Source organism: Candidatus Thermoplasmatota archaeon (assembly GCA_035540375.1).
GTDB lineage: Archaea > Thermoplasmatota > SW-10-69-26 > JACQPN01 > JAJPHT01 > DATLGO01.
Map to the genome: position 1 here is coordinate 1 of DATLGO010000031.1, position 57,211 is coordinate 57,211.

Annotated in this window: 55 protein-coding genes (1 of these 55 cut by a window edge); 25 read left to right on the plus strand and 30 right to left on the minus strand. The window is 70.3% G+C overall.

The window, feature by feature from the left end; translation table 11 throughout:
• The 3 genes from dinB to VM889_03640 form a co-directional block, all read left to right on the plus strand.
• The coding region (dinB, locus tag VM889_03630) for a DNA polymerase IV (GenBank protein ID HVL47626.1) at positions 1–1,149 on the plus strand (1,149 nt) is incomplete at its 5' end.
• Positions 1,150–1,201: 52 nt separating this feature from the next.
• On the plus strand, positions 1,202–2,140 hold the full coding sequence (locus tag VM889_03635; protein ID HVL47627.1) for a hypothetical protein: 939 nt from the start codon (positions 1,202–1,204) through the stop codon (positions 2,138–2,140).
• Between the two features lie 156 nt (positions 2,141–2,296).
• Complete coding sequence (locus VM889_03640; protein HVL47628.1) at positions 2,297–3,781, plus strand: DEAD/DEAH box helicase; 1,485 nt, start codon at positions 2,297–2,299, stop codon at positions 3,779–3,781.
• 3 nt (positions 3,782–3,784) lie between these two features.
• On the opposite strand, the gene VM889_03645 is transcribed toward VM889_03640, so the two are convergent.
• Positions 3,785–5,419, minus strand: coding sequence for a hypothetical protein (locus tag VM889_03645; protein HVL47629.1), 1,635 nt, complete (start codon positions 5,417–5,419; stop codon positions 3,785–3,787).
• 186 nt (positions 5,420–5,605) lie between these two features.
• On the opposite strand from VM889_03645, the gene VM889_03650 reads away from it, so the two are divergent.
• Positions 5,606–7,360, plus strand: a complete 1,755-nt coding sequence (locus tag VM889_03650; protein ID HVL47630.1) for a hypothetical protein — start codon at positions 5,606–5,608, stop codon at positions 7,358–7,360.
• Here the strand turns inward: VM889_03650 and VM889_03655 are convergent.
• From VM889_03655 to VM889_03675, 5 genes are all read right to left on the minus strand, one after another.
• Positions 7,347–8,333: an electron transfer flavoprotein subunit alpha/FixB family protein gene (locus tag VM889_03655; protein ID HVL47631.1), complete on the minus strand. Its 987-nt coding sequence runs from the start codon at positions 8,331–8,333 to the stop codon at positions 7,347–7,349. The two genes, VM889_03650 and VM889_03655, sit on opposite strands and share 14 nt — an antisense overlap.
• Positions 8,330–9,130 carry an electron transfer flavoprotein subunit beta/FixA family protein gene (locus VM889_03660; protein HVL47632.1) on the minus strand — a complete coding sequence of 267 codons (801 nt, stop codon included), beginning with the start codon at positions 9,128–9,130 and terminating at the stop codon, positions 8,330–8,332. The genes VM889_03655 and VM889_03660 overlap by 4 nt, the downstream gene beginning before the upstream one ends.
• The gene (locus VM889_03665; GenBank protein ID HVL47633.1) at positions 9,130–10,347 is read right to left on the minus strand and encodes an acyl-CoA dehydrogenase family protein; all 1,218 of its coding nucleotides are present in this window, start codon (positions 10,345–10,347) and stop codon (positions 9,130–9,132) included. The genes VM889_03660 and VM889_03665 overlap by 1 nt, the downstream gene beginning before the upstream one ends.
• Positions 10,348–10,421: 74 nt before the next feature.
• A complete protein-coding gene (locus VM889_03670; protein HVL47634.1) occupies positions 10,422–10,970 on the minus strand; it encodes a hotdog fold domain-containing protein in 549 nt (182 codons plus the stop codon).
• Positions 10,971–11,010: 40 nt separating this feature from the next.
• Entirely contained in the window at positions 11,011–12,585 is a 1,575-nt protein-coding gene (locus VM889_03675) for a S8 family serine peptidase (protein HVL47635.1), read from the minus strand.
• A 103-nt stretch (positions 12,586–12,688) separates the two neighbouring features.
• Here VM889_03675 and VM889_03680 point away from each other — a divergent pair, with 103 nt between their 5' ends.
• A complete protein-coding gene (locus VM889_03680) occupies positions 12,689–14,068 on the plus strand; it encodes an amino acid permease (GenBank protein ID HVL47636.1) in 1,380 nt (459 codons plus the stop codon).
• Here VM889_03680 and VM889_03685 read toward each other — a convergent pair.
• Positions 14,065–15,219 (minus strand): glycosyltransferase, encoded by a 1,155-nt coding sequence (locus tag VM889_03685; protein ID HVL47637.1) that lies wholly within the window; start codon positions 15,217–15,219, stop codon positions 14,065–14,067. The genes VM889_03680 and VM889_03685 overlap by 4 nt on opposite strands.
• A gap of 106 nt (positions 15,220–15,325) precedes the next feature.
• Between VM889_03685 and VM889_03690 the strand changes: the two genes are divergently transcribed.
• Positions 15,326–16,051 (plus strand): hypothetical protein, encoded by a 726-nt coding sequence (locus tag VM889_03690; protein ID HVL47638.1) that lies wholly within the window; start codon positions 15,326–15,328, stop codon positions 16,049–16,051.
• On the opposite strand, the gene VM889_03695 is transcribed toward VM889_03690, so the two are convergent.
• The gene (locus VM889_03695) at positions 15,966–17,792 is read right to left on the minus strand and encodes an ABC-F family ATP-binding cassette domain-containing protein (GenBank protein HVL47639.1); all 1,827 of its coding nucleotides are present in this window, start codon (positions 17,790–17,792) and stop codon (positions 15,966–15,968) included. The genes VM889_03690 and VM889_03695 overlap by 86 nt on opposite strands.
• Before the next feature lie 107 nt (positions 17,793–17,899).
• Between VM889_03695 and VM889_03700 the strand changes: the two genes are divergently transcribed.
• Positions 17,900–18,148, plus strand: a complete 249-nt coding sequence (locus VM889_03700; protein HVL47640.1) for a hypothetical protein — start codon at positions 17,900–17,902, stop codon at positions 18,146–18,148.
• Here VM889_03700 and VM889_03705 read toward each other — a convergent pair.
• Positions 18,145–18,723, minus strand: a complete 579-nt coding sequence (locus tag VM889_03705; GenBank protein HVL47641.1) for a hypothetical protein — start codon at positions 18,721–18,723, stop codon at positions 18,145–18,147. The genes VM889_03700 and VM889_03705 overlap by 4 nt on opposite strands.
• A gap of 90 nt (positions 18,724–18,813) precedes the next feature.
• On the opposite strand from VM889_03705, the gene VM889_03710 reads away from it, so the two are divergent.
• The gene (locus VM889_03710) at positions 18,814–20,052 is read left to right on the plus strand and encodes a 6-phosphofructokinase (GenBank protein ID HVL47642.1); all 1,239 of its coding nucleotides are present in this window, start codon (positions 18,814–18,816) and stop codon (positions 20,050–20,052) included.
• Between the two features lie 35 nt (positions 20,053–20,087).
• Here VM889_03710 and VM889_03715 read toward each other — a convergent pair whose 3' ends face one another.
• The gene (locus VM889_03715; GenBank protein HVL47643.1) at positions 20,088–21,113 is read right to left on the minus strand and encodes a class I fructose-bisphosphate aldolase; all 1,026 of its coding nucleotides are present in this window, start codon (positions 21,111–21,113) and stop codon (positions 20,088–20,090) included.
• 90 nt (positions 21,114–21,203) lie between these two features.
• Between VM889_03715 and VM889_03720 the strand changes: the two genes are divergently transcribed.
• On the plus strand, positions 21,204–21,725 hold the full coding sequence (locus tag VM889_03720) for a hypothetical protein (protein ID HVL47644.1): 522 nt from the start codon (positions 21,204–21,206) through the stop codon (positions 21,723–21,725).
• A gap of 57 nt (positions 21,726–21,782) precedes the next feature.
• The gene (locus VM889_03725) at positions 21,783–22,937 is read left to right on the plus strand and encodes an acyl-CoA dehydrogenase family protein (GenBank protein ID HVL47645.1); all 1,155 of its coding nucleotides are present in this window, start codon (positions 21,783–21,785) and stop codon (positions 22,935–22,937) included.
• Positions 22,938–23,042: 105 nt separating this feature from the next.
• Here VM889_03725 and VM889_03730 read toward each other — a convergent pair whose 3' ends face one another.
• Positions 23,043–23,558 carry a hypothetical protein gene (locus tag VM889_03730; GenBank protein HVL47646.1) on the minus strand — a complete coding sequence of 172 codons (516 nt, stop codon included), beginning with the start codon at positions 23,556–23,558 and terminating at the stop codon, positions 23,043–23,045.
• Positions 23,559–23,622: 64 nt separating this feature from the next.
• Entirely contained in the window at positions 23,623–24,051 is a 429-nt protein-coding gene (locus VM889_03735) for a peptidylprolyl isomerase (protein ID HVL47647.1), read from the minus strand.
• Positions 24,052–24,175: 124 nt separating this feature from the next.
• Between VM889_03735 and VM889_03740 the strand changes: the two genes are divergently transcribed.
• From VM889_03740 to VM889_03750, 3 genes are all read left to right on the plus strand, one after another.
• Positions 24,176–25,330 carry an acyl-CoA dehydrogenase family protein gene (locus VM889_03740; GenBank protein ID HVL47648.1) on the plus strand — a complete coding sequence of 385 codons (1,155 nt, stop codon included), beginning with the start codon at positions 24,176–24,178 and terminating at the stop codon, positions 25,328–25,330.
• A 125-nt stretch (positions 25,331–25,455) separates the two neighbouring features.
• Complete coding sequence (locus tag VM889_03745) at positions 25,456–25,755, plus strand: archaellum operon transcriptional activator EarA family protein (GenBank protein ID HVL47649.1); 300 nt, start codon at positions 25,456–25,458, stop codon at positions 25,753–25,755.
• A 175-nt stretch (positions 25,756–25,930) separates the two neighbouring features.
• A complete protein-coding gene (locus VM889_03750; protein HVL47650.1) occupies positions 25,931–26,515 on the plus strand; it encodes an NUDIX domain-containing protein in 585 nt (194 codons plus the stop codon).
• Here VM889_03750 and VM889_03755 read toward each other — a convergent pair.
• Together VM889_03755 and VM889_03760 are read right to left on the minus strand one after the other, a co-directional pair.
• Positions 26,488–26,949, minus strand: a complete 462-nt coding sequence (locus tag VM889_03755; protein ID HVL47651.1) for an SRPBCC family protein — start codon at positions 26,947–26,949, stop codon at positions 26,488–26,490. The genes VM889_03750 and VM889_03755 overlap by 28 nt on opposite strands.
• Positions 26,950–26,979: 30 nt before the next feature.
• Positions 26,980–27,798, minus strand: coding sequence for a hypothetical protein (locus VM889_03760; protein HVL47652.1), 819 nt, complete (start codon positions 27,796–27,798; stop codon positions 26,980–26,982).
• Positions 27,799–27,896: 98 nt separating this feature from the next.
• Here VM889_03760 and VM889_03765 point away from each other — a divergent pair, with 98 nt between their 5' ends.
• On the plus strand, positions 27,897–28,775 hold the full coding sequence (locus tag VM889_03765; GenBank protein HVL47653.1) for a 3-hydroxybutyryl-CoA dehydrogenase: 879 nt from the start codon (positions 27,897–27,899) through the stop codon (positions 28,773–28,775).
• Here VM889_03765 and VM889_03770 read toward each other — a convergent pair.
• A complete protein-coding gene (locus VM889_03770; protein ID HVL47654.1) occupies positions 28,772–28,948 on the minus strand; it encodes a hypothetical protein in 177 nt (58 codons plus the stop codon). The genes VM889_03765 and VM889_03770 overlap by 4 nt on opposite strands.
• A gap of 72 nt (positions 28,949–29,020) precedes the next feature.
• Entirely contained in the window at positions 29,021–30,613 is a 1,593-nt protein-coding gene (locus VM889_03775; protein ID HVL47655.1) for a glycosyltransferase family 39 protein, read from the minus strand.
• Positions 30,614–30,858: 245 nt separating this feature from the next.
• Between VM889_03775 and VM889_03780 the strand changes: the two genes are divergently transcribed.
• From VM889_03780 to VM889_03805, 6 genes are all read left to right on the plus strand, one after another.
• Entirely contained in the window at positions 30,859–31,743 is an 885-nt protein-coding gene (locus tag VM889_03780) for a coiled-coil protein (protein ID HVL47656.1), read from the plus strand.
• Positions 31,744–32,251: 508 nt separating this feature from the next.
• Positions 32,252–32,488 (plus strand): hypothetical protein, encoded by a 237-nt coding sequence (locus VM889_03785; GenBank protein ID HVL47657.1) that lies wholly within the window; start codon positions 32,252–32,254, stop codon positions 32,486–32,488.
• Positions 32,489–32,551: 63 nt separating this feature from the next.
• Entirely contained in the window at positions 32,552–32,806 is a 255-nt protein-coding gene (locus VM889_03790) for a hypothetical protein (protein HVL47658.1), read from the plus strand.
• A gap of 196 nt (positions 32,807–33,002) precedes the next feature.
• Positions 33,003–33,227: a hypothetical protein gene (locus tag VM889_03795; protein ID HVL47659.1), complete on the plus strand. Its 225-nt coding sequence runs from the start codon at positions 33,003–33,005 to the stop codon at positions 33,225–33,227.
• A 78-nt stretch (positions 33,228–33,305) separates the two neighbouring features.
• Positions 33,306–38,435 (plus strand): choice-of-anchor P family protein, encoded by a 5,130-nt coding sequence (locus VM889_03800; protein ID HVL47660.1) that lies wholly within the window; start codon positions 33,306–33,308, stop codon positions 38,433–38,435.
• A 32-nt stretch (positions 38,436–38,467) separates the two neighbouring features.
• Positions 38,468–39,379: a DMT family transporter gene (locus tag VM889_03805; protein ID HVL47661.1), complete on the plus strand. Its 912-nt coding sequence runs from the start codon at positions 38,468–38,470 to the stop codon at positions 39,377–39,379.
• Here the strand turns inward: VM889_03805 and VM889_03810 are convergent, their stop codons facing one another.
• From VM889_03810 to VM889_03860, 11 genes are all read right to left on the minus strand, one after another.
• Complete coding sequence (locus VM889_03810) at positions 39,380–40,135, minus strand: hypothetical protein (GenBank protein HVL47662.1); 756 nt, start codon at positions 40,133–40,135, stop codon at positions 39,380–39,382.
• Positions 40,136–40,211: 76 nt separating this feature from the next.
• A complete protein-coding gene (locus tag VM889_03815; GenBank protein HVL47663.1) occupies positions 40,212–41,951 on the minus strand; it encodes a PAS domain-containing sensor histidine kinase in 1,740 nt (579 codons plus the stop codon).
• Positions 41,952–41,953: 2 nt separating this feature from the next.
• Positions 41,954–42,841, minus strand: a complete 888-nt coding sequence (locus tag VM889_03820) for a type II secretion system F family protein (GenBank protein HVL47664.1) — start codon at positions 42,839–42,841, stop codon at positions 41,954–41,956.
• Positions 42,838–43,710, minus strand: a complete 873-nt coding sequence (locus tag VM889_03825) for a type II secretion system F family protein (protein HVL47665.1) — start codon at positions 43,708–43,710, stop codon at positions 42,838–42,840. The genes VM889_03820 and VM889_03825 overlap by 4 nt, the downstream gene beginning before the upstream one ends.
• Positions 43,707–45,347 carry a type II/IV secretion system ATPase subunit gene (locus tag VM889_03830; GenBank protein ID HVL47666.1) on the minus strand — a complete coding sequence of 547 codons (1,641 nt, stop codon included), beginning with the start codon at positions 45,345–45,347 and terminating at the stop codon, positions 43,707–43,709. Before VM889_03830 ends, VM889_03825 begins: the two co-directional genes overlap by 4 nt.
• Positions 45,328–46,674 (minus strand): hypothetical protein, encoded by a 1,347-nt coding sequence (locus VM889_03835; protein HVL47667.1) that lies wholly within the window; start codon positions 46,672–46,674, stop codon positions 45,328–45,330. Before VM889_03835 ends, VM889_03830 begins: the two co-directional genes overlap by 20 nt.
• Before the next feature lie 3 nt (positions 46,675–46,677).
• Positions 46,678–47,121, minus strand: coding sequence for a type IV pilin (locus tag VM889_03840; protein ID HVL47668.1), 444 nt, complete (start codon positions 47,119–47,121; stop codon positions 46,678–46,680).
• Positions 47,118–47,846: an RAD55 family ATPase gene (locus VM889_03845; GenBank protein HVL47669.1), complete on the minus strand. Its 729-nt coding sequence runs from the start codon at positions 47,844–47,846 to the stop codon at positions 47,118–47,120. Before VM889_03845 ends, VM889_03840 begins: the two co-directional genes overlap by 4 nt.
• Entirely contained in the window at positions 47,843–49,018 is a 1,176-nt protein-coding gene (locus VM889_03850) for an ADP-ribosylation factor-like protein (GenBank protein HVL47670.1), read from the minus strand. Before VM889_03850 ends, VM889_03845 begins: the two co-directional genes overlap by 4 nt.
• Positions 49,019–49,021: 3 nt before the next feature.
• On the minus strand, positions 49,022–49,384 hold the full coding sequence (locus tag VM889_03855; protein HVL47671.1) for a roadblock/LC7 domain-containing protein: 363 nt from the start codon (positions 49,382–49,384) through the stop codon (positions 49,022–49,024).
• A 37-nt stretch (positions 49,385–49,421) separates the two neighbouring features.
• A complete protein-coding gene (locus VM889_03860; protein HVL47672.1) occupies positions 49,422–49,910 on the minus strand; it encodes a response regulator in 489 nt (162 codons plus the stop codon).
• Positions 49,911–50,160: 250 nt separating this feature from the next.
• On the opposite strand from VM889_03860, the gene VM889_03865 reads away from it, so the two are divergent.
• The 3 genes from VM889_03865 to VM889_03875 are packed head-to-tail and all read left to right on the plus strand — an operon-like array spanning position 50,161 to position 52,849.
• Positions 50,161–50,982, plus strand: a complete 822-nt coding sequence (locus VM889_03865) for a helix-turn-helix domain-containing protein (GenBank protein ID HVL47673.1) — start codon at positions 50,161–50,163, stop codon at positions 50,980–50,982.
• 17 nt (positions 50,983–50,999) lie between these two features.
• Entirely contained in the window at positions 51,000–52,274 is a 1,275-nt protein-coding gene (locus tag VM889_03870; GenBank protein HVL47674.1) for an MFS transporter, read from the plus strand.
• Positions 52,271–52,849, plus strand: a complete 579-nt coding sequence (locus VM889_03875) for a class I SAM-dependent methyltransferase (GenBank protein HVL47675.1) — start codon at positions 52,271–52,273, stop codon at positions 52,847–52,849. The genes VM889_03870 and VM889_03875 overlap by 4 nt, the downstream gene beginning before the upstream one ends.
• On the opposite strand, the gene VM889_03880 is transcribed toward VM889_03875, so the two are convergent.
• The 3 genes from VM889_03880 to VM889_03890 all read right to left on the minus strand — a co-directional run bounded on the left by VM889_03880 (position 52,850) and on the right by VM889_03890 (position 55,005).
• Positions 52,850–53,227, minus strand: coding sequence for a hypothetical protein (locus VM889_03880; GenBank protein ID HVL47676.1), 378 nt, complete (start codon positions 53,225–53,227; stop codon positions 52,850–52,852).
• Between the two features lies 1 nt (position 53,228).
• Positions 53,229–53,717, minus strand: a complete 489-nt coding sequence (locus VM889_03885; GenBank protein ID HVL47677.1) for a ferritin-like domain-containing protein — start codon at positions 53,715–53,717, stop codon at positions 53,229–53,231.
• A gap of 136 nt (positions 53,718–53,853) precedes the next feature.
• On the minus strand, positions 53,854–55,005 hold the full coding sequence (locus tag VM889_03890; protein HVL47678.1) for a Fic family protein: 1,152 nt from the start codon (positions 55,003–55,005) through the stop codon (positions 53,854–53,856).
• Positions 55,006–55,532: 527 nt separating this feature from the next.
• Between VM889_03890 and VM889_03895 the strand changes: the two genes are divergently transcribed.
• Positions 55,533–56,234: an ABC transporter ATP-binding protein gene (locus VM889_03895; protein HVL47679.1), complete on the plus strand. Its 702-nt coding sequence runs from the start codon at positions 55,533–55,535 to the stop codon at positions 56,232–56,234.
• On the plus strand, positions 56,231–57,211 hold the 5' end (the start) of the coding sequence (locus tag VM889_03900) for an FtsX-like permease family protein (protein HVL47680.1). The gene runs 2,091 nt beyond the window's last position; the window shows 981 of its 3,072 coding nt (coding positions 1–981); the start codon lies at positions 56,231–56,233; its stop codon lies beyond the right edge, outside the window. Before VM889_03895 ends, VM889_03900 begins: the two co-directional genes overlap by 4 nt.

Below are 57,211 nucleotides of genomic sequence, written 5' to 3' on the forward strand. Positions count from 1 at the left end.
ATCCTGCATTTCGACCTCGACGCCTTCTACGCGAGCGTCGAGCAGCGCGACGATCCGTCCCTGAAGGGCAAGCCCGTCGTGATCGGCGCCGACCCCGAAGGCGGGCGCGGGCGCGGCGTCGTGGCGACCGCGAGCTACGAGGCGCGCGCCTTCGGCATCCGGAGCGCGATGCCGATGACGCAGGCGTGGCGCGCGTGCCCGGACGCCGTCTACCTGCCGCCGGACATCGAGCGGTACGCCGCCGTGAGCCGCGAGGTGTTCGCGACGATCGCGCGGCACGCGGACGTGCTCGAGCCCGGCGGCATCGACGAGGGGTACCTCGACGTGACGGAGCGCACGCGGGGCGACTTCGACGAGGCCCGCGCGCTCGCCGCGCGCGTCGCGGCTGAGGTGCGGCGCGACCACGGCCTCTCGACGAGCTGGGGCGTCGCGCCGTCGAAGCTCGTCGCGAAGATCGCGACCGACATGCAGAAGCCGCGCGGCCTCACCGTCGTGCGTCCGGGCGAGGAGGAGCGCTTCCTCGCGCCGCTTCCCGCGCGGAAGATCCCGGGCGTGGGGCCGAAGACCGCGGAGCGGCTCGAGGACCTCGGCGTGAAGACGTGCGCCGATCTCGCGGCCACGCCCGTCGCGCTGCTTGCGCGCGAACTCGGCGTGTGGGGGCCGCGCCTCGCGGCGCTCGCGCGCGGCCTGGACGATTCGCCCGTCGACCCCGCGTGGGAGCGCAAGAGCGTCGGCAGCGAGACGACGTTCCACGACGACCTCCCGCCGGGCCCCGCGCTCGAGGAGGCCGTCGCGCGCGCGGCGGGCTGGGTCGCGGAAGGCCTCGCCGCGGAGGCGCTCCTCGCGCGCACGGTGGTGCTCAAGGTCCGGCTCGAGGACTTCACGACGTTCACGCGCAGCCGCACGCTCGCCCTCCCGACGGACGACGCCGCGACGCTGCGCGAGGCCGCGCTCGCGCTCCTTGCCGAATCGCCGCTCCCGAAGCGCGTGCGCCTCGTCGGCGTGCGCGGGACGAATCTCGTCGCGCCGCATGGCGCCCGACAGGCGACGCTCGACCGCTGGCCCGCCGACGTGCTCGGCGAGCGCGCCGCGGCCGGGGGGCGCGGGAAGCGGCCGAGGCTGTGGGAGTGGGAGGAACGCGAACGGTAGCGCGGGAGGGCGGCGCGAGAACCTTTATCTCGCCTCGTTCGAGTCCCCGCCCATGCGTCCCTGGCTCGCCCTCCTCGTCCTCCTCTCCGCGACCGTCCTCGCCGGATGCGCCGCGCCCGCCGGAAGCGACGCGGGCAAGGGACCCGCGAAGGTGGACGACGGCACCGTCGAGGCGCCGTGGTGGCCGGTCGGCGCGTGGTGGGACCTCCGGTTCACGCGCGAGAGCAAGGTCGAGCACGTGCGCCTCGCGAACTTCTGGAACGATTCGGAGACGCACCACTTCTGGCTCGGCGTCTCGAACCGCGCCGTCGCGATGGACCACGCGCTCCACGACACGAACCCGCTCCTCGGCCGCATCCACTGGAACATCCTCACGCCGCACCAGAAGGGCATCCACGCGCACGGCATGTACAACTTCCCCGTGAAGCCCGGCGACCAGTTCGGCGGCCTCATGTTCGACCACGAGTGGAGCATGAAGGCATCCGCGGGCGAGAAGAAGGGCGCGCTCAGGTTCGAGGGCACCGCGACGGACGGATCAAAGATCCAGTACGATTACGACCCCGACCTCCAGTGGTTCTCGTTCGTCGAGATCAAGGACCGCGCGGGGAAGCTCAAGCTCCGCGTCGACGTGACCGACCACGGCGAGGGCGCGAAGGGCGCCTTCTACTTCCTGCGCGGTCGCGACTACTACGAAGGTCCGAAGCAGCAGGGGACGCACGACGAGACCTTCGAGGTGAAGGAGGAGGAGATCCCCCACAAGTCGCTCGCGATCAAGATCCGGGGCGCGGCGAGCGGCATCCTGCGCCTCGACTTCATCGATCCCTCGGGGGCGATGCGCCACAGCGAGACGCTGCCCGCCCAATCGATCGACCGCATCGTGGAGATCCCCAGCCCCCAGAAGGGTCGCTGGACGCTGCGCTACGCGGGCACGGGCGAGTTCCAGGGCGAGATCCTGGGCATCGGCATCCTGGAATACACGCGGACGCTCTGAGCGCGCCCGAAGGGTATTTCAGGGAGGCGCCACCCTCGTCGGTCGGCCAGACGCGACGAGGGAGACGGCGCGCGTCGCCACGTTCCACGCGCCGTCCATCGCGCCCCGCGGGGCGTCCCGGGCGACGAGCGACGCTCTCGCCCCCGACGTGATCCCATGCCCTCGTTCAAGGACTTCAACCTCAGCCCGACCACGCTCGCCGCCGTCGAGGCGATGGGCTTCGAGACGCCGACCCCGATCCAGGCCGCCGCGATCCCGCTCCTCCTGCAGGGCGAAGACGTCCTCGGCCAGGCGCAGACCGGCACCGGCAAGACGGCGGCCTTCGGCCTCCCCATCGTGGAGTCGTTCTGCCACGAGCGTCGGCTCGGCCGGGCCGCCCGCGGTCCGCGCGCGCTCGTGCTCGTGCCGACGCGCGAGCTCGCGATCCAGGTCGTCGACGAGCTGAACGCGCTCGCGGGCTCCGCCGCCGCGCCGCCTCGCAGCAGCCGCGCGGACGACGTGGACTATTCGACAGGCTTCGCGGCGGTCGCGGTGTACGGCGGCGTCGGGTTCGCGACGCAGGCGCGCGCGCTCGGGTCGCGCGGCGCGACGTGCATCGTTGCGACGCCCGGCCGCCTCATCGACCACATGGAGCGCAAGAGCGCCCACCTGGAGAACGTGGAGTTCCTCGTCCTCGACGAGGCGGACCGCATGCTCGACATGGGTTTCCTGCCCGCCGTGAACCGCATCCTCTCGGCGCTCCCGCGCGATCGCCAGACGGCGTTCTTCAGCGCGACGATGCCGCCCGAGGTCTCGAAGCTCGCGGGGCGCATCCTGCGCGAGCCCGAGACGGTGCGCGTGGGCGAGGACTCGCTCACGACCCCGCTCGCCGCGCAGTTCCGCGTCGTCGTGCGGCAGGAGCAGAAGATGGGCGCCCTCGCCGCGCTCCTCGAAGCGGAGGAGCCCGAGCGCGCGCTCGTGTTCGTGCGGACGCGCCATGGCGCGCGACGGCTCGGCAAGCGCCTCCGCGCGCTCGGCCACGAAGCCGAGGCGCTCCACGGCGACCTTTCGCAGGGCCAGCGCGAGCGCGTGATGGACCGGTTCCGCGACGGGTCCCTGCACATCCTCGTCGCGACCGACGTCGCGGCGCGCGGCATCGACGTGCCCGAAGTGACGCACGTCATCAACTTCGACGTGCCCACGGAGCCTGAGACGTACGTGCACCGCATCGGCCGCACGGGCCGCGCGGGCAAGGAGGGCCGCGCGTTCCTCCTCGCAACGGGCGACGAGCGCCAGGAGGTCCAGGCGATCGAGCGCCTCATCGACGCGACGCTCGAGCCGTTCGACGTCGGACCGCTTCCGGACGTGGCTTTCTCGGAGCCGAAGCCCCAGAGCCCCTTCCGCCACGGCATGCATCGCCGCGGGCGCGAGCGCGACGAAGGTCCACGCGGTCGCGGCCGCGACGGGCGCGGTCCGAACGCGGGCGCCGCACGGCCCGGCGGCGACCGTCGCGGAGCCTCCGGTCCTGCGGGCCACGCCGGTCGAGGACCGGCCGGCGTCCGGCGCGGACCCGGGCGCGGTCCCGGCGCGCCCGGGCGCGGCTCCGGTCGTCCGGGGAGCGGAAGCGGCGGTCGCGGCCGCGACCGACGCGGGCGCGCGTGAGCCTCAGCCGAGGACGGCCTCGCGCACGACGTCGCAATCCCGCACGATCGAATCGATGACGAGGCCCGCGTCCGCGAACTCCACGCGGAGGTCGTCCGTGCACGCGGTGAACGTGACCGAGGTCGAACCCTGCGGGAAGTGGACGTACCACATGCCCCAGAAGTTTCCGGGTTCGGCGAGGGTCCACGACATCGGGATACGGATGGGCGACGAGCCCGTCACGATCCACGAAGTGCCGAGCGACGTCGGGAGATACCACTTGTCCGTGACGAGCACGCCCGCGCCCCAGTCCGTGGTGGGAGTCAATGTCACGTTCCATCCCGCGAGCCCGCCGTTCGAGGGCGTGCGCGGCTTCGTCTCGTGCGCCGGACTTCCATAGACGCCGGTGAACTCGCCGTTCGAGCGCCGGTGATCGTCCGCGATCGGTCGCGCGCCGCTCTCGTAGGGATCGGGCGCGCTGGCCGTGCCGACGTATCCGTCCTCATTGAGGTCGCGCCAGATGCCGGTCCACGCCTGGACGCCGAGGATGCCGGGCAGCATCGCGGGCCGACCGTCGGCGTCGCGGCCCGGCAGCGGTGAGGTGCGCGCGTTGACGAACGGATTGAGCTGGCCGAACCCGAGCTGCAGGTCGATCCAGCCGCGGTGCTCGGTCTGATACTCCGCGAGTCGGCCGGACGCGGTCGAGGTCGAGCCGATCTCCGTCTCCTGCATGTACCGGCCGTAGATCCGCCCTTGCGCCGCGTTCACGGGACCCCCGAGGGGCTCGGGGGCGGTCACGGGGGGAAGGATGCACCCTTGCGGACAGAGCGGCCAGATGGGGGGCGCGAGCCCGTTGACGAGCGGCGCCGCGGCCGCGCCGTAGAGCGACGCGACGGGGCCGGGCGCGACGACGGGATACTCGTCGATATCGACGAGGCTCGTATTGCGGGGCGTGTAAGGCGTTCCCGACGCGTGCGGAAGGAAGATGGGATCCGAGACCGTCTCCGCGACGTACCGCTGCAGGAGCGAGTTGTCGTACAGGATGACCGGACCGCCCCCCGATATGTAGAGGTGGTTCCCCGCCGTGATGTAGGACACGTCGGGCGATGCGTCGTCCGGCGCGTAGCTCGCGGTGTAGGCCGGATGCGACCCCGGACTCATCCATGTGTAGATCGTGGCGTGGCGTCGGGTCCACTCGTTGTCCGCGTAGGCGGTGGTGGCGTTCGCCCACCGGATGCGGATGATCCCGTCGCCGTTCTGATCGCGCCAATGCCCGTGCCACGCATGGAACCAGCCCGCGCCCCAGATGACGTCCGGCGCATCCTCGCCGAGCGCGCGACGCGTGTTCATGTTCGTGCGTTGGGACGAGTCGGTCCAGCCGTAGGCGTTGCGGCGCTGACCGTCGCCCGCCTCCTCGAGGGGGGGAATCTCGTCGCCCCGGTTGGGGCCCGACGTGGTCCAGAAGCTGTCGAGGATGCGGATGCCGCCCGGCGTCTCTCCCGCGTCGAGGATGGCCTCGACCACGTTGTTGGATTGGTGCGCGAAACGGGGACCTCGTTCCGCGGCCTCCCACCGCAGGTCGGCGTTGTGGGCGAACGCCGCGCCCGCCACGTTCACGATCAGCGCCGTTGCTGCCAGCACGAGGCTCAGCCGTCCCATGGTCTCCCAGGGACAAGAGGCGCTTTGGGGATCGATAAAGATGTGCTTGCGCCGGACCGAGGCCCCCGCGCGAACGGATGGGCGAGGTCGGCATCCCCGGTCCCCGCGCGCGGTCCCCGGTCGGGGCGACGATCCGGCGACGCATTGAAGGCCCCGGGAAGATAACACCCGCGCGAGCACGAGCCCATGATCCCGTTCCGAACGCTCGCCCTCGTTCTTCTTCTCGCGACCCCGGCCGCCCTCGCCCACGTCGACGCGCGCGACCTCCGGATCGAGATCGAGGAAGGGTCGCGCACCCAGCGCGAGGCCGAGGGCCAGTTCAACTGCGTCAGCGAAGCCGCCGCAGGGGGACGGGATGCCTGCCCCCGGGCCTTGACGTCCCAAAAGTTCCCCCATGAAGGCGTGCGCATGCTCGAGGCGCACTACCTTCACGCGGCGCCGCTCGGCCGACCCATGAGCGTCGCCGAGGACGACCCGGCCTCGTACGCGATGAGCCTCCCCGACGGATGGAGCACGGCCGAGTCCTCGCAGGGGCTCCTCTCCGAGATCATCCTTCCCGGTCCGGCCGACTTCCGCGCCTGGTACGGCTTCTGGAACGACCTGGACTCCGACTCGACCCTCTCGGCTCGGCGCAGCGCCCCCGCCGTCTATGCTCCGGACAACGAATGGGCGCCGATCCACCGCGCGAATATCGTCTCGTACGTCGAGCCCGGGAGCCACCCGGGCGTCTTCGCGAACGACCGCGCGGACCGGTCGACGCCCGACGTGAGCTATCGCGAGGAAAAAGGGATCACGTCGCAGTTCTACGACGCGAGCGCCTTCGGCTTCATCCTCTTCCTGGATGGAAGCCTCCTCCAGGCCTACCACGTCATCACGGTCACCGACCCGATCCTCGCCCCGGATGGCGAGTCGTTCCCCTTCACCGCCCGGACCGGCTCGCTCGTGGACATCGACGTCCATCCCGCCGTGGCCGCCGGACCCGTGGTCGCGCTCTACGCCCAGACGCTCGGCCGTCCGATGAACGACATCGGGTCACCGAGCCTCGGCACGGTCTCGCGAAACGGCGGACGCGTGGGTCCGGTGCCCTCGAGCGAAACGCCTCTTGCGGGGACGCCCGCCGCAGAAGCGCTCGATGGCGCGATCGGATCCCTCTACGCCCCGTATCCGCGCGAATGGCTCGACGATTCGGGCAGTGTCGCCGCGGGCGCCCGCGACGCCTACAACGTCTCGTATCTTCCGTGGCTGGACCTCGTGCCGTCCTATGGAGAGCGGGTCGACACTTCGATCCAACTCTCGATCGATTTCGCCGGTCCGAGGCCCTACGAGTATCGCGCGCTCACGGGCCTGAGCACCGTTTACTTCGTGAAGAGCGGCCCGCTCCCGGGCAAGACCGAGAGCGGCGGCCAGGCCATGCTGCCCGGAACCCTCACGTTCCAGATCTTCTCCGGCTTCTGGAAGGACGTGGACCGGGACGGATTCATCGGGTCGGCCGCGACCCCCGATCCGTACGAGGGCGGCGGGCGGCCGTTCCCGGACAATTACTTCAACGCGAACGGCGAATTCTTCGGCACTCCGCTCCTCGTCGCGTCGGGAAAGCCGGCCACGTCGTCCGACATCCGCATCGTGCTCGTTCCGGACGTCGATTGGGGCGAGCACGGCGTCATCCTGGAATCGGTCTCCCTCCTCTGCGGACCGGGCTGCGTGAACCCGGCCGAGAAGTGGACGATCAAGGGTTCGCAGCCGATCGTCATGACCGCGATGACCGAGGAAAACATCGCCGGATCCTACCGCAGCCGCGAGCGGCTGATCCTCCCGACCGGAACGCAGGACCTCTCGTTCAGGGCCTGCCTCAGCGGGGTCTATCTCCTCGACGAAGTCGCGGACGAACGCGTGCACGTCTGGGATTGCGACCGGGTCGGTCGGCTCGCTACTCCCGCTTGAGCTCCTCGAGGATGGCGGGAATGAGCGTTCGCGCGTCGCCCACGAGGTGGTACTGCGCGAGCTTCGAGACCGGCGCTTTCTTGTCGGGGTTGATCGCGACCACGAGTTCGGGGCTCGTCACGCCGACAAAATGCTCGAACTGGCCCGAAAGGCCCGCGGCGACGTAGAGGCGCGGCTTCACGCGACGTCCCGTCGCCCCGACCTGCCGGTCGGCATCCGCGAGGCCGAACTGGACGGCCGCGCGCGTCGCCCCGGGCGCGCCTCCGAGGGCGCGCGCGAGGTCGTCGACGAGTTTCATGCCGTCCCGCGAGCCGAGTCCGAGGCCTCCCGACACAACGACTTCCGCGGTCTCGAGCGGGGGCGTCGCGGGGGGCGCGTCCTCGAGGCCGAGGAAGCGCACGCGCGTGCGGTGCTCCACGACCTCGACGCCTTCGACGCGGCCGTAGCGCGACTCGTCCGGGTAGCCGGGTCGGACGGCGCCGGGCCGGAGCGAGGCGACCTGCGGTCGCGCCTTCGGGATGGTCGCGACGGCCTCGATCGAGCCGTCGTAGGTCAGACGCTTCGCGACGAGGAGCCGATCCGTCTCGTCGATCTCGAGCTTCGTCGCGTCGGCGAGCGCGCCCGTGCCGAGGGCGGCCGCGAGGCGCGGCGCGAGGTCGAGGCCCATGGGCGTCGCGCTGAAAAGCAGGATCTCCGGCTTGCGCTCCTTCACGACGGGCAGGATCGCGTGGAAGTGCGCGTCGACGTTCCCGAGCGTGAGCGCCTCGGACTCGCCCGTGAGGACGATGTCCGCGCCATGGTGGATCGTCGACTCCGCGAGGGCCGCGACCGCGGGGCCGAGGAGCAGCGCCTCGACGCGCGCGCCGAGCGTGTCGCCCAGCTCGCGCGCCTTCGTGAGGATCTCGAGGCCCGATTTCGCGAGCTTCTCGCCGCGGATTTCGGGTACGACCAGGATGTCGCGGTGGGCGGTCACGGGACCACCCCCCGGCTGCGCAGGCGCCGAACGAACGCTTTCGCGATCTCCGCGGGCTCGCCTTCGAAGTGCTCGACCTCGGCGCGCTCCTTGCGCTCGCGCGCGAGCTTCTCCATGCGACGCACGCGCGTCGGGGAGCCCTCCTTGCCGACGCTCTCCTCGTGGAGGTCGAGGTCGCGGATGTTCCACACCTTGACCTCCTTCGTCGCGTAGGCGTCGTGCACGCCCCACGCGGTGGCGATCGCGGGCTTCGGCGCCTCGTCGCCCACGGAGAGGAGGCACGGGAGCGGGACCTCGTATTTCGCGACCTTCGCGCCGAATCGCTTCCGCACCTCGACCGCGCGGCCCTGCATGGCGGCGTCCATGACGAACGTCACGGCGGGCACGTTGAGGAGCTGCGCGAGCATGGGGCCGACGCCCGCCGCGCGGCGGTCCGCCGTGCGGCCGCCCGTGAGGACGATGTCGGGGCGAAGCTTCGTGACGGCGGCCGACAGCACGCGGGCCGTCGCGAGCGTGTCGGCGCCCTCGAAGGCGCGGTCGTGGAGCAGGATGGCCTTGTCGGCGCCCATCGCGAGCGCCTCGCGGAGCGCCATGGAGGCGCTCGGCTCGTCCATCGTGACGACGGTGAGCGCGCCGCCGTGGGTCTTCACAAGCTCGAGGCCCATCGCGATCGCGCGCTTCTCCCACGGGTTGATGACCCATCGCAGGCCCTCGAGGACCGGTTCGCCGGTGCGGCGCGAGACGTGCACGTTCAGGTCGCTCGGCACCGCCTTGATACAGACCACGATGTTGGGCATCAGAGCTCGAACCCCCCGAGCGCGTACAGCTCGCGACCGATGATGAGACGCTGGATCTCGTTCGTCCCTTCGAAGATCTCGTTGATGATGTGATCGCGGAAGCCCTCCTCGAGGTCGTCGAAGCCTTCCATGAAACCGCGCGCTCCATAGATCTGGAGGCAGCGGTCGATCGCCTTGCCCGCGATCTCCGAGCCGAGGATCTTGATCATCGCCGTCTGGCGGGAGACGCGGGCGCGGAACTGGCGCGGCACCGACTTGCCGGCGGCGACCAGCTCGTAGTAGTGCTCGACCTCCTGCGTCGTCAGGTAAGCCGCGACGCGCGCCGCGTAGATTTCCGCCGCGAGCTCCGCGAGCGTGAACTGCGTCGCCTGCTTCTTGCCGATGGGCTCGCCGAACTGCTCGCGCGCCTTCGCGTAGCGGATCGTGCGGTCGAGGATCTCGACCGCGCCGCCGAGATTGCCGACGCCGAGCGCGACTCGGCCGCCGTCGAGGGCGGTGAGCGCGGCGATGAAACCCTCGCCGACATTTCCGAGGATGTTCTCCTTCGGGACGCGCACGCCGTCCAGCCGGATCTCCGCCGTCGTCGAGAGGCGGATGCCCATCTTGTCCTCGAGGTTCGCGACCTTGAAGCCCTCCGACTTGGACTCCACGATGAACGTCGTTACGCCGCCGCGCGCGCCGAGCGCAGGATCCGTGACGGCCGACACCATGAGGTAGTCCGCGACGTTGCCGTTCGTGACGTAGATCTTCGTGCCGGTGAGGAGGTAATCGTCGCCGTCCTTCTCTGCGATCGTCTTGATGTTGGCCGCGTCCGAGCCGGCCTCGGGCTCGGTGAGCGCGAACGCGCCGATGGCCTTGCCCTCCGAGAGGGGCCGCACGAAACGTTCGCGCTGGTCGGGCGTGCCGAAGAGGTAGAGGGGCTGAACGCAGATGCCCGTGTGCGCGCCGACGATGGTCGCGATGGAGCCCGACACCTTCGCGAGCTCCTCGAGGAGGATGCAATAGCCGACCTCGCCGAGGCCCGCGCCACCGAGCTCGCGGGGAATCGGAACGCCCATGAAGCCCTGGCGCTGGAGCTTCCGCACGATGTCCCACGGGAACTCGTGGCCTTCGTAGAAGCCGCGCGGGAGCATGGGACGGATCTCGGAGTCGAGGAACTCGCGCACGGTGGCGCGGAACAGCTCCTGCTCTTCGCTGAACGTGAACTCGAGGGCCATCGAGGTCGCCGCGGGGATTAGGGTCCGTCAACCCATAAGGGATGTGTCCTCGCGACCACGGACGGGAGTGAAATTCAGGCCCGGCCCGCGGCCGTGATGCGACGGGATCGTTCGAGGATCATCTCCCGCCGCTTCTCGGGGGGCGCGGCCAGGAGCTCGACCGCCATCGGCGAGACGGGTCGCCCCAGGAGGCGCGCAAGGAGGGCCGGGTCCTCGACGAACATGTACTCCGTGACCGCAGTCGAGGCGACGGCGCCGTCCGCGTGGCGGATCTCGGTCGCGAAGGCGCCGCGGCGCGCGTCGACGCTCGCGACGCGGCCCGTCGCCGTCACGCGGTCGCCGATGCGGATCGGCCGCTGGAAGCGGACGTCCATCCGGGTCGTGACCCCGATCTGGCCGACGAGGACGTTCATCGCCCAGTGCGCCGCGTCGTCGTGCAGCGCCGCGAAGGCGCTTCCGTGCACGAGGCCGCCCCATCCCTCGAGCGCGGCCGTCGCGGTCCAGGCCCCGACCACGGTGTCGCCGTCGACGCGGAAGCGCACGTTGTAGCCGTGCTCGCGGTCGAGGCCGCACACGAGGCATCGCGCCGCGTCGGGGGCGGGAACGAGGTGGTACGCCTCCATGACGCGCCCATTTTCCGGTCGGCCCATGAAGCTTCCCGCGTCAGGCCATCCGCCCGGCGGGCGTCACGAGGTCGCCGAGGTAGGTGGGCTCGACCGGCGCGCCGTCGACCTTGACGGTGACCGTGTAGGCCTGTCCCGAGGCGCCGACGAGGTAGCCTTCGACGAGGAGCGTGTAGACGCCCGTTTCGAGCGCGAGGAAGCCGACCGCCTCGTGGTTCGCGCCGACGCGGCTGCCGTGGGCGCTCGCGAGGCGCACGTCGCCGTGGCTCCAGAGACCGCGAGCCCCCGCGCCGGGGCGGTAGACGCCGATGTCGATGTCCGTCGTGCCCACGTTCACGTCGGCGAATATCGCATCCACGTCGCGGCCCGCGGGATCGAACCAGTCGACGCGCACCTCGACGCGCTCTCCCTCCCTCAGGAGAATGCCGTAGGGATGGATGGCCCGGGCCCCCATGGGGCCGCTCGGGGGCAGGAAGCCGGGGTTCGACGCGCCCGTCGGCAGCGCGATCGTGACGGCGTCGTGCGCGGTCGAAGCGCGGCGCGCCTCGAGGGACGCCTCGTGCGCGAGCACGTTCGCGATCGACGGAGCGGCGGGGAGCGTCCCGGCGCGCGCGTGGGGGAGGACGGCGTTGACCGCGGCCGCGTTCACGAATCCGAATCCCTCGATCGCGAACGGCACCGCCGCGTCGTCGAGCGCCGCGCGGTGGACGAGCGCGCGGACGCGCTCCGGCGAAGCATCGGCGGCGTGGTCCTTCGCGGCCTGCATGAGGCGCGCGGACCAGCCCGCCACGAGCGGCGCCGCGAAGCTCGTGCCCGAGGCCGTGCTGTAAACGTTTCCGGGACGCGCGACGACGACGTTCGCGCCCCACGCGATGACCTCGGGATCCGTGTTGGAGAAGTACGCTCCGGTCGTCCGCGCGCTTGCGGTCCCGCTCGCGCCGGAGGCGCCCACGATGAGGGCGTTCGGGGCGTAGGCGGGAGAGCTTCCCTCGGCGGGGAACTTGACGCCCGCGTTCCCGAGTCCGTTGCCGGCCGCGACGACCGGGAGGACGCCGCGGGCGGCGACCATCTCCATGACCTCGTCCGTCGTGTCGAGCGCCCCGGTGATGGGGATGATGGTGCCGATGCTGATCGAGAGGATGTCCGCGCCGACGGTGTTCACCGCCCACTCGATCGCCTGGTCGACGCTCGTGATGGACCCGTCCGCGTCCGTCACCTTGGCGATCGCGAGCTTCACGCCGGGATAGGCGCCGACGGTCTTGCCGCCGACCGCACCCGCGGTCGCCGTGCCGTGGCACGAGGAGCGGCAGCCGTCGTAGGGGATGGCTCGGTTGGGGTCCCACGTCGCGCCGATCGGCGGGACGCCGCTCGTTCCGAAGTCCCACCAGGCGACGATCTGCGGGCTCGCGACGCCGGCCTGGCCGCGGTAGCCGCCGAACTCGACGTGGAGGCCGTCCGCGCCCGTGTCGATGACGGCCACGACGACCTCCGAGTCCGGGACGCCGATCGAGGGGTGGTGCCGACGGGGCTCGAGCGCCGCATCCGCCGGGGTCGCGAAAGCGGGGAGCACGAGGAGGGCCGAGAGAACGAGAACAGTGATCGAAAGCGCGCGCATGGGAGCCTCCGGGGAAGCGATGGCAAGGACGCGTCATCAAGGCTTGGGTCCGCCCCTCGGCGTTCCCGGAACGTTCAAGGCCGAACCGTCCCCTGACCGCGACGTGACCCAGTTCGCGAAGGGCATCGGCCTCCTCACGGCGACGACGCTCATCATGGGCTCCGCGATCGGGAGCGGCATCTTCCTCCTCCCGAGCGCGATCGCCGGGCACGTCCAGGCGCCGGGCCTCCTCGTGCTCGTGTTCGTCGCGGGCGCCATCATGTCCTTCGCGGGCGCCCTCACCTTCGCGGAGATGGGCGCGATGTTCCCGCGCGCGGGCGGCCAGTACGTGTTCCTGCGCGAAGCGTTCGGCGACGGCCCGGCCTTCCTTTACGGGTGGATGATGTTCTGGGTCGCGATCACGGGCATCATCGCGGCCGTCGCGACGGCGTTCGCGATCTACGTGGGCTACTTCTTCAAGCTCTCCGTGTTCGAGACGCGTCTCGTCGCCGTCGCGTGCATCGGATTCCTCACGCTCGTGAACGCGCTGGGCGTGAAGCACGGCGGCACGGTGAACAACGTGTTCACCATCGCCAAGGTCGGCGCCATCGCGGCGCTCGTCATCCTCGGCTTCGCCCTCGGGAACGGGACGGGCGAGCTCGTCACCCCGGTCCTCCCGCCCGATGCGGGCCTCGCGCTCGTTTCGGCGTTCGGCTTCGCGGTCCTCCTCTCGCTCTTCGCCTTCGACGGATGGTCGAGCGTGACCTTCGTCGCGGCCGAGATCAAGAACCCGCAGCGCACGATCCCGCTCGCCGCCTTCCTCGGCGTCCTCGGCGTCACCGTGGTCTACCTCGCCGCGAACCTCGTGTACCTGCACATCCTCCCCATCGACGCGATCGCGGCCTCGCCCGCGCTCGCTTCGGACGTCGCAAGCGCCTTCCTGGGCCCGAACGGAGGCGCCCTCATCGCCGCGGCCATCGTCGTCTCGACCTTCGGCACGGTCAACGCGTTCATCCTGCAGGGTCCGCGCATCTATCATGCGATGGCGGAATCGGGCCTGTTCTACCGCGGCTTCGGCCGCCTCGACGCGAAGCGCGCCGTTCCCACCTTCGGCCTCATCGTGCAGGCCGAATGGGCCGCGCTCCTCGTGCTCACGGGCACCTACACGCAGCTCGTGACGTACGTGACGCTCGCGATCTGGGCCTTCTACGGCCTTGCCGGCTTCGCTTACTTCCGCCTGCGGAGGAAGTACCCCGACATGCCGCGGCCGTACAAGACGACCGGCTACCCCTGGGTTCCGGGCCTCTTCATCGGCGCCGCCATCTTCGTCGTCGTGAACACGCTCGTGTTCGACACGACGAACGCGCTCTTCGGCCTCGGGCTCGTCGCGACGGGCATTCCCGTCTACTGGCTCATGCGGCGACGTCTTCAGGCGGGATTGCGCAACGTCCCGGTGGACCCTCCGAGCCCCGCGGCGCCGGCGGCCGAGGACGCGGGCCGCTAGTCCTTCCGCCACGGGGCGTAGCGGCGACCCTTCCATTCCGATCCGCGACCCGTCACGCGGTCCCAGAGGCTCGCGCCGACCACGGCGAGGAAGAGCGCGCTCCCGAGGGGGTGCAGGAACGCGTAGCGGCGCGGCACGCCCGTCGTGTGACGGTACGTGCGCGCGAGCCGCGCCGCGAACTCGAGGTAGGCGACGAATCCCAGCACGGCGAGGCTCCACGATCCGGCTTTGAGCGCGGCGAGGGCGCCCGGGAGGGCGAAGGCGCCCTGCCACGTCGAAAGCCCGGTGAGAAAGGCTTCACGCGGTGGCGTCGCGACCGCGCCCTCGGCCGCGTTCTTGCGCCAGCCGCGCCACATCTCGCCGAAGCTCGCATACATCCGCACGCGGACGTGTCCCTTGAGATCCACGAAGCTCGACCCGACGCCCGCGCGGGCCGCGGCGCGCGAGATGGCGAGGTCCTCCGCGACGCGGGCGCGCACCGCCTCGTGCGTGCCGGTCCGCTCGTACGCGGCGCGCGTGAAGAGGAGATACTGGCCATTCCCGATCGCGCGTTCGGGATCCCGGATCGCGGTCACGGGCGCCCCACCCATCGCGGTCTCGATCGCGACGAACACCGGCGGCATGAAGACGCGTTCCCACGCCGTCGGGAATTCCTGCTCCGTGCCGCCCGTCACGAAGCCCGCGCCGGACTCGAGGAGGTGCGTCACGGCGCGCGCGAGGCTCTCGGGCGCGTGCACGGTATCGGCGTCCGTGAAGAGGAGGAGGTCGTGCCGCGCGGCGCGCGCCCCCGCGAGGCAGGCCCAAGGCTTCCCGACCCAGCCGGGCGGCAGCGGCGGCTCGTCGAGGACGCGGATTCGCGGGTCGCGCGCGGCGGCCGCGACCGCGGCCTCGCGCGTGCCGTCGGCCGAGCCCCCTTCGACCACGATGACCTCGAAGTCGGGATAATCGAGCGCGGAGAGCGACGCGAGGAGGCGCGGGAGCGTCGCGGCCTCGCGGCGCGCGGGCACGACGATGCTTACGGGCGGGAGGTCCGCGCGCGGCCGAGGGGGCGGGAGCGACGGCGCGTCGACGGCGGGCCGCCAGCGCGCGACGAGGGCGGCCGCGAAGGCGACGAGGACGGCGACGGCCGCGGCGGCGAAGAGGAGGTCCAAGGCACGCCGGTCATTCCGGGGCGGGGACTTGAGGGTGGTGGTGACCTGGAAAGGATCATGCGACCGGATGCTCGTGACAACCCGGACATCTCCAAGGAAGATCACCATGAAAAAGACGTTGGCGTTCATCCTCCTGGTCGTCGCGCCGACCGCGACCGCCGGCTTCATCGCCCCTATGGAAGCCAGGACCGACGCCGTCGGCCCCTTCGAGGTCTCGACCTGGATCGGCGGCCGGTACCGCATCGAGGACCCTGTACCGGCGGCGAACGCGAGCGGGATCAGCGTCGTCGTCCATTGGGCCCACGCGAACGCGACGAACGTCTCGATCGTCGTGCGGCTCGTCAACGTGTCCCATCCGCTTCTCGGCCTCCATACGGAATGGAGCCCGCGGACGGACGGATTGAACCGGTCGTGCCACCCCGAACCCGGGATGCGCTGCCTCTGGGGCGGCATCCCCTTCAAGGCCACCCCCGGTCCGCAGCCGGAGGTCGTGGAGGCCGTGGTGGACGTCGAACTCTCGGCGGAGGTGCCGGGGCGTGGCGCTTGGAACGAGACGCGGCGATATGCGTTCGACATCCGTTTCGAGGGGGAAGGCGTCGAAGGGGACCCGGCCTGGAAACCGATCATGGAAACCAAGGGCTTGCCAAACACCTCGTCCGACGGGCCCGTCACGCCGACCCGCATTCCCGGGTCGGCAGCTTGGCTCGTCCTCCTCGCGGCCGTCGGCGCCGCGCTCGCGGGTCGCGTCAGCTCTTCCGCTCGATCCAGCCGCTCTGCTCCGCCATCCGGAGGAGACGCTTCGTCGTCTGCGTCTCGTTCCCGGTCACCTTGAGGGTCGAGCCCCACTCGTAGCGCAGGCCCGTGCTGAAGTCCTTGAACGACTTGCGCACGAGGTACTCGCGCGCGTCGCCCGTGCCGAGGAACTCCTGGAGCTTCCCGAGCGTGCGCGTCGAGGAGAAGTTGCCGGGGAACATCGCGATCCGGCGGTGCGCGATGACCGCGATGCGGTTCACGACCGCGTCGAGGAAGTGCCGGTCGTGCGAGACGACGAGGAGGCTCCCCTGGTATTCGGCGAGGGCCTTCTCGATCACGTCCTGCGAGGCGAGGTCGAGGTGGTTCGTCGGCTCGTCGAGCACGAGAAGGTTCGTCTGCCCCACGAGGAACTTCGCGAGGGCGAGGCGCGCCTTTTCGCCGCCCGAGAGCTTCGCGACGTGCTTGAACGCGTCGTCGCCCTTGAACATGAAGCGGCCGAGGATGCCGCGCGCCTCCTCGTCGCCCATGCGCGGCGACGGGCGGATCGTGCGGATCTCCTCGATGAGCGTGCGCGTCGGGTCGAGGCCCGCGTGCTCCTGGTCGAAGAAGCCGACCTTGACGCCGGGGCTGATCTCGAGCGTTCCGGAGGTCGGCTTCTCGAGGCCGACGATCATACGGAGGAGCGTCGTTTTTCCGGCGCCGTTCGGCCCGATGAGGCCCACCTTGTCGCCCTTCGCGACGACGAGGTCGGCGTTGTCGAGGATCGCGACGTCGCCGAAGCGCTTCGTGAGGCCTTCCGCGGTGAGCACGTCCATGCTCGACTTGCGCGTCGCTTCGAGGCGGAGCTTGAACGTCTTCTGGTCGAGGATCGAGTAGTCGACGCCCTGCGATTCGCGCTGGGCGCGTTCGAGACGGCGCGTCTTCGAGCGCGCCTGCGCGTCGTACTTGTTGCGGCGCTTGATCTCCTCGATGATCTGCATCTGCCGCTTGAACTCGTCCGCCTCGCGGCGGCGGCGCGCTTCGAGGGCGCGCAGGTAGGCGGCTTTCTGCTCGCGGTACGCCGTGAAGTTGCCTTCCCATTCCCAGACCTTGAGCGACTCGATCTCGAGGATCTTCGTCGCAAGCTCGTCCATGAGGTACTGGTCGTGCGCGACGAGGAGGAGCGCGCCCTTGTATTCCTCCACGAGGAGGTTTTCGAGCCATTCGACCGTCTCGATGTCGAGGTGGTTCGTCGGCTCGTCGAGGATGAGCAGATCCAGCTCCTTGTAGTTCGCGAGCGCCTTCGCGAGAAGGACCCGCGTCTTCTGTCCGCCCGAGAGGCTCCGCATCGTCGTCTCGAGCTCGACGTCCGCGAGGCCGAGCTCGGTGAGCATCGTGAGCGCCGCGCCCGCGTCGCCCTTCGAGGCTTGGCGCTGGAACTCGCGCTGCAGCTCGGAGTACCGCGAGAGCACGTCCTCGTAGCCCGGCTCCTCGTAGAAGGCGGGGTCGGCCATGCGGGCCTCGATCTCTTCGATCTCGGCTTTCAGGGTCGCCGCTTGCGGCGGAAGGGTCGTGAGGAGCGAGCCGACGGTCGCCTCCGGGGCGAACTCGAAGGTCTGGGACATGTAGGACCACCGCATGGTGGCGTCGACCGCGAGTTCGCCGAGGTCCGGCGAGAGGCGGCCCGTGATGAGGTTGAGGATCGTCGTCTTCCCCGCGCCGTTCGGGCCCACGAGCGCGACGCGCTCGCCCTCGGCGATGATGAACCCCGCCTGCGCGAGGATGGTGCGTCCGCCGTAGGCCTTCGAGACCCCGTCGGCCTGCACGAGGAGGCGCGTCATGCCGGCGCAACATGACGCTTGATTTAAAAGGGTTCGGGGGCCCCCGGCGGTCCCTTCGAGGGACGTGTCGCAAGGCTCAAGCCGCGCGTCGCGGCCGGGCGGCCGAGATGGCGAAGCGTCCCTGGTATGCGGTCCCCAGGTGGGTCCCCCTTGTCTGCGGCCTCCTCGCCGCGCCGCTCCTCGCCCTCGGATTCGCGGGCGGGTGGGAACGCGCCGCGTTCGCGACGGCCTCGTTCGCGACGGGCGCGGGGTTCGGCCTCGCGGTCGCGACGGCGCTCCTCCTCATCCTCGGCCGCGACGCGCCGCGGCCCGCGAAAGGGACCCCCGAGAGCGCGAAGGAAATGTCGCCGCCTTAGCGCGTCGCCTCGAGCCGGACGGCCATCGTCTCGAGGAACGCGAGCCGCGACGCGATCACGGACGGCTCCCATTCCTTGCCGTAGGTTTCGAGGAGGACCTCGCGGCCGCCCGCCTCGATGCGGCGCACGGTGCCGTCGACGAGGCTCGCGCGGGCCTCGGGGGTCAGCGCGAAGGTCACGCGATCCGGATCGTTCGTCCGGACGCGGAACCGGTGATCGAACGCGGCGTCGCCGAGGACGACATCCTCGCCGCCGAAGGCCTTGATGATCGCGGTCCCGATGTCCTCCTGATCGGCCCTGAACCGGAAGCCTTCGGGCGAGGCGATCGCGAGGCGGACCTGCGTCGTCCACGGCCCGTTCTTGCCGAGCTTCCGGTGGCGCACGGCGGCGCGACGCCCCTTGTAGTCGCCCTTCACCCCGCCCTCGAAGGCGACGCCCTTCGCGGCGACGAAGCCGTGCGCGGCGAGCGCCGCGCCGAGCGCGCGCAGGCGCCGATGCTCGACGACGATGAGGCTCACCACGATCGCCATCACGATGACGAAGACCCCGGGCCCGATCAGGACCTCCCATGCCATGCCGACGGCAGCGGGGCAGGGTCAAATGAGCGCTGCGCTCCGGTCCCGGAGGCCGAAACGCCCAAGTACGGCAAGACGGGTGGCGCGACCATGTCCCGCACCCTCGCGGTCCTCGTCGGCGGCGGCCCGGCCCCGGGTCTGAACGGCGTCATCAACGCGGTCACCCTCGCGGCCCGCGCGCGCGGCTGGAAGGTCCTCGGCGTGCCGAAGGGCTTCTCGCAGCTCATGAAGGGCGACGTGTCGAAGGTGCGCGAGCTCACCGAGCGAGACGTCGCGGGCATCGAGGTTCGCGGCGGCAGCATCCTGTTCACGTCTCGGGCGAATCCCACGAAGAAGCCCGAGGACATGAAGAACGTCGTCGACGCGCTCGCCAAGCTCGGCGTCACGGACCTCGTGACGCTCGGCGGCGACGACACGGCGACGAGCGCGACGAAGGTCGCGGCCGCCGCGGGGGCGGGCATGCGCGCGGTGCACGTCCCGAAGACCATTGACAACGACCTGCCGCTTCCCGGCGAGGCGCCGACCTTCGGCTTCGAGACCGCGAAGCACTGGGGCACGCTCCTCTGCAACAACCTCATCGTCGACGCGCAGACGACCGGCCGCTGGTACCTCGTCACCGCGATGGGCCGCTCCGCGGGCCACCTCGCTCTCTCGATGGGCGTCGGGTCCGGCGCGCAGCTCGTCGTCATCCCCGAGGAGTTCCCCGCAGGCCGCATCACGCTCGATGGGATCGCCGACCTCGTCGAGGCGGCCATCGTGAAGCGGAAGGCGGACGGCCACGACTGGGGCCTCGTCGTCCTCGCCGAGGGCCTCCTCGACCGCATGGACGCGGCCGATCTCGCGTCGTTCGTGACGCTCGAGATGGACGAGCACGGCAACCCGCGCCTCTCCGAGATCGACCTCGGCCGCGTCGTGCGCGACGTGCTCAACAAGCGCTTCAAGGCCCGCTCGTTCGACGTGGGCTGGATCACGAAGATCATCGGCTACGAGCTGCGCTGCGCGGACCCCGTTGCGTTCGACGTGCAGTACACGCGCACGCTCGGCTTCGGCGCGGTCGACTTCCTCGCCACCGGCTCGGGCAACGCGCTCGTCTCCCTCGACGGCGGCAAGCTCGCGCCCATCCCTCTTGAGAAGCTGCGGGACCCCGCGACGGGTAAGGTCGCGATCCGCCGCGTCGACGTCACGGGCGGACGCTTCCAGGCGGCCGTCGCGCTTCAGTCGCGGCTCGCGAAGGCCGACCTCGAAGGCGACCGCCTCGAGAAGCTCGCGAAGGCCGGCAAGACCACGCCCGACGACATCAAGGCGCGGCTCAGCCGGCTCGCGCGCTGACCGGGCGCGCATCCGGGCGGCCTGTCGGGGCAAACCTAAGCGTGAAGCTCCTTCTCGAGCTTCGCGTCGTACTTGCCCTCGGCCGCGAGCCCGTTGAGCTTCGCGCGCTTCAGGAACGCGCGCTGCGCGGCGGCCTTGTTGGCTTCCTTGCCGCCCCACGTCACGAGCGCGGGGTGCTGGAGCGCGCGGCCGTAGCTGAAGCTCAATCGCCAGGGGTTGTGGCCCTTCCGGTTCATCGCGTCGAGGTACGCGGTGGCGTCCTCGTCGCTCAGGCCGCCCGAGAGGAACACGACGCCCGGCACGGCCGCGGGGACGTTGCGGCGCAGGCACCGGAGCGTCGCCTCCGCGACCTGGTCCGCGGTCGTCTTCTCGCCGGACGCGTAGCCCGGGACGACCATGTTGGGCTTGAGAAGCATGCCGCGGAAGTGGACGCGGTGCAGGTGGAGCTGACGGAACACCTCGTGCTGGATCGCGTCCGTGACCTCGAACGAGCGGGCCATCGAGTGGCCGCCGTCCATGATGACCTCGGGCTCGACGATGGGGACGATGCCGGCTTCCTGGGAGAGGGCCGCGTAGCGGGCGAGCGCGTGCGCGTTCGCCTCGAGGCCGTAGCGCGTCGGGTATCCGTCGCCGATGTTGATGACCGCGCGCCACTTCGCGAAGCGCGCGCCGAGCGTGTGGTACTCCTTGAGGCGCTCGCGGAGGCCGTCGAGGCCCTCCGTGACCTCCTCCTCGGGCGCGCCCGCGAGGGGCTTCGAGCCCTTGTCCACCTTGATGCCGGGGACGATGCCCTTGCGGGCGAGGAACTGGGGGACGGGGACGCCGCCCGCGATCTTCTGGCGGAGCGTCTCGTCGTAGAGGATGACGCCGCTCACGTTCTTCTCCGCGCCGTCCGCGGTGAAGAGGAGCTCGCGGTACGCTCGGCGGTTCTCCTCGACGTTCTCCACGCCGATCTTCTCGAACCGCTTGCCGATGGTGCCGGTGCTCTCGTCGGCCGCGAGGATGCCCTTGCCGGGCGCGACGAGCTTCTCGGCGATCTCTTCGAGAGCCTTGACGTCCATATCGATCCCGGCTCTCGAAACATGACCCTGTAGATAGGGGTTTCCGCTCGCGGGCGGCGGGCTCAAGAGGCGGAGCGGACATCCGGCCACGTGCGCGGCGCGCGTTGGACCGGCGCGGGGATCGCCCTCGCGGGGCTCGGATCGGCGGTCTCGGGGATGATCGGAACCACGAGCGACACCGTGCGCGCCGCGAGCCTCGCGGTCGCGATCGGCCTCGTGGTCGCGGGCGGCGCCTTCGCGGCCTCGCCCGACCGTCGCGGCGCGAACCTCCTTCTCGGCGGCCTCGGCTTCGCGGCGGCGGCGGGTCTCGGCCTCATGATCGCGGACCCCGCCTCGCCGGGCCGCGGCCTCTTCGTCGCGGGCGCCGGCCTCGTCGCGGCCGCGATCGCCGTCGCCTTCGGCGAGAACAAGGTCCCCTCCGTCCTCTTCCTCCGCACGGGCTTCGCGCTCGCCGCCGTCTCGTTCGTCGTCCGCGCCGTCGCGCCCGGCGACTTCGGCCCCGGCGACGGGCTCGCCGTCGCGGGCTTCGCCCTTGCGGCCCTCGCCATAGGCGACGCCGCGGGCGCCTTCGCGCGCGACGCCCGCGACGCAGGCGCGCCCGAACCCCGCTGAATCGCGCGCGCCGATGGGTTTTATGGGAAAAGGGCGTACCGGGATCCGAGGGTCCCGATGGACTTCAGCCTGAGCGAGGAGCAGAAGGCGCTGCGGAAGATGGCGCGGGAATTCGCCGAGAAGGAGTTCCCCAAGTACGCGAAGGACTGCGACCTGAACGAGAAGTTCCCGCATGAGCTCCACCGCAAGGTCGCCCAGCAGGGCCTCATCGGGATGCAGATCCCGCAGGCCTACGGCGGCGCCGGCCTCGGGATGGTCGAGAGCGCGATCGTGATGGAGGAGTTCGCGCGCATCGACGGCGGCCTCGGCGTCGGCGTCTGGAGCGCGGACTTCGGGAGCGAAGCCGTCGTGCGCCTCGGGACCGAGGAGCAGAAGAAGCGCTGGCTCGCGCCCGTCTGCTCGGGCGAGGAGATCATGGGCGCCGCGATCAGCGAGGCGGGCGCGGGAAGCGACGTCGCGGGCGCCACGTGTGAGGCCAAGCTCGCGGGCGACCACTACGTCGTGAACGGCGCGAAGATGTGGATCACGAACGGCACCGTCGGCCGGTACTTCGTGACGCTTGTTGCGACGGACCCCGCGAACCCGAAGCGCCACGAGCGCTTCAGCCTCCTCATGATCGACGCCCAGAGCGAGGGCTTCAAGGCGAACAAGATCCACGGCAAGCTCGGCGTGCGCGCAAGCGACACCGCGGAGCTGCAGCTCGACCACGTGAAGGTCCCGAAGGAGAACCTCCTCGGCGAGGCGGGCAAGGGCTTCTACTACGTGATGGAGTTCTTCAACAACACGCGCATCGGCGTCGCCGCGCAGGCCGTGGGCATCGCGCAGGGCGCGCTCGAACAGGCCACGCAGTACGCGATGGACCGCCAGGCGTTCGGTCAGCCCATCGCGAGCTTCCAGATGATCCAGCAGAAGCTCGCCGAGATGGCAACGCGCGTGGAGGCGAGCCGCCAGCTCACGTACAAGGCCGCGTGGCTCAACGACCAGGGCAAGCCCAACCCGAGCGCGAGCAGCATGGCGAAGTGGTTCGCGGGCGAGACCGCCGTCCACTGCGCGAACGAAGCCGTGCAGATTCTCGGCGGCATGGGCTACGTAAACGAGATGCCCGCCGAGCGCTTCTACCGCGACGCGAAGATCTGCGAGATCTACGAAGGCACGAAGGAAGTGCACAAGCTCATCATCGCGCGGAGCCTGCTCGGAAGGATCAAGGGATAAAGGAAACAGGTCACGTGGACTGTCACCTGCTTCCGCGCCGCGCAAGCACGTGACAGTCCACCGGCACCGGGTTTTGGTGTGACGTCCGGAGGGCGAGCGGCCCCCTCACGTCCTCAAATTCACCGCGAGCGCCATGAGCGCGACGACCGAGATCGTGATCGCGAAGTTCACGAGCCCGAGCCGCGCGACGCGCTTCGCGAGCGCGGGGACCTCCGGCGGCGGAGGCGCGCCCGGGGTCGCCGCCTTGCCGAGCGCGATGAGGCGGAAGCCCATCGGGCGAATGGCGAAGACCGCGATCGCGAGGGCCGCGAGCATCGCGACGAGGCTCACTGCGAGGACCGCGCCGTAGAGCGTGCTCGTGACGACGGGTACGACGCCGTCGAAGCCCACGATGAGGCCGAGGAGCCACGCCCCGCTCAGGATGGCGGTCGCCGACGCGGCCGCGAGGTAGTTCGAAACGCGGGGGAAGAGCGCGGCCACCATGGCGCCGCGCACGGGCGGCGGCAGGAGCTTCGCGGAGGTGGGCATGATCACGGTCGTCCAGAGGAAGGCGCCGCCCGCGAGCGTGACGCCCGCGACGATGTGCAGGATGCGGACCGCGCCGGTGATGTCGTCGGCCATGGTCCGGGCGAGGGCGGCGGCGGGGCATGGGCTTGCCGCGCGCGCCGCGCTCGAAAGCGGAGCGTCAGGCGGGCTGGATGCTCACGACGGTGATCGTGAACGTCAGGGCCTCGCCCGCGAGGTGGGGGTTCGTGTCGAGCGTCACGAAGTCCTCCGCGACCTCCTTCACGTCCGCGTGGACGTGCCGGCCCTGCTCGTCGACCAGGTTCAGGTGCTGGCCGACCTCGACCTCGTGGTCGCCGAACATCGCGCGCTCGACCTTGAACACCTTGCGCGGGTCGTGCGTGCCGTACGCCTCCTCGGCCGGGATGCGGACGGTTTTCGAGGCGCCCACTTCGAGACCCACGACGGCGGCCTCGAAGCCGGGGATGAGCTGGCCTTCGCCGAGCGTGAACTCGAGGGGCTCGCGACCTTCGCTCGTGTCGAAGACGACGCCGCTGTCGAGCTTGCCGGTGTAGTGGACGGCGACGGTGTCGCCCTTCGATGCGCCCATGGCCCCCGCGACGCCGCGCTTTTCGTTTAATCCTTTTCCGCGCGACCCGGGAGACCTCCATTTCACCCGCTTTCACGTCCGCCAGAGGGAGAAGGTCATCCCCCGATCCCGACCATGACGCCCCATGGACTTCACCTTCACCGACGAACAGAAGGCCCTCCGCCAGATGGCCCGCCAGTTCGCGGAAGCCGAGTTCCCGAAGTACTCGAAGACCTGCGACCGGAACGAGCAGTACCCGAAGGAACTCATGCAGAAGGCCGCGAAGCAGGGCCTCCTCGGCATCATGATCCCCGCCGAATACGGCGGCGCGGGCGTCGGCATGATGGAGAGCGTCATCGCCGCCGAGGAGCTGAACGCCGTCGACCCCGGCCTCGCGCTCTGCCTCGCCGCGGCCGACTTCGGCACCGAGGCCATCATCCGCCTCGGCACCGACGCGCAGAAGACGCGCTGGCTCGCCCCCATCCCCAAGGGCGAGATGGTGAGCGGCGCCGCCATCAGCGAAGCGGGCGCGGGAAGCGACGTCGCGGGCGCCACCTGCACCGCCATCAAGGACGGCAACGACTACGTCCTGAACGGCGCGAAGATGTGGATCACGAACGGCACCGTCGCCGACTACTTCATCACGCTCGTCGCGACGGACCCCACCAACAAGGACCGCCACAAGCGCTTCAGCCTCGTCATCGTGCCCGCCGGCGTCCCGGGCTTCAAGGCCAACAAGATCCACGGCAAGCTCGGCATCCGCGCAAGCGACACCGCCGAGCTGCAGTTCGAGAATCTCCGCGTTTCGCGGGAGAACCTGCTCGGCGAGGAAGGGAAGGGCTTCTACTACGTGATGGAGTTCTTCAACAACACCAGGATCGGCGTCGCCGCTCAAGGCGTCGGCATCGCCCAGGGGGCCACCGCCATCGCGACGAAGTACGCCACCGAGAGGGAAGCCTTCGGCCAGCCCATCGCCGGCTTCCAGATGATCCAGCAGAAGCTCGCCGAGATGGCGACCCGGACCGAAGCCGCCCGGCAGCTCACGTACAAGGCCGCGTGGCTCAACGACCAGGGCAAGCCCAACCCGAGCGCAAGCAGCATGGCCAAGTGGTTCGCGGGCGAAACCGCCGTCCACTGCGCGAACGAGGCCGTGCAGATCCTCGGCGGCATGGGGTACGTCGACGAGATGCCGGCCGAGAAGCTGTACCGCGACGCGAAGATCTGCGAGATCTACGAAGGCACGAAGGAAGTGCACAAGCTCATCATCGCGCGGAGCCTGCTCGGGAGGATCAAGGGATAAAGGTAGCAGGCCACGTGGACTGTCACGTGCTTCGGCGCCGCCGAAGCACGTGACAGTCCACCTGCGCCGTCCTTTCCGGCGATCTCCGGACAAGCGCCAAACCCCCCGCCCGCCCTCGCGGCCGCATGGAGCCGATTGCCTCCGAATTCGAGCGTTCCCTTCGCCGCAGCCGTGTCCGAACGCGTCTCCTCCTTTCCCTGTCATCGCTCGGGGAGGCCTACGTCGGCCAGCTCGCGCGGCATGCGGGCACGACGTGGCCGCGGGCGCGGGCGGCCCTTTTCGGCGGTCCGGGGTATCGCCCCGCCCTCTCCCTCGTGGGCCTCGGACTCGCAAGCGTGGAGCCGTCGGCTTTCGGCCGTCGCATCCGCATCACGCCGCGAGGGCGCCGGAAGGCGCGATCGGTCGCGTCGTCGCGGCGCTTCTGATGCCCCGCGGCGCGTGGCCGCAAGCGGACTCGGCCGCGCGAGGGACCTAACCTCCGCCGGGCGCCGCGCGCAAGCGGCGCGGCAGGCCGCACGAGGGCCGGTTCCGCGCGCGGACCCGCATGGGCGGCGTTCCCCAAAGGAAGCCCTGAAATGGGCGCTCGCCGTATACGCGCGCATGTCACCGGGTCGTCGGGGCGGTCGCCGTCAGGCGGATTCGCCCTACATCACGGCCGTGGAAGTGTTCCTCTTCCGCGAGCTCGAGGTGGGCGTGGAGTGGTTGCTGCTCCGCCTGCCGTCCGGCGTCTGGCAGCCCGTCGCGGGCAAGATCGGCCCGCGCGAGGATCCGATCCAGGCGGCCGCGCGCGAAGCCCTCGAAGAAACCGGCATCGCGGACGTCGCTCCGCGCCCGGCGCACTACATCGACGCGTTCATCGATCCCGATCGCGGACGCTCGTTCATGCTTCCCGTGTTCTACGCCCGGGTCGATCCGGAGGCCGCGGTGCAGATCTCCGAGGAGCACACGGAATTCGCTTGGCTTCCGTTCGAGAAGGCGCTCGAACGACTGCCGTACCACGGCTATCGCGAGGCGCTCAAGGCGTCGGATGCGGCGCGCCTCGCGGAGGCCGTCACCGGAATCCCCCCGGGCGTGCGCCGCGCGCCCGAGGTCGCGGACCGACCGCCCCCCGCGTCGGGCCGGCGGCGTCGCCGTCGACGCCGCGGCCGCCGCCGCGGTCACGGCGGCGAGCCGCCACCGGGCTGAAGGTCGCGACGCGCGTCCGCGAGGTGGCCTTCGAGGTCGCGCGTCAGGAATCGTCTCACGAAGGGGCGTCCGAGCGGGTCGAGGAGGGCGAGGAGTCCGATCGGCGCGAGGGTCGCTTCCAGCGTGACGCGCGTTCCGGCGGAGGTCGCCTCGAAATCGTAGGTGGCGCGAAAGATCGAGAAGTTGTTGGCGCCCTCGAGCACGACCCGGCCCGGCTCGCGTCGAACGTCGTACCGTTCGAGCAGGGGCATTCCGAAGAAGCGTCCCTCGTCCTCGACACGCACGACCGCGTCGTCGAGCCTCCGCAGACGGCGCCAGACGGGCGCGTCCGACCCGAGGAACGCGTGGTCCGCGGACCCTTCGCGCAGGTCGCTCCACCAGGCTTCGAGGGCCTCGGGGGGCACGTCCACGTCGCGCACGATGCGGAGACGCATGGGCGGGGACGACCGCGGCGATGCTTGAGTCTACCTCGGCGCGAGATGGTAGCGGACGAGCTCGAGACGCTCGCCCCCGTCGCCCTTCTGGACGAAGACGTCGTTCAAAACCTTCGGGCTGTACCACCGGTGGGTCACGGCGGGTTCCGCGCGCGATCCCTCGACCGACGTGCGGGTCGTGAATTGCACGGTGTCGAACGTGCCCGCCTCGGTCTTGAGCTTGATCGGCCCGACGAGGCGGACGGTCGCGTTCTTCACGTACGTGGTCGTTCGCGACGGTTCGAATTCCGTCCGCGAATCGTCCGTGCGCGTGACGGTGAAGTTGTAGGTCCCGTTGCGGAGGAAGCGCGGGCCCGGATCGGGGGGAGAGTGCGTGAATCGCACCTTGTCCCCCGTGATGTTCGCGACCCCGTGCGTCGCGGCGTCGATGCCTGCGTAGGTGACGTAGGCCTGGGGCTGGTTGCGGAGCTTCAGCTCGGTCTTCTGGATGAACATCCCCGCGCTGCCGCGTTTCGCGTATCCGACGATGGAGACGGTGGTTTCGCTCCCGAGGAGAGGTCCGCTCACGGCGCGGTAGGTCCACGAGTCCCCCACGCGCCAGCTCGCCGTGACCACGAGGCCCGGATCGGGTTTCGCGGGCGCGCTCGGCTGCGCCGGCGGGGGTTGCGTCGGCGACGCGGGCGTCGGCGGGGGTTTCGACGGTTTCGAGAGGTCGACGTTCGGGTGGGGCGCCGCCGTCGGGTCGAAGCCGCGGTACTCGGCCGCGGGAGACCCCAGGTTGATGCAGCCTGGAGTAAGGAGGGCGGCGGCGAGGACCGACGCCAGCAGGACGCGGCGCGCGGACGGCAACGTCGGTCCGTTCGGGAGACGGGTCTTGAAGCTTGTTGTGCAGGCCTGGCTGGAGATGGGGTTTATGGGGCGGAAGCCCATGGCGCGCCGGGATTCCGATGAAGGTCCAGGAGATCGCGGTCATGGGCGCCGGCCAGATGGGCAACGGCATCGCGCAGGTGGCGGCGGAGGCCGGCTTCACGGTCGTCATGCGCGACGTTGAGGACCGGTTCGTCGAGCGCGGCCTCGCGACCATCCGCAAGAACCTCGACCGTGCCGTCGAGAAGGGCCGCGCGACGCGCGAGGTGGCGGACGCGGCGCTCGCCCGCATCAGGCCCACGACCGACCTCAAGGCCGCGGCGAACGCGGACCTCGTCGTCGAAGCCATCATCGAGAACCTCGATCTCAAGCGCAAGCTCTGGACGGACCTCGACGGCATCGTGAAGCCGGGCGCGGTCTTCGCCTCGAACACGTCGTCGATCCCGATCACGGTCCTCGCCGCCGCGACGAAGCGGCCGAAGCAGTTCGTCGGGATGCATTTCTTCAACCCCGTCCCGGTGATGAAGCTCGTGGAGCTCATCCGCGGCGTCGAGACGAGCGACGAGACGGTGGCCGTCATCCGCGGCGCCGGCGAGCGCATGGGCAAGACCGTGGTCGAGGTGCAGGACTATCCCGGCTTCGTGAGCAACCGCGTGCTCATGCCGATGATCAACGAGGCCGTTTTCGCCCTGCACGAGGGCGTCGGCACGCCCGAGGCCATCGACACCGTGATGAAGCTCGGCATGAACCACCCGATGGGCCCGCTCGAGCTCGCCGACTTCATCGGCCTCGACACGTGTCTCTCCATCCTCGACGTCCTGCACGACGGATTCAAGGATCCGAAGTACCGCCCGTGCCCGCTCCTCGCGAAGAAGGTGCAGGCGGGCCACCTCGGCCGGAAGGTGGGACGCGGATTCTACCGCTACGACGAGAAGGGCCGCATCGCGGGCCCGGCCTAGCCGAGCTCGTGGCGCATGAGGAGGACTTCGAGTTCAGCCCGGCGGTCCTCGATCGGCTTCACGAACGCCCGGTAGCCCTCGGGGGAGAGCCTCCCCATCGCGAGCTGCACGCGCGCATGGCGAATCAATTGCTCCAGTTTTTTCCGCTCTGCGCGGAGACCCGCCGTGTCCACGGACATGTCTGTGTTTCTCCTCGGACTTGAACGATACCGGGCAAGGCTGCTTTGCCCCAGGTCCCCTGGGCCTCAGGTGCCCGTTCGCTTGAACACCTTCGTCTCGAGGACGCCTCCGTCCCGGTAGACGACCGACCGCTCGAGGAAGAGCGTGTAGCCCTCGTAGCTCGATCCCGCCGCGAGGCTGATGATCCAATCCGGCCACTCGCCCTGGGGGCGTTGCGACCACGCGTACACGCGGAGATCGTGCTCCTCGACGTACGGGTAGAACGAGTACTTGATGAGCGGCCCGTCGAGCGCGACGGCGTCGCCGGCCTCGAGGTGCGGGCTGAGCGCGCGCGCCGCCTCCGCTTCGCTCCAACGCTGCGGATTCGAGAAGAGCTGTCCGGCGACGAGGGCGAGGACGACGAGCAGCGCGACGGCCCGGACGCGGAAACCGCCGCTTGCGAAGCGCGCATGGCGCAGCATCGCCCACGCAAGCGGCACGACCGCGATCACGAAGTAGCGGTGGTTGTCGAGCCACCAGATATCGTACTGCTCGTACGTCCAGAAGAGGCTCGCCATGAAGAGCGAAATGGCCGCGACGAGGAGCACGGAGAGCCAAAGGCCGGATTCGTGCTCCTCGCGGATGCGTCGCGCGGCGCGCGCCACCTCGGCCGGGAAGAACGCTGCGTAGGCGAGGATGAAGGCCGCGAAAAGCGGCGCCTTCCAGGCGAGGGCGTGCAGGAACAGCTGGACGGGGTCGGCCGCGAAGAAGAAGCCTTCGGATTTCGCGGGCGGCGGCTCCCACCAGTCGTAGCCGTTCGCGGGATGCGTGCAGTAGCTCGCCCCGAGAAGACACCCTTGGATCCACGTCGTATAGCTCGACGTCTCCCAATGGGGCCATCCGAACGCGGACACGTTCCGCCACGCCCACGCGAGCACCATCGCGCCGAAGATCGCGATCGCGGCGAGGTAGTGCTTGTCCGCGAGCACGCGGACGCCGCGGTGCCACAGCCTCCAGGCGAGCCCCGCGAAGCCCGCGACGACGAAGAAGTAGCCCATCGACGCGCGGGTGAGGTACGCGAGCCCGGCGAAGAGGCCCGCGAACACGATGTAGCGGTTGTCTTCGAGGCTCTTGAGGATCGCCCACATCGTGCCGACGAAGAACGCGAGCACGAGGTTCTCGCTGAAGTTGAGGCCCGTGACGAGGACGAGGTGCGGCTCGAGCGCCGCGATCGCCGTTGCCGTCTCCGCGAGACGCGCGCCGTAGAGGTCGCGCGTCGCGACGTATACCACGGCGAGCGTCGCGATCGAAAGCGCGATCGCCGCGAGCTTCGTCGTCGCGAGGCTGAATCCGAGCGCCTTGTACCACAATCCGAGATAGAGCGGATAGAGCGGGGGATAATGGTGGCTCAGGCCCGGCGGCGTCGGCTCGCTCGTCGTCACGTCGCCGTACGGCATGAGGAACGCGCCGGTCTCGGCCCAGGCGTGGCCCATCGCGGTGTACGTCGCGCCGTCGGCGCGCGGGTCCATGAGGAAGAACGTCGCGACGCGCAGCGCGACGCCGAGGGCGATCGCGCCCCACGCGATCGCGCCGAGGGGGAGGCGCGCCGTCACGGCCGCAACCCGCGCGCGCCACACGGACGCGGCGGGCATCGACGGGGTGCCGGCGAGGGGTTGCACGGCGCGGCAAGCGGGTCCACGGCCTTAAACGGTTTTGACGGCGACGACCGCGGCGCGGTCGCATGGAAAACCCGCGGAAAATGGCGGGTTCGCCCCGATTCGTCCGCGCCCGGACCAAGCAACGCTTTTATACACCTACTCATCTACCGCGACAGCCCCGGGGGCGTTCCCCGACGCGCGGGCCCGTCCCGTTGCGCGCGAAGACCACGGGGCGAGCCGCGTCTGCGGCTGTGCGAGGGCCTTTCATGACCGAGGGCGAGAGCGACGTTTTGATCGAGGACTTCCTGGACAAGAAGGAACGTCTCAACCAGCAGGCGAACCGTCACCGCGATCTCCGCGACCGGATGAACGAGGAGACGAAGCGCTGGGCCGCCCGCCGCGACGAGCTCAACGCGAAGGTCCGCGGCCTCATCGATCAGGCCAACCAGCACAAGGCGCGCCGCGACGAGCTCAACCGCAACGTCATGGCCGCGAAGCAGCAGCGCGACGAGCTGAACAAGGTCGCCAACGAGAAGGCCGACGCCCTCAACCTTCTCAAGAAGGACCGCAGCCCGCGCGAAGGCCCGACCCCCGGCAAGCTGAAGGCCGAGATCCGCCGCCTCGAGTTCGAGCAGCAGACCAAGGTCATGACGCCGAAGAAGGAGAAGGAGCTCATCGACCGCATCGGCGCGCTCCTCAAGGAGCTGCGCGCGATCGAGACCTCCTACGAGGCCGACGCCGGCGTCAAGGAAGCCTACGAGGCGATGAAGACCGCGAAGGCGGCGGCTGAAGAGCAGCACCGCGCGGTCACGGAGCTCGCGAACGCCGCCCAGGAGCAGCACGACAAGATGGTCGCGCTCTTCGAGGAGGCGGACAAGTACCGCCGCGAAGCCGACGGCGGCCAGGAGAAGTTCATCGAGTCCAAGATGGGCGCTGACAAGGTCCACCACGAGTACATCGACATGGTGAACCAGATCCGCGACCTCGAGAAGGTCGTGAACGGGCTACGCGGCAAGGACCGCCGCGGCCGCGGCGAGACCGCCGCCGTCGCCGCGAAGGCGGAAGGCGACGCGATCTTCGAGAAGTTCAAGAAGGGCGAGAAGCTCAGCACGGAGGACCTGATGGCCCTCCAGAAGGCCGGGCTTCTTTAACAGCGGGCACTCCGTGACACGAGTTTCACACCTCGGGTCGCGCCTGCGGGCGCGACCCTCGGCTCGTGTCACTCCGTGCCAGAGGAGGGGCGCTGCGCGCGCCCCTCCTCTGGACTCCGCCCCCAGCGCCAGGGGGCTGCCGCCCCCTGGACCCCCATCCAAACCCGTGTTTCTTTCTCGAAGCAGCGTTACCTTACGCGCCCCTCCTCGCGTGCGGTGCGGGGCCCTCGGGGCTGCCGCTCGCGACGAGCTGATGTGAGACCCGTGCGCGAATGCCATCTGCGGTCCCGGTCCCGGACCCGGTCCCGGACCCGACGCCCGACACCCGGTCCCATTCCCGGTCCCGAGTCGAGACGCGTGCGGTCGCGAACCGAACGGCCGTGCGCGGGGCCGGGTTTTCGGTTTCTCCCCTCGCCCCCGCGCGGGCCTCCGCCCCGCGAGGGCCTTCTCCCCTAGGACTGTTCCTGAACGGCTATGGTCCCCCGCTTCGTCATGAGATCCGAAGCCCATGCTTGATCTGGCCTACGCCCCCGACGTGCCTCGCGCGATGCTCGATGTCCTCGAGCACCACGGCCGCCGGCTCGGTCTCCCGCTTTCGACCCTGGAGGCCATCGGCCAGAGCCTCGACCTCGTCGAGCGCTTCATCGTGGAGTGCGAGCGCGGGTATGGCGAGGCGTTCGCGGACTTCGTGATCGAGCGCGGCGCGGGCGCGGCGGCCTTCGCGGCGCGCGCGGCCTCCGCGTGATGGCGCGATCCAATCCGAAACGCTCTTCTCCTTTCTCACGGACTCGCCCCCGGGAGTGGGCCCGTGCAGCTCGATTACGATCCTTCCGTTCCGCGCGACCTTCTCGTCCGCGTCGAGCGCCGCGCCCGGCGCCTCGGCGTTCCCCTGGGAACGCTCGAGCTCCTCGGCCAGGATCCCGGCGTCGCGGCCGCCTTCCTCGCGACGCGGCGCGCGCCCGCGGCGCGCACGTTCGTGGACACGCTCGACCTCGCCCGCCTGGAGTCCCTCCGGACGGCGCGCGGACCCTCCTCGCCGGCCGGCGCCCCGGGTCGTCGTTGACGGGTCGGCCGGTGACGCAAGCGGCGCGCCCCCCCGGCGCGCGACCTTCGCATTATGAAGGGTCCCCCGGCCCTTCCGATCCCGCCCGGAACGTGGTCGGGATATACGGCCGCCCGCCTTGTTGCGATGCCGCCGGGCCATCGTGCCCGCCGCGCTTCCGGCGCCCGCGCAAGCGGGCCCGGGGGGACAGAATCCGATGCTCGCAAGCTGCAACAACTGCGCGAACCGCGAAGGGACCGCCTGCCTGCTCAACCTCAAGCCGAGGGCGGGCGACATCCTCTGCGACAAGTACGCGATGAGCGTGGCCTTCCGGGACCAACTCCTCGCGAAGCTCCGCGAGGACCTCTCCGTGGAGATCAGCCAGGCGATCCTCAAGGTGAAGGTCGAGCGCCAGGCCGCGGGCCAGGGGTTCGCGGCCTAGGTGGGACCTTCGGGGATACACTTTCCTGAGAACGGTCATCCCTCCCGTCGACGGTAGGGCCCTTGGAGGCAAGGGAGTATGATCAGGTCTCGTCCGGTCACGCCAGCCGCCGCGCTGCTTCTTTCGATGGTCCTCGTCGGGTCCCCGGCGGGAGCCGCGGTCGTGGCGCCCATCCCGAACGCGTCCGCGCCCGATTTCGAGCGCGTGGGTTGGACCGCTTTCCCTCCGGGCGCTCCCGTCCGAGACCACGAGGCCGCGTTCGGCGCGAAGGATCCGACGCACGGTCTCGCCCACGGCGTCAACCCGGCCGCGATCGACATCGCAAGCGGCGTGGCGTCGGTCGGCGCGAACCCGGGCCCGGAGCCCTCGCTCGCGTGGAGCGACGCCGACGCTTCGCACGTCTTCTTTCGGCTCCGGGTCGGCGGCGATCCCACGAGCCCCGGCAAGGACCCCAAGATGTACAAGGCGTACCACTGGAACGTCCTCGTCGACGCCGACGGGGACGGCATGAGCGAGTTCGTGGTGGATCTCTTCGGCGGGAAGCGCGCCGACCCCCCGCACCCCGCGGGAAGCCTCGTCGTCCACAACAACCACGCCTGCGAAGACGTTCCCACGGGGAACGTGGACGCCGACAACGCGGTCGCCCCGGGCCAGGTCGTCTGGTCCGCGCCGGCCTCGAAGGCGTCGAACGCTTACACGCGTGCGCGCGCGACGGGCGATGGCCAGTATTGGATCGAGATGGCCGTGCCTTGGACCGCGTTCACCTACGCGCGCGGCGTCTGCGCGGGGGAGCGCGCCCTCTTCACCGGCTCGAGCCCCGGCCTCTTCGCATCCACGAGCGCCTCCAACACGAATCCGCTCCAGAAGGATTGGATGGCCGGCGCGGTTCTAGCCCCCCGGCTCGAGGTTTCGAAATCGGCCGACGTCGCGGAGGCCGCGCCGGGCGGCCTCATCACCTACACGCTCGAGGTCGCGAACGTCGGCTCGGGATGGGCGCGGACGCCCACGCTCACGGACGCGGTGCCGGCGCACACGTCCTTCGTCTCCGCCTCGAACGGAGGCATCCACGACGCCGCGACGGGTCTCGTGCGGTGGACGCTCCCGAGCCTCGCGCCCGGCGCGCGGGCCACGGTCGACCTCAGCGTCGTCGTCGCCGATCCTCTGCCGTCCGACGTCGGCGCGGTCGAGAACGTCGCCGTCGCGGGCGGCGCGGCGAGCAACGCCGTCACGACCCCGATCGTCCGCGCGCCCGCGCTCGCATTGGCGCTCGTCGCGGCGCCCCCCGCGCTCGGACCCGGAGGAGTCGGGATCTTCACCTTCAGCTACGCGAACACGGGCTCCGCGCGCGCGATCGACGTCGTCCTCGAGACGGCCTTCGAGGGGCCCGGCATTCCGCGACCCTCGGACGGCGTTGACATGGAAGGCGGTTTCGCGCGCTGGTCGGTCGGCGACCTCGAGCCGGGCGCCTCGGGCATCGCCACGCTCCGCATCGACGTCGATGCGGCGCTCGAGCCCGGCGTCCACACCCTCGTCGCCTCGGGCCGTCTCGTTGCCGCGAACGCTCCCGCGACCGCGGCCGGTCCCGCGACGATCCTCGCGATGGCGACCGCGGGGCTCGCGGTTACCTCGACCCCGTCGATCGCGGAGGCGCGGCCCGGCGACGCGATCACGTGGACGATCGCCTGGCGCAACGACGGCAACGCGACCGTCGCCGACGCCCGGCTCGAGCAGGTCCTTCCGCCCGGGTTCGTCGTCGTCTCCGTCGGGGACGGCGGTCGAATGGAGGAAGGCGTTCTCGTCTGGGTCCTCGGCACCCTCGGACCCGGCGCTTCGGGCGCCACGATGGTCGTCGTCCGGGCGCCCTCGACCGCGCCGGAAGGACGGACGCTCCACGAGGACGCCGTCACCCTGAGCGCGCGCTCGGCCGCGCCTGCCCGCGCCGTGTCGCAGGTCCTCCTGATCGCCGAGCCGCTCGCCGAGCTCGGCTTCGAGGCGCTCGCGCCCGCGACGGGCCCCGGCGGCGCGCTCGCGTTCCGCGCGACATGGTCGAACGGGGGCGACGCCGTCCTGCGCGACGCCGTGCTCTCGGTCCTTTTCGAGGGCCCGGTCTCTCCCGCGTCGCTCCGATTCCCGATCGGGGACGTCGCGCCCGGCGCGAACGGGGCCATCACGTTCGACGTTCGCGCCGACGAACGTCTGCGCCACGGATCCCATCCCGTCCTCGCGCACGCCGCGCTCGCGTCCGCGAACGCCCCCGCCGCCGCGGCCGGACCCGCCCGGGCGACCGTGGTGGCGGGCGCCGCGCTCGCGCTCGCCGTCGACGTCTCGCCGGAGCGCGGCGGGCCGGGCGACGCGTTCCGCTGGAATCTCGCATGGGCCAACGTCGGGAACGGGACCGCGGCCTCGGCGACGCTTGCCGACCTCGTCCCGCCCGGTTTCGCGCTCGTCGCGATCTCGCCCGGCGGGATCGCCTCGGGCGATGCGCTCCTCTGGACGCTCAGGGATCTCGCGGCGGGATCGTCCGGCGCGGCGTGGTTCGAGGCCCGGGCGCCCGCGCATGTGCCTGCGGGCGAGTCGCGCTTCCCGAACGACGCGAAGCTCAGCGCCGAGGGGCTCGACACGGTCGAGGGCTCGGTCGAGGCGATCGTCGCCTCGCGCGGCGTGCTTGCGCTCGCCGTCTCGGTCTCGCGCCCCGCGATGGGCCCCGGCGACGTGGCCGCGCTCACGATCACGCTGACGAACGTGGGCAACGCGGCCGCTTCCGATGCGCGCGTCGAGGGGCTCGTCGAGGGCCCCGCGCGCTGGCCCGATGCCTCGCCGGATGCGAGGCTCGCCTGGGACGTCGGGAGGCTCGATGCGGGCGAAACCCGCACGCTCGTCGTTGGCGTCGTCGGCGACGCGATCGTTCCGCACGGCATCCACGAGGTCGTCGCTTCGTTCAACGTTCGCGCGCTCGACGCCGACGTCCCCGCGCCCGCCGGCGTTTCGATCGGCATCCACGCCTCGGCACGGCTGTCCCTCGCGTCGACCGTCGAACCCGGCGAAACGATCGCGGGCGGGGAGGCGCGGTTCCGACTTGCGTGGGCCAACCTCGGAAACGGCACCGCGCGTGGCGCCCGGCTGCTCGACGTCGTTCCGGCGCACGCGACGCTCGTGGACGCGGGGTCCGGGGCTGAGGTCCGCGACGGCCTCGTGACGTGGCGACTCGGCGACCTCCACCCCGGCGCTCGCGGCTTCGTGGACATGGACGTCCGCGTCGCGTGGCCCATGCCGAACGGGACGACGCGCGTCTCGGACGACGCGCTTCTCGAAGCGGAGGGACCGGAGGCGGCGCGCGACGCCGCGACGCTTCTCGTCCGCGCCGCTCCCGACCTCGCGGTCGCCAAGACCGTGGACCGGACCGCCGCGAGCCCCGGGGACCGGCTGTTCTACACGATCGGCGTCGAGAATCGCGGGTCGGCGGCCGCTTCGAACGTCTTGATCCTCGATGCGCTTCCGGGGCATCTGTCTCTCGTCGAAACGAGCGAATCCTGCGGCCTCGTCGCAGAGACGCGGGAGGTGCGCTGCCTCGTCGGCACGCTTGCGGCCGGCGCCCGCGCTCCGTTCTGGATCCTCGCCGCCGTCGACGCGACGATGCCCTCCGGCGAGACGCGCCTCGTCAACGTCGCGGAGGCGCGCTTCCTCGAAGGCGCGCCGGCGCGGTCGAACGAGGTGGAGACCGTCGTCGCGGCGGCGCCCGAGGTCGAAGTCCTCAAGCGCGTGAACCCGGGCTCGGCGACGGAAGGTGAGCTCCTGCGCTACGTGATCACGGTGGTGAACCACGGAAACGCGGACGCCCGCGACCTCGTGGTCCGGGACCCGCTGCCGCCCGAGCTCGAGTTCGTCGACGCGGAGCCGGAGGCCGTCGTCGACGGCTCCGTCGTGACGTGGCAGGTGCCGCTCCTCGAAGCCCACGGCGGCTCGATCACGCTGCTCCTCCTCACACGCGTGCGCGACCTCGACGTGAAGAGCGTCGTCGCGTGCAACGCGGCGAGCGTCGAGGGCGCGAACGTTCCCGCAACGGAAAGCGCGCGCGCGTGCGTTCGATTGAGCTGCGCGATGCCGGACCCGCTCGCGAGCAGCGCGGCGGCCTCGGTCGCCCTCGTCGGCGGCGCGCCGTCGCACGAGGTCGCGCAGCGCGGCGAAGGCCGTCAGGAGTCGGGCTCCGCGACGGAGCTCATGACGCTGCCCGGCGTGAGGATCGGCCTCGGCGCGAACGCGGTGACGGGCGCCGTCGCCGAGGACGGCGCCGCCGTCGCGAACGCGCAAAGCGTGTTCGGGCCCATCGACGTCCTGGGCCGCCTCAAGGCCGACGGCGCGGTGATGAATCTCGTCGCCGCCACGGACGGCGCGAACGCCACGTGGTCGATCGAAGGTACGCGATTCCTGAACCTCACGCTCGACGGCGTCCCGCTCACGGACGTCGTGCCGGGCCTCGAGATCGATCTCGCGGGTGCCCGCGCGACGCTTCTCAGGGTCGACGCGCGCACCGAGGCGCCGCGCCAGGGATACGAAGGCTTCGCCGCCTTCCGCTCGACCGCGACGCTCACCCTCCTCGCCCTCGAACCCGTGCTCGGTGCTCCCGTCTCGGTGGGCGTCGCCCACGCGACGGCGCTCACGGGCGTGGAACCCGAGTGCTCGGGCCCGTCCCATCCGTGGATGCGGGCCGATGCCGCCCTCGTCGACGTCGGCGGTCTTCACGCGGTCCACGCCGGCGTCAGGGGGCTCGGCGGCGAGGACGAGCGTCGCGGCGACATGTTCGCGTCGCCGCTCGTCGAGGCGCGCGGCTGGCGCGCCCTCGCGCGCGGCGCGACGAACACGACGTGGGCGCGCGCCGAGACCGGCCTCGAAGCGGCTTACGTCGACATCCTCGACGGCCTGGTGGTCGCGCGCGGCCTCGAGGGCCGGATCGTGGTCGAGAACGGACCCTCGAAGCTCGAGGGCCACATGGCGATCGCGGAGCTCATCGTGGAAGGCCAGGCCTACGCGGGCGGCGCGATGCCTCAATCGGAGATCCCCCTCGGAGGAGGCGGTCGCGTGCTCCTGAACGAGCGCATCGCGCTCCACGACGGAGGCCTGCGGGTGAACCTCATCCGCGTCGAGGGCCCCGACGGGGTCACCCTCGCGCTCGTGGGCGCGCTCCAGGCGGAAGCGCACCTGACGACGTGAAGGATTAAGGACGGGGGTCGCCTCGGGGGCCCGTGGCCTCCGGCGACCGCCTCGTCGTCCCCGCGCTTCTCGCCGTGTCGTTCTCGTTCGCGACCATGGCCATCGCCGGGAAGATCGCGCTCACGGGGCTCCCGCCGCTCGCCCTCGCGGGCGTGCGCGTCGCGAGCGCGGCCGTCGTGCTGCTCGCGGCCGCCTGGTTCGTCGCCCGCGAGCGCGTGCCCCGCGCGGACCTCGCCCGCATGGCGGGCCTCGCCTTCCTCGGCGTCACCGTCAACCAGGTCCTGTTCATCCAGGGCTTGAGCCTCACGGGAGCCATCCCCGCCACGGTGCTCGTCGCCACGATCCCCGCCTTCACGCTCCTCGTCGCGGGCGTCCTCGGTCACGAGAAACTCACGGCGAGAAGGGGTTTCGGCGTCGCGGTGAGCTTCACGGGCGTCGTCGTGCTCCTCGGCGCGAGCGCGGTCGGCGGCCTCGGGACGAGCCTTCTTGGGGACGCGCTCATCCTCGTGAACGCCCTGTCGTACTCGTTCTACCTCGTGCTCTCGCGTCCCGTCCTCGCTCGCTACAGCCCCGTCACCGTGGTCGGCGTCACGTTCGGCTTCGGGGCGCTCTTCACCCTCGCCGTCTCGGCGCCCTCGCTCGCGACCGTCGATTGGGCCGCGCTTCCCCGCGACGTCGTCCTCGCGACGGGTTGGGTCGTGCTCGTGAGCACCATCCTCGCCTACGGGCTCAACAACTGGGTCCTCAGACGCGCGCCCGCCTCGACCGTCGCGAGCTACGTGTACCTGCAGCCTCTCATCGCGGCCGCGCTCGCGATTCCGCTCTTCGGCGAGGCGCTGACGCCGGGGATTCTCGCGGGCGGAGCCCTCATCCTTGGGGGGGTCGCGCTCGTGACCCGGGATGGAAGGCCGAAGGCCGCGCCGCTTCCGGCCGCCCCCGAATGATCAGGCGGACTGCGCCGCCCCGAGGCGCCGCAGCAGCCAGGGGGGCGGGCGGAGGGCGACGAGGATCGTCAAGGGAATGGCGATCGCGACGATTCGCGTGAAGATGATCCACCACGCGGCATTTTGGAGCGCCGCCGCGGAACCGAAGGCTGGAGAAAGAAACCACGCGAGAATACCGAGAGAGATGGTGGCGATGCGGAACCTCTGGATCGGCTCCTGCGTTTTCCAGTAGAGGCTTCCATACGCGATGGCGCCGATGACGATCGGCAGCACGAGAACCGCGACCACGAAGGCGACGGCGGCGGAATCGAGCGTGTTCGTATTCACGAGTACGGCGCTCGCTCCCGCGCCGATCCGCACGTCCACGGGGTTCAGCCAGACGAAGAGGTACACGAAATAAGCGTAGATCACCGAGTAGACCAGGGCGAGCGTCCAGGCCGGCTTGAGGGAACCGGTGTAGATGAAGAGCAGGTAGGACATGAGCCCCCAGAGGCTCATGACGAGGGGGAGGATCGCGATGAAGCCGAGAGCTTCGTGGAAAACGAGGTCGTGGACGCCCATGACCACGAGGAACGTCCGCGCGCCGCCGATGAACGTGCTCACCGCGAGCGCGAACCACCAGAGGGCGAAGGCCCTGATCGCCGTTTGCGCGTTGCCTTCGGCCGGCCGCTCGCTGACGACCCGACCGATGTAAGCGTAGAGGGCGGCCGTGAGGCACGCGAGCGCTGCGCTTCCGAGCCCAAAGATATCGGTCACGGTGCGCCCTCGGGCGTCCTTGTTCGCGGACGTAGAAGAACCCTTCGTTTGGACCACCGCGCATGGCGCCGACGCATCAGATCAGCTCCCGCACGCGCCCTTGGATGGAGTCGATCGGCCGCGGCGTCGTGGTCGGTTTCGGCGTCGGAACGTCCGGACCCTGGGGCGGCGTGACGGGGATCCTGACCGTGAACACGGTTCCGCGGCCAGGACCGGGACTCGCGACGGCGATGGTCCCGCCGTGGGATTCGACGATGCCCTTGCAGATGTAGAGGCCGAGACCTGAACCGGTCTTGCGGTCCTTCATCGCCCCGACCTGGGAGAATGGGCGGAACAGCAATGAGGCGTCTTCAAGCGTCAAACCCGTGCCGTCGTCCTCGACCATAAGGAGAACGTCGTTGGCCCGCCTCTCGGTCCGCACCTGCACATGCCCTCCTCGCGGCGTGAATTTGATCGCGTTGCCGATGAGATTGAAAAGGACCTGCATGAGCCGCTTTGGATCGGCTTCGAGCGAGCACGCTCCGTGGATCCGAGCCTCGAGGTGAAGGCCCGAGACGTGCGCCGCCTCCGCGTAGCTCTCGACGGCCTCGAGGACGAGGCGGTTGAGGTCGATGGATTTGCGGTCGAGCCCAAGACTTGCGGCCTGGATACGGGCGACGTCCAATACGTCCTGTGTGAGGATGCGAAGGCGCTCGACGTTCCGGTCGAGGACCTGGATGGACTTGATCTGCTCCGGCGACAGCCGGGTCATGTCGGCTCGCTTGAGGATGTGGATCTGCATCCGGATGGGCGTGAGGGGGGTTCCGAGCTCGTGCGCCGCCATGTTGATGAACTTCGTCCTGAAGGCGTCCATTTCGCGCAGCCGCTCGACCTCGGCCTGGCGTTCGACCGCGCGATGTCTTTCGACCTCGGCCAGCTTGCGCTCGCGGAGGTCCCTGAGAACATGGATGACGAGCGCGTCGGACCCCAGGGACACCGCGCTCGAGGTCACCTCCATCGGAATCGCCTGCCCCGCCGCGTCGCGCGCGACGACCTCTGCAGTCTTCCGACCCCGTTTCGGGGTGAGCGCCGTGAGGTTCGTGGTATCCGCCGCGAGCAGGGACGAGATCGGGGCCCCGAGGAGCCGGTCTCGCGTTTGACCAAAGAGACCTTCCGCCTGGGCGTTCACGAGCGTGATGGCGCCCCCGTCGTCGGTGATCACGATCGGGTCGGGCGCGGCTTCGAGGAGGCTGCGGAACTTCTCCTCGGCGCGCTGCACGAGCCTCATCTCCTCCCGCATCTCGCCCTTCGCGCGGGCTTCGTCGAAATACTGTTGCGCGATGAAAGCGCTCACGGCGGCGACAAATCCGAAATAGGATACCCGAAGGAGCGCCTCGACGAGATTGCGTTCAAGCTGTCCCATGCCGACGAGAAGGCCGAGATAGCTCACCCCGTACGCCGCGGCGCCGACGACGGTGGCCACGGGGCTGAAACGGAGCGCGACGGAGGCGATCGCGACGAAAAACAGGTGCTGAAAGGGCGAGTGGAAACCCCCCGTCGCGTAGATCCATACCATGATGAAGCCGAAATCGAAAAGGGTCGTCGCCCATGCGGCGACGATCGGCCGGAGACGTTGAAAGGGGTCGCGGAAGAGCGTGACGATGCCGTAGATGAGCGCCGCGACGATGATGACCTCGGCGAGCCACGGCGTCGCTTCGCGAGCGGGACCTGAGACTCCGTAAACGATGGTATTGACCACGATGATCGGGAACCGGACCCACGAAAGCCATCGCTCGGCTTCGCTCAACCGGACCGCCGCGGGATTCGCCGTCGCCATCCTTAGAGCACCCCTGCGAACACGGCGAACGCGAGGGCGACCATGACCCACGCGTGTCCGAGCCCGCCTCGCCAGGAGCCGGAGCCGAGGACGCCCGCGACCAGACCGCCTCCGAGACCCTGGGCGAGCGCGGCCGCGTAGTAAAACGTCTCGAAGTCGTCGAGATCCACGCTGCGGAACGAGAGGCCCGCGGCCGATGCCGAAGCCGCCTGCGAGGTCGCGAGGACCAGCTCAGGCACGAGGGTCGCGTAGAGCAGCGCGACAACGCCCAGGAACACGACGAACGAGATGTGGATGATCGCGACGTACATCGAAATCATCGATCGCCGCTCGACTCTCATCTGCCGGCTGGCGCGTGCGTCGCGCGCGGCGATCATGAGGACTTCGCTCACGTTGCCGCCCGCAGCGCTGGCCTCGGCCACAAGCCGGGCCGCGCGTCGAACCGCGGGCGTCCGGGTCTCGATGCTGAAGCGTTCGAAGGCCTCGGCGAACTCGATGTTCCAGTCGAGGCGCTCGGCAAGTCGCCTGATATGGTGCCCGAGCGCGCCATGGTCGCTGCGGGCCGCGACCTCCACCGCCGCGGGCAAGGTCAATCCTGCCCTCCTCGAGGCGGCGAGGTCGCGAAGAAAGTCCGGAAAGCGGTCGTCGATCTCCTCGACCTCGCGTCGGCGCGCGTTCTCGAGAAGCGCGAAGGGGCCGAGCCCGACGAGGAGGCCGGCCGCGAGGAGATCGAGCGCTCTGCCCGGGATGTATCCAAGCGCCGCCGGCATGGCGGCGGCCGCAAGAAGGATGCCCGCCGCAAGAGCCCCCCACGTTACGACCCGCGCGAGGTCGACGTCGCGAGCGGGTTTCGCGATCTTGAGGCCCGCAGGGAGGACCGACCCGTTCATGCGTCCTCCGGCGTCACCGCGTGGATCGTGAACGCGAAGGCGGCCTGCATGAGCGGGACGACCACGAGCACGAGGAGGTAGCCGTCGGTGAGCGACGCCGAGGCGGCGGAACCGAACGACACCATGACCGAGAGCATGATGATGAGGAAGAGCGGGGCCGCCACGACGACCGTCACGTAGGATTCGGCGATGAGCCCGAGGTGATCGAGGAAGCTGCGCTGTTCGAGTCGGGTCTCCGCGGCGATTTGTTCGCTTTTCGAGATCAGGTATTCGCGAAGGCTTCCGCCCGCGCCGAGGGTGGAAACAGCGCCCTGGAGGAAGTCCGCGAAGCGGGGCGAAGGGGATTGGTCGATCGCCCGCGAAAGCGCCGAGACGAGGTCGAGGCCGAGCACGCGCATGTCGCGCGCGATCCGAGCGCACTCATCGGCGACGGGGCCGAACGCTTTCTCGCGCCCGACCTCGGCAAAGATCCTCTCGGGCACGACGCCCGCGCCCGCGAGCGCCGCAACGTAGGCGAGCGCCGCGGGGAGCGCCGCGTCGGCGCTCCTGCTCCGCGCCTCGGCGAGGATCCGGGGCACGCGGTGGACTGCGGCGACGCCGAGCAGGGTTACGAGGATGCCGAGTCCGAGCCCGAGCATCCCGGCGGCCTCGGGCGCGCTCCCGACCGCGGTCGCCGTCGCGGTCGCAAGGATCGCCATGAAAACGCCCGTTGCGGTCGACGCGCCGTACCCGACGACGAGAAAAAGGTCGGCGCGCAGGGGAAGATGGGCCCGTGCCACGTCGCGTTCGAGCCTCGCGAGGGACGGGTGCCGCCGGGCGAGCCTTCCGAAGGCCCGATACGCCAGGCGCGCGACGGGGCCCACCTTCACGAATAATCCTCCGCGTCCTTGCGCGCCGCTTCCGCGACGCCTTCCGGATCCGTGGCGTAGGCCGCGAAGATGCGCGTCACGTGGTCGAATCGTCGAATGCCGCGGCGGGCCATCCAGGCGAGGATCTCGGACCGCCGACGCGCCTCGGCTTCCACCGCCTCGCGGTCCAGGTTGCGGCTCTCGCCGATCTCCTCGAGGATGCGGCTCTTGCCGAGGAAGCGCATTTGGCCCGAGGCCCGGTCCCGCCTGAAGGCCGTGTTCGTGAGGATTTCGCCCGTGCGGTTGTCGAGGCCCGCGATCTCCGTGAGCTCGACGACTCGTCGAACGAGCTTTCCGTCAACCCGCAAGGAGGCCTGGATGAGGATCCCGTCAACCTGCTGGATCAGCACGCGAGGGATGTTGATCGGTTCGTTCTCGAGGCGACGGACCACTGCCTCGGCGCTGTCGGCGTGCATCGTGCTGTAGACAGCGTGACCGGTGCTCATCGCCTGGAAAAGCGTGAAGGTCTCCGCGCCGCGGACCTCTCCCACGAGGATGTATTCGGGTCGCTGCCGGAGCGCGGCCTCGAGGAGGCGGTACATGTCGACGGCTCCGGCCAGCTTGGAGCCGGAAAGCTCGCCCGCAAAGCCGGTCCTCGTCACCGACGCGATCCAATTTTCGTGCGCAAGATTGATCTCGCGCGTTTCCTCGATGGACACGATCTTCTTCTGGAGGGGGATGAAGGTGCAGAGCGCGTTGAGGGTCGTGGTCTTCCCGCTCGCGGTGCCGCCCGCGACGAGGAGGTTGCGCCCGCTCTCCATCGCAAGCCAGAGCGTGGCCGCGAGATCTGGATCGAGCGTCCCATACGCGATGAGGTCCGGAGGCGTGAGGGGGTCGCTCCGGAACTTGCGGATCGTGAAGGACGAGCCGCGCGTGGTCACCTCGCGCGAGAGCGTGGCCTGCAGCCTGCTCGAGTCCGGCAGCGTCGCATCGAGGATCGGATCCGCGATGCTGATCTGCTTGCCCGCCCGCTGGCCGAGCCTCATCACATAGCGGTCGAGTTCGATCTCGTCGTCGAACACGACGGTTGTTCGCATCGATTCGAATCGACGATGAAAGACGTAAAGGGGGATTCCGGGGCCGTCGCAAGAGATGTCCTCGATGAGCGGGTCGCGCATGACGACGTCCATCGGGCCGTAGCCGAGGAGATCGCGCGCAAGCGCGTATCGGACGCGTTCGCGGCCGACGGGATCGAGGAGGACGGAATGATCCACGATCGCCTGATCCGCCGCCGCAAGAAGTCTCGCCTCGCGGTCGGACGAATCAGCCGCTTCGACCGGCAAGGTCTTGACGAGCGTCTCGCGCAGGAAAGCGCAAGCCTCGCGCTCGGGACCCGCGAGGACGGGCTCCACGACTTCGTAAAGGTTCGTTCCCGATGCGCCGTCGCGGAGGATGCGCGGAAAGGCGAGACCGCCGGTTCCGGGATCGAGGATCTCGAAGGGCGCCGCGACCTCGCGAACCGGGGTCACGGGTCGGTCCGGCGCGAGGCCCAGCGCCGCATAGGCCGCGCGGCCGCGGAGCAGCTGGCGGTCAAGGGGCGTCGGCGCGGTCGCGCCGTTGCGAAGGCCCCGGAGGGCATCAAGCCACGATCGCGACATCGAGGCTCACCTCCTTGATCGCAACGTGGACATCTTCCGATGCCGAGGACGGCGAGGTCCCGAGAATCCGGACCTGGATGGAAGCGCTTCCCGTCGTAACCATGTAATCCTTCGGCGAAACGAGACCCGCCCGACCGAAGGCGTCGTGGACGATCCCCGCCCAAGCCGCGGGCGCCCGCGTCTCGATGACGAGGGTGGCCTCCGGCGCGCGCCCCTCAACCCGCAAGATCTTCGTCGGCGTAAGCGTGGCGACGGCGGCGCCCGTCGAAGTCGCTTGGAGGGTTGCTCCCTGGAGACGGGCGCCGTCGAGAGAAACCACGGTGACGTCGTTGATGCGCGCGACCCCAAAGTCCGGAGGGACCCGGAAGACGAAGGCTCCGCCTTGATCAAGGAGGAGGGCGCCGTGCTCGACGACGAGCTTCTGGTCGGGATACCGGTTGTTTGCCGCCGCGATGGAGAGCGCGCCGCCCGCGGACCTCCACGCGTAAGGCTCCCGGACGGTGCCGCCGCCCGTGGTGACGAGCGTTCCGTCGGGGGCCGCCTCTCGCGAACGCATTGCGTATTCGGCCGTGATGAACGACGAGAGCGGCTGCGCGTTGAACGTTTCGATAGAAAGCGAGACCGGCTTCTCGGCATCGGCGATCACGCGGTCGAATCGCCAGGTCGGCGTGAGGACGTCGACCCAGAACGGAGGCGCGATGGGGGAGGTCATGGAGTGGATTCCCTGGAAGAAGATCGTCGTTCCCGACTCGGTCCTCACGGCGGCGGTCAGCTCGGAGGCCTGCGAGCCGCCCGGGGCCGAAACCCGGAAGCGGAAATCGCCCGCGAAGGCGCCCGTCCGGTTCCGGAGCGTGAGGTCGACGGCGTCGAGGTGATTGGCCTGGGAAAGCGTCGACGTGATCTTGAGCCTCAAGTCGTCGACGGCGGCGAGGTTGGTGATGTTGATCCGACTGGTGAGGGGCGACCACGATTCGCTCGCGCCCGCGGCGCTTGCCCCGTCGGACCAGATGCGCATCCGCGGCGACGACACCGTGAGCGCGGGTCCCGTGGCTTCGAAGGAGACGGTGGGGGGTAGCCCCGAGGTCCCGAGGAACTCGTCCCCGCGCCCGACAGGGATCAGGAAGGCCTGCGCGCCCTGGGCGGGATCCGTCGTGCGCGCGCTCGCGGCAAGCTTCGCAAGGCGCTCCTCGAGCGTGGCGATCCTCTCGATCTCGCGATCCCGCTCCAGGGCTGGAAGCACGGTCACGCGAGCGGCGGCGAACGCGGCGGCCACGATCGCGAGGACGAGAATCGCGCCGATGACGTTGGAAACACCCTTGTCGCCCATGCTTTAGCCCACCGTGTAGATCGCATTCGCGAGGAGGCGGGACGTGCCGTCCTCCGACGTCGCGGATACCTGTATCGAAACCCGGGCACCCGGCGCGAGCCGCAGCGTCCGGGTCCACGTTTCGCCCGCCGTGAGGCTTCCGTCGGAAAAGGCGGAGCCGAGAGCGCTTCCCGTGAGTCGCGTCGTCAGACCGTCGACGGCGTAGACCACGACGACCCGCGATGCGGGGAGGCGTTCTCCTCCGCCGTGCGTTATCCTCAGTTGGTCGTCGGCGGTGTTCCAGACCGCGTCGGGGCCGCGCGCGATGCCGGTGGAGACGTCGGCGTGAGGCGGAGTCTCGACGACGAGCCTCGCATGGAGGAAAGCCCCGAAGACTGCGGCCGCGGCCACCGTGATCGCGACGAGCAGGAGCGTCCCCACCGTCTCGACGGCCCCCCCGTCCGTCATCGGATGCGTCCTCCGGAGAACGAGCCCGTGATTTCGACGTTCGCTTCGTCGAAGCGGTACTCCGTCCAACCGATCTCGGGCGGCGCGCCCAGCCCCTCGACCCGCAGGAGGTGGCGGTCGCCGTCGCGCTTCACTTCGATGATGCCATGACAGAGGTGCTTGAAGGCCTGCACGTCGGCGTCCGCGTGCATCCCGTGGTCGACAAGGAGCATTCCCGTCGCCCCGGCGCGTCGCGCCATCCCGATGAAGACCTGGAGGAAGCGGAACGTGGCCTGGGGACTCGTCTGGATCGCAAGGGTCGACACCGAGTCGAGGACGAGCGCGTGCCGCGATGCGTTCTTCGTGATCTCGCGATGAACTTTGCCGAGCGCAACGCCCAGGTCGTTGAGGCTTGCGAGCCCGTCGACGAGTTCGGTCCCGAGCCGGGGGTCCTCCTCGAATCCGATCACCCGGCTGTAGGCGTCGATCGTGTGAAGAAGCCCCGACGCGATTGGCACCGCGAGATTTCCCGCGGAGCGGGCGAGATCCTTGTGGAACTCGGAGGCCGTTGCGTTCGTGACGATCCCGAGGGCGGCGTCTCCGCGCGCGATGCTTTGTGCGAGGAAACGGCGCGCAAGCACCTCCTTCCCCGCGAAGGGCGGCCCGTACACCAGCGCGAAGGATCCTTCGGGGAGGCCCCCTCCGAGCAGATCGTCGAGTCGCCGGACGCCCGTCAGGATCTTCACGTGACCACCCCCCGGACGTTCCGGAAGAGCCGGCGCAAGAGCGCGCGGCAGGCGATTGGGTCGCTCACGTCGATGGGGACCACGGGGACGTCGTCGCCGAGGGCGAGCTCCCGGGCGATCTCCTCGGGCGAAAGGGCGTTCGAGGGATCCTGCCGGTTCGCGGCCACCACGATGGGAAGATGCTGGGTCCCCGATTCCTCGAGCATGGCGCGGGCGCGCTTCAACGAATAGTGGCGGCTGCTCTCGACGACGAGTACGACCCCCATCGCCTGGCCCGCGAGCATGCCGAGGAGCGGATCGAACCGCGCTTGACCGGGCGTGCCGAACACCTCGGTGGTGAAACCGTCCATCGTGACCGTCCCATGATCGAGGGCCACGGTCGTATCGAGCCGATTGACGCTGATCGAGGTGTCGCTCACCGCGTTCACGAACGTGCTCTTGCCGGCGTGGAAGGGACCCGTCACCAGAATCTTGGGGATGTATTCCAGGACTCCTTCCGGCTCGCGGACGACGAAAGCGACGGCTTCGTCCGAGCCGTTTGCGCGCCAGCCCGCGCGCTCGACCCGGAAGGCGTGCCCCGTCGTCGCGCGGCGACCCTGGAGGCCGCTCACCTGGACGACGCCGTCGAAGGCCGAGGTGAACGGCGCGGTCCCTCCTTCGTAGGGCCACGCGGTCACAACGGTCGCGGACACGGGGAATCGCCTGAACGCGGCGACGATGCGGGGCAGGTCGCGCGCGGCCCGCTCGGGATCCGCCGCGCGATCCACGAGCGTGGACAGGGAATCGACGGCAAGGAACGCGTTCGGATAGAGGGTCGATAGGCGTTCGATCTCCATCGCGAGCGACGCAGGGTCGTACGGATCGGGTATCACATGACGGGCTCCGAAATCGAGGCCGAGTCCCGACGAGTAGCCGTCCACGATGACGAGCTTCGGGGCTCTGGCGTCGAGGCCGAAGGCGCGCAGACGCATCGCGACCGCGTTCGGCGGGCGGTCAAGGCCGACGAAAACCACGGGTCCTCCGCGGGCGACGTGCTCGCGCGCGGCCTGGTAGAGGAACGGCGTCGCGTCGACGCCCGGATCATTGACGAAGACCACCGACGAGCCCTTGGGAACCGGCGCCATCCGCCGGTCGACGGCGGGGACGCCGATGAGCGTGGAGGCGGAGGACACACTTCAGCCTCCGTTTTCCTTCGAGTGCTCGATCGCCTTCCGCACGTGCGCAAAGGTCTGTTTGAGGTCCGCGTTCGGCTCAGCCACGGCGACGAGCATGAGATCGGTGGCGGCCGCGACGGCGATCAGGCTCACCCCCTCGGCCTCCAGTCGGAGGATCACGGGGGAGCGGCCCCCGAGCTCGCCCACCATCGTTTCGCCGGCAGCCATGACGGCGGCCGCGAGCGCGCTCATGGTCCCGGGTCGGGAGATCTTCGGACATTCGTTGATGACGCAAAGACCGTCGCGCGTGACGAGGAGCGCGCCCTGGATGCCGGGCGCGTCGGAGAGGGTGGCGAGGGCCTGTTTCCATGGATCGCGAATCACGCCGAGAGGCGTCCTTCTGGGTGAACCGATGGTCATGTCAGGTCCTCCGCCCGAGCTCGTGACGCATGGCGTCGAGGCTCCTGGCGAATGCCCGCGCCCGAAGCTCGTCGGCGCGGCGCGCCCGGAGGATCGAGAAGACGTTCTCGACAACGACGTCAGGATCGAACGGTTTGACGAGGAAGTTGTGCACGCCTTCGAGGTTGATGGCCTTGAGCGCGATGTCGAGGTCGGGATAGGCCGTGATGAGCATCCGGGCGCTCCCGGGGGCGATCTTCTGGGCGGCGGCGAGGAACTCGAGTCCTGTCATCCCCGGCATCCGGTAGTCCGTGATGATGAGATCGACGGCCTCCTTTTCGAGGAGCGTGAGCGCGTCGGGACCCGACGTTGCCACCACCACGTCGATCTCGAGCTCGGCCTCGAGCAGATCGCGGAGCGAATCGCCGATGTCCACCTCGTCGTCGACGACCAGGACCCGCTGACGGCGGATGGGGTCGGACGCGTCGTCCGTCACGGCGATCCTCTCCATCGGGAAAGGGGGGCGCCCGAAACCAGCCATCCGTCTTGGGGGGGTGATTGCATGGGGGGGTTCCGCTCCGTGCCCGGTTCCGGGCGTCCGCTTCCCTGTCTGTCGCCCCTCGCATACAAGCGTGTGTCTGTCCGGGGAGACGGACAACTCGTCCGGCCGGGTGGACCCGTCAATCCGAACACGCCCGTTCAAGGGTGCGGCCAGCGGGATCTCCGCAACGCGGATAGGCCGGGAGGAAAGAACCCACCCCGTGGCGACGGACCCTCGTCGCGCGGACACCCCGCGGATGGACGACCTGTACGAACGGCTCGCCGAGGTCGGTCTCGACGGCGCGGCCGGCCGCATCTACGTCCATCTCCACACAACGGGCGGGGCCAAAGCCGGCGAGATCGCGCGCGATCTGAGCCTCGGCCGGGGCGAGACGTACCGCATCCTGAAGGATCTCGTCGATCGGGAGATCGTGACTTCGACGCTCGATCGACCGATCCGTTTCCTCGCCATCCCCCCGGAGCGACTCTTCGAGGGCCTGCTCGGCCGGGCCCGCGAGCGCCTCTCCACCATCGAGCGGACGCGGGACGAGATCACCGACGTTCTCGCGCGCCTCGAATCCCAGGCCGAGACCGCCCAGGGCGGTCGCTCGTTCCGCATGATCCATGGCCGTCCCGCCGCGGCCGCCGCGTGGGAACGACTCGTCCGAAGCGCCCGGTCCTCCGTGCTGGTCGTGAGCGTCGACCCGACCGGATGGCGCATGGTCGATGCCTTCGGAGGGTCGGGGCTCGTCGCCGGAGCAGCCGACAGCGGCGCGCGCGTCATGGTCCTCACGTCCCCCGGTCCCGAGGGCAAAGATCCGCGCGACCCCCGCGTGGACTGTCGCATCGTCGAGGCCCATACGAGCGTGAACGGCCTCGTCGTCGACGATCGCGAGGTCCTTGTCTGGGCCATGATCGATCCGTCCCGCCGGCTGAACGCCGAGGGCGACATCGTCCTCTGGAGCGACTCGCCCGACTTCGTGCGCGCTCAAGCCGCCCTCTTCAGCGCCCTCGCCCGGACAGGCAAACTCCATGAGCCGTGACGGCGTCTCGCCGCCCCGTGGCCGAGCCTCCAGGTTTCCTCGCGCGCGTCGCCGCGCCGTACCGCGCCGGCCTCGCGGGCCTTGACCGGCGCATCCCGCTCCTTGCGCTTTCCACGTTCCTTTTCATCGCGGCTCGGCTCGGGGCGCTCACCTTCCTCGGCATCTACTTCGTCCGCGTCCTCGAAATTCCGGTCCCGACGGTGGGCCTCGCCTTTCTCGTCGAAAACGTCGTCCGTGGCGCCGTGGGACCGTTCACGGGGGCGCTTTCCGACCGGATCGGTCGCAAACCGATGCTCATCGCGAGCGTCCTCGCGAGCGCCGCGCTCATGCCCGCGTTCCTGCTCGTGGAGGATGCGCGCGGGCTCTTCCTCTGGAGCGCGGCCATCGGCATCGCGCAAGGCCCGTGGTTCCCCTCCTCGATGGCGCTCCTCATCGACCTCGCGCCCGTCGCCCGACGTCAGAGCGCGATGGCTCTCGTCTTCACGGCGCTCGCGCTCGGCTACACGCTCGGCGTCGCCCCCGCGGGTTTCCTCGCAAGCGCTGGCTACGAGCTGCTCGCGGCCGGAAGCTCCGGCGTCTTCCTCCTCGTCGCCCTCGTCGTCGCCCTTGCGTTCCGCGGGCCGCTTCCGCGCGAACCTGAAGGATCCCGGGGATCGGTCCTCGCCGAGATGCTGCGCGCGCCCCGCGACCCCGCCTTCGCGCTGTTTGCGCTTCTCGTGTTCCTCTTCCCCCTCGGCATCGGGCTCGTCTCGCTCGTCGTGCCGATCTACGGGTCCGACCTCGGCCTGTCGGAGGCGACCATCGGCCTCGTCCTGAGCGCGAGCGGCATCGTGCTCGCGGGCCTCGCCCTGCCCGCGAACGCCCGCGTGGAGTCGCGAGGACCGTTCCGGTTCCTGCCGGTCGCCGCGGCCTTCGCCGTCGCCGCCTACGCGGCGCTCGCCTTCGCGGACGGCGCGCTCGCGATGCTCGTCGCCGTCGTCGTGTTCACCCTCGCCGAGGTGTTCTTCAGCGCGGCGCTTCCCGTGGCCGTCGCCGCGCTCGCGCCCCCGGGGTCGCGCGGCGCCTACCAGGGAACGTGGGGATTCCTCTTCGCGGCCTCCGTGGGCTCGGCGCTCTTCCTCGCCGGCCTCGGCCGCGACGCCCTCGGGTGGCGCGCCACGTGGCTCGTCTTCGCGGCGGCGACCGCCCTTGCGGGCCTCGGCCTCGCGCTCGCGCGCGCACGCCTGAGGCGGGTCGCGGATGCGCGGGCGGCGCAAACGACTTCCACGCCGGCGTCCTCCCCCGAAGCGTGAACCGCTTCGAGGGCGCCTACGACGGCACGCCGCCGTGGGACATCGGACGGCCGCAACCCGCGTTCGTCCGACTCGCCGAGGAGGGGGCCATCCGGGGAAGCGTGCTCGACGTGGGGTGCGGAACGGGCGAGAACGCGCTCTTGTTCGCGAGCCGCGGACACGAGACGTGGGGCCTCGACGCGGTGCCGAGGGCCATCGAGGCCGCGCGCGCGAAAGCGGAGGCGCGCGGCGTCGAAGCCACGTTCGTCGTCGATGACGCGCTCGCGCTCGAGACACTCGGCCGCCGCTTCGACACGCTCACGGATTCGGGCGTCTTCCACGTCTTCGACGACGCCGAGCGTCTGCGCTACGTCGCGAGCCTCGCCCGCGCGCTCGCGGCGGGCGGGCGCTACCACATGCTGGTCTTCAGCGAGCGCGAACCCGCGTGGGGCGGCCCGCGGCGCGTCGCTGAAAGCGAGATCCGCGAAGCGTTCGCGGGCTGGCGCGTTGAGCGGCTCGACCGGGCGCGTTTCGCGACCCTCCTCCACGAAGGGGAGGGCGCGCACGCGTGGCTCGCCACGCTTGCCCCGCCGTGATCAGCCGTTCGCCATCGCGCGGCAGGTTTCGCCGCACGCTGAACACGCCTCAGCGCAGGCGGCGAGCTGCGGGTCGGACTCCATCTCGCGGCACGCGTCCTCGCACGCCTCGCACGCCGCGGCGCACGCGCCGCACACCTCGCCGTGGATGGGCGATCCGCGCAGCATGAAATCCGCGCTCGTGCGGCACATCTCCGCGCAGTCGGCGAGCGCGCGGAGACGTTCAGGCGACGCGAGGTCGCCGCCTTTCGCCGTGACGTAGGCGAGCGTCTCCAGGCAGATGCTGGCGCAGTTCATGCAGTTCTCGATGCATTGCCGCATCGCAGCGTCGAGCTTCCTCGCCTCCGCCGTCTCCTGCCAGGCCATCACGCTCGTCACGTCATCGCCTCGCGGGGGCCTCGGCGGGGGGCTTCGCGGGCGCCTCCTGCTCGAGTTCCTTGAGGTAGCCGCGGAAGAGCGTGCGGTGTCGCTCCTCGTCCGCGAGGATCTGGATCCCGAGGTCCTCCGTCACGTGGTCTTCGTCCTCAGAGGCGGCTTCGATGAGCCGGCGGTAGGTGCGGATGGCCTCCCCCTCGGCTTCGAGGACGCCGCGCACGACGCTCATGACGTCGGTCGATTCCCGCGGAACCTGCAGGTGGTTCTGGTGGAAGTCCAGGTCGAGGCTCCCCGGAGGCATGTGGCCGAGGTCCTTCAGGCGGCTCGCGATCAGCTTCGCATGGTTCAGCTCCTCGGGCACGTCCTTCTCGAGCTTCTCCTTCACCTCTTCCGCCCGGACGCCGTCCATCGCGATGGAGAGGGCGAGATAGTTGGCGACGGTCTCGATCTCGTCGGAATAGGCCTCTTTCAGGATGTCGACGACGTTCGGCATGAACCGCTCTCGGCTCCGCGCCGGGGATGAGGCTTGTGGCCGCTTCGGCGCGGAAGTGAGCGGCCCATCGTTGAGCGCCGTCGCGGCCTCGTGGGCCTCCTCGCCCGCCGGCCTGAGGTCCGCGGTCGCGCGGGGGTCACCCTTGCGAGGACTTCAGCCGATACGACGTGCCGCGCCGTTCCCCCTGCGCGTCAAGGACCCCGCCATCGCGCAGCGCCGAGAGGTCGCGTTTGAGCGTGCGGGCCGGCACGTCCGGAAAGGCGCGGTGCACGTCGGCGAACTTGACGCGCCGCTCCGGGCTCGCGCGCGCGAGCTGCGCGAACCAGTCCGCGACGCTCCGTTGCCGCGCGGGGAGGTCCGGAGGCAGCGCGCCGTGGAATCGCGCGAGCGTGACGGCATCCTCGTACGCGGCGCGCGTCGTCCGGGTCATGTAGGCGAGCCACGGCGTGTAGTCCTCGAACCCGTTCCTCTCGACCGCGGCGAGATTCGCAAAGTAGTCCTTCCGCTCGCCGTAGATCCGGTAATCGAGCGGCGCGTACGCGACGCCGGGGTACCCGAACGCGGCGAGGATCATCGGCGTGAGGGCGCGCCCGGCGCGGCCGTTGCCGTCGCGGAACGGGTGGATGCTCTCGAACTCGTGATGGAAGAGGAACGCGCGCGCGAGGGGCGGATGCGTCGTCGCGTCGTGCAGCCAGTCGAGCGCGTTCTGAAGCTCGGGTTTCACGCGCTCCGCCGCCGCGGGCACGTAGACGACGCGTCGGTCGCTTCGACTTCCGATGAAATTCGTGTCTTTCTTGAACTGCCCCGCGTCGCGGAAGACGCCGTCAAAAAATCTCGCGTGCACCTCCGCGACGTCGGCGGTCCGGCGCGGGGCCCGCTCGGCGGCGGGCGACGTCATGAACGCGGCGTAGTTGAGGATCTCCAGTTCGTCGGCGCTCGCGGCGCCGCCGGGCGTCGCCGGCGCGGCGAGGAGGCTTTCGACCTCGGCGAGCGTGAGCGGATTCCCCTCGATGCTCGCGGTCGCGAAGGCGTTGCGTTGGAGCGTGGCGCGGCGGATGCGCGCGAGGACGCCGTTGTCGCCGGGCAGGCTCGTGGCGAGTTCGTGATCCGCGCGTTCGATCGCGCGAAGCCCGTCGAGGATCTCCGCGGTGGTGGTGTAGGTCGGCTCGAAGGCATCGCGGACGGGCCGCCACACGGTCTCCTCGTCCGTCACGAACGCCCCGAACGTCGTCCCAACCCTTCCGGTCGCGGGCCGGCCCCCCCGTTTCCCCGCGCGCGGCGCCGCCATGGCCCTCATCCAGACGCCATGATGGCACATAAACCTACTTTCGGTGGCACATAATTCCGGCACATAACCCGCGGAGACGACCACACGGTTTCGTCGATCGCGCTCGGAATCCGCGCGCCCGCAACGTCAACGGACCAGCCGACCGCGCAAGAGAGCCAACCGCGCGGGGGGTGCAGGGGGGCGGCGCGAGCCCCCCTGCCGCGGGGAGGGTCCAGGGAGGGGGTGCGAAACCCCCTCCCTGGCACGCAGTGGCGCGCTCGGGATCCGCGCGCGACCAGCAAGTATGACAAGAAAGGGCGCGCGCGGATCCCGATGGGAGGCGCGCCACGGAGTGGACCGATGAAAAGCGGTTCGCGCTCAGAGCGCACAGTCGTCCTCAACGGGGAGTTAGTGGCCCCTCGGCGACGTCGTTCGGCATCATCACCACGCGAACGCGTCCCGATGGCGGGCCCTCCTTCAAATACCCTCGCCGCGCGAGGCGCGGGCCCGGACAGCTTCATGCCCCCTGGATGGGATCGGGCCAGCGCATGGCCGGTTCGGACCTCGTGGTGAGCGCCCGCGGCGTGAAGCGCGTGTATGGCGCCGGGGACCTCGCGCAGGCGGCGCTCGACGGCGTGGACCTGGATGTGCGGCGCGGGGAGATGGTCGCGATCATGGGCCCGTCGGGGTGCGGGAAGACGACGCTCCTCAACTGCCTCTCGGGTCTCGACCGGCCGACGGCCGGTGAGATCCATCTGGATGGGCGCGAGATCGCGCGGCTCAAGGAGCCGGAGGTGACGCGTCACCGCGCTCGGACGGCGGGGTTCGTGTTCCAGGCCTACAACCTCATCCCGGTGCTCACGGCGGAGGAGAACGTGGCGCTGCCGCTCATCACGCGCGGCGACAAGGAGGCCGACGCGCGGCGCGCGGCGCGCGCGGAGCTCGCGCGGCTCGGGCTCGGGGGGAAGGAGCACCGCCTCCCGATGGACCTCTCGGGCGGCGAGCAGCAGCGGGTCGCGATCGCGCGCGCGCTCGTGCCGCGGCCCGCGGTCGTGTTCGCGGACGAGCCGACGGGAAACCTCGACACATCGCGCGCGAAGGACGTGCTCGACCTCTTCTCGGCCGCGAACCGTGAGCATCGGCAGACGTTCGTGATCGTGACACACGATTCCCAGGTGGCGTCGCGCGCGTCGCGCATCGTCCGCATGGAGGCCGGCCGCGTCCTCGCCGCGGGGGCCGTTCGCGCTTGAAAGGCCTCCGCAAGCTGCCGATGCTCGGGCGGCTCGCGCGGCGATACGCGCTCGGCCACCGCAAGCAGACAGCGCGCGCGGTTCTTGGTCTCGTCGTCGTCACGGTCGTCCTCGTGGGCGGCCTCGGCATGGGCGAGAGCATGACCGCCTCGCTCAAGCGCGCGACGGAATCCGTGTACGGACCGGTCGACATCGTGGCCGAGGGCTGGGCTCCGGCGGGTCGCGATGCGGTCGCGGAGGCGCTCTCGGATCCGGCGCTCGCCCGTTACGGCTTCGCGGGCGCGCCGTCGCTCGCGACCCGCGCGATCGCGGCGCATCCCGCCGCGGGGCTCGCCGAAGGGACGGCGATGATCCGCGGGGCCGAGGCGGGGGAAGCGCGGGCCCTCGGACCGCTCGTGGACCGCGAAGGCCGCGCCGTCGCGGAGCCGCGAGCGGGGCAGGTCGTGCTTTCCGAGACGCTCGCGAAGCGCCTCGGCGCAACGCACGGTTCGAAACTCCGATTCTACGCCGCGCCTCCGGGCTACGACTTCGAACCCCGCGTCGATCGCGAGAACCTCACCGGCGTCGCGGGCCTCCCGCAGAGCCTCGGCGCGCAACACATGGTTGAGGTCCGGAAGGACGCCGTGCTCCTCGCCGTGGGCGTCGGGTGGACCGGGGCGCCGGGGACGACGGTGACGATCAGCGCCCGGGACCCGTCGGGGCGCGTGCACGCGAACGCGAGCGCCGCGTCGCAGACGGAACTTGTGATCGCGGGCGACATCGCGCCCGGGACGTGGGTGATCACCGTGACGGCGACGAACCCCACGCCGTACATCGGGGGACGAGCCGTCGCCTACATCCCCTCCGACCTGTTCTCCCGTTCGCTCGTCCTCGACGCGACGGTGAGCGGCATCGCGGAGGATGGCGGCCGCGTGGGACCGCCGGGCCCGCCTGTCGCCCTCGTGCCGCTTGCGGACCTGCAGGCCGCCGTCCAGTCG

Coding starts and splice junctions, on each gene's coding strand:
- VM889_03635 (HVL47627.1), top strand. CDS start 1,202: ATGCGTCCCTGGCTCGCCCTCCTCGTCCTCCTCTCCGCGACCGTCCTC.
- VM889_03640 (HVL47628.1), top strand. CDS start 2,297: ATGCCCTCGTTCAAGGACTTCAACCTCAGCCCGACCACGCTCGCCGCC.
- VM889_03645 (HVL47629.1), bottom strand. CDS start 5,419: ATGGGACGGCTGAGCCTCGTGCTGGCAGCAACGGCGCTGATCGTGAAC.
- VM889_03650 (HVL47630.1), top strand. CDS start 5,606: ATGATCCCGTTCCGAACGCTCGCCCTCGTTCTTCTTCTCGCGACCCCG.
- VM889_03660 (HVL47632.1), bottom strand. CDS start 9,130: ATGCCCAACATCGTGGTCTGTATCAAGGCGGTGCCGAGCGACCTGAAC.
- VM889_03665 (HVL47633.1), bottom strand. CDS start 10,347: ATGGCCCTCGAGTTCACGTTCAGCGAAGAGCAGGAGCTGTTCCGCGCC.
- VM889_03670 (HVL47634.1), bottom strand. CDS start 10,970: ATGGAGGCGTACCACCTCGTTCCCGCCCCCGACGCGGCGCGATGCCTC.
- VM889_03675 (HVL47635.1), bottom strand. CDS start 12,585: ATGCGCGCGCTTTCGATCACTGTTCTCGTTCTCTCGGCCCTCCTCGTG.
- VM889_03690 (HVL47638.1), top strand. CDS start 15,326: ATGAAAAAGACGTTGGCGTTCATCCTCCTGGTCGTCGCGCCGACCGCG.
- VM889_03695 (HVL47639.1), bottom strand. CDS start 17,792: ATGACGCGCCTCCTCGTGCAGGCCGACGGGGTCTCGAAGGCCTACGGC.
- VM889_03700 (HVL47640.1), top strand. CDS start 17,900: ATGGCGAAGCGTCCCTGGTATGCGGTCCCCAGGTGGGTCCCCCTTGTC.
- VM889_03705 (HVL47641.1), bottom strand. CDS start 18,723: ATGGCATGGGAGGTCCTGATCGGGCCCGGGGTCTTCGTCATCGTGATG.
- VM889_03710 (HVL47642.1), top strand. CDS start 18,814: ATGTCCCGCACCCTCGCGGTCCTCGTCGGCGGCGGCCCGGCCCCGGGT.
- VM889_03715 (HVL47643.1), bottom strand. CDS start 21,113: ATGGACGTCAAGGCTCTCGAAGAGATCGCCGAGAAGCTCGTCGCGCCC.
- VM889_03725 (HVL47645.1), top strand. CDS start 21,783: ATGGACTTCAGCCTGAGCGAGGAGCAGAAGGCGCTGCGGAAGATGGCG.
- VM889_03730 (HVL47646.1), bottom strand. CDS start 23,558: ATGGCCGACGACATCACCGGCGCGGTCCGCATCCTGCACATCGTCGCG.
- VM889_03735 (HVL47647.1), bottom strand. CDS start 24,051: ATGGGCGCATCGAAGGGCGACACCGTCGCCGTCCACTACACCGGCAAG.
- VM889_03740 (HVL47648.1), top strand. CDS start 24,176: ATGGACTTCACCTTCACCGACGAACAGAAGGCCCTCCGCCAGATGGCC.
- VM889_03745 (HVL47649.1), top strand. CDS start 25,456: ATGGAGCCGATTGCCTCCGAATTCGAGCGTTCCCTTCGCCGCAGCCGT.
- VM889_03750 (HVL47650.1), top strand. CDS start 25,931: ATGTCACCGGGTCGTCGGGGCGGTCGCCGTCAGGCGGATTCGCCCTAC.
- VM889_03755 (HVL47651.1), bottom strand. CDS start 26,949: ATGCGTCTCCGCATCGTGCGCGACGTGGACGTGCCCCCCGAGGCCCTC.
- VM889_03765 (HVL47653.1), top strand. CDS start 27,897: ATGAAGGTCCAGGAGATCGCGGTCATGGGCGCCGGCCAGATGGGCAAC.
- VM889_03780 (HVL47656.1), top strand. CDS start 30,859: ATGACCGAGGGCGAGAGCGACGTTTTGATCGAGGACTTCCTGGACAAG.
- VM889_03785 (HVL47657.1), top strand. CDS start 32,252: ATGCTTGATCTGGCCTACGCCCCCGACGTGCCTCGCGCGATGCTCGAT.
- VM889_03795 (HVL47659.1), top strand. CDS start 33,003: ATGCTCGCAAGCTGCAACAACTGCGCGAACCGCGAAGGGACCGCCTGC.
- VM889_03800 (HVL47660.1), top strand. CDS start 33,306: ATGATCAGGTCTCGTCCGGTCACGCCAGCCGCCGCGCTGCTTCTTTCG.
- VM889_03815 (HVL47663.1), bottom strand. CDS start 41,951: ATGGCGACGGCGAATCCCGCGGCGGTCCGGTTGAGCGAAGCCGAGCGA.
- VM889_03820 (HVL47664.1), bottom strand. CDS start 42,841: ATGAACGGGTCGGTCCTCCCTGCGGGCCTCAAGATCGCGAAACCCGCT.
- VM889_03830 (HVL47666.1), bottom strand. CDS start 45,347: ATGTCGCGATCGTGGCTTGATGCCCTCCGGGGCCTTCGCAACGGCGCG.
- VM889_03835 (HVL47667.1), bottom strand. CDS start 46,674: ATGGGCGACAAGGGTGTTTCCAACGTCATCGGCGCGATTCTCGTCCTC.
- VM889_03840 (HVL47668.1), bottom strand. CDS start 47,121: ATGACGGACGGGGGGGCCGTCGAGACGGTGGGGACGCTCCTGCTCGTC.
- VM889_03860 (HVL47672.1), bottom strand. CDS start 49,910: ATGGAGAGGATCGCCGTGACGGACGACGCGTCCGACCCCATCCGCCGT.
- VM889_03885 (HVL47677.1), bottom strand. CDS start 53,717: ATGCCGAACGTCGTCGACATCCTGAAAGAGGCCTATTCCGACGAGATC.
- VM889_03890 (HVL47678.1), bottom strand. CDS start 55,005: ATGGCGGCGCCGCGCGCGGGGAAACGGGGGGGCCGGCCCGCGACCGGA.
- VM889_03895 (HVL47679.1), top strand. CDS start 55,533: ATGGCCGGTTCGGACCTCGTGGTGAGCGCCCGCGGCGTGAAGCGCGTG.